Source organism: Photobacterium sp. DNB23_23_1, assembly GCF_052873815.1.
Map to the genome: position 1 here is coordinate 115,344 of NZ_JBNNXT010000005.1, position 57,671 is coordinate 173,014.

The 57,671-nt window shown below is 43.3% G+C and carries 50 protein-coding genes and 1 pseudogene (1 of these 51 only partly in view); 13 read left to right on the forward strand and 38 right to left on the reverse strand.

Annotation, left to right across the window (positions count from 1 at the left end):
- The 3 genes from ACVA53_RS05225 to ACVA53_RS05235 all read left to right on the forward strand — a co-directional run.
- Nucleotides 1-1,211 carry the final stretch of an adenosylcobalamin-dependent ribonucleoside-diphosphate reductase gene (locus tag ACVA53_RS05225; RefSeq protein WP_446504647.1) on the forward strand. 1,666 nt of this gene lie to the left of the window's left edge, so the window shows 1,211 of its 2,877 coding nt (coding positions 1,667-2,877); its start codon lies off the left edge, out of view; the stop codon is at nucleotides 1,209-1,211.
- Between the two features lie 710 nt (nucleotides 1,212-1,921).
- A complete protein-coding gene (locus ACVA53_RS05230) occupies nucleotides 1,922-4,768 on the forward strand; it encodes a helix-turn-helix domain-containing protein (RefSeq protein WP_446504648.1) in 2,847 nt (948 codons plus the stop codon).
- Between the two features lie 168 nt (nucleotides 4,769-4,936).
- Nucleotides 4,937-6,226 carry an NADH:flavin oxidoreductase/NADH oxidase family protein gene (locus ACVA53_RS05235; protein ID WP_446504649.1) on the forward strand — a complete coding sequence of 430 codons (1,290 nt, stop codon included), beginning with the start codon at nucleotides 4,937-4,939 and terminating at the stop codon, nucleotides 6,224-6,226.
- A 19-nt stretch (nucleotides 6,227-6,245) separates the two neighbouring features.
- On the opposite strand, the gene ACVA53_RS05240 is transcribed toward ACVA53_RS05235, so the two are convergent.
- Nucleotides 6,246-6,911, reverse strand: coding sequence for a YoaK family protein (locus ACVA53_RS05240; RefSeq protein ID WP_255043811.1), 666 nt, complete (start codon nucleotides 6,909-6,911; stop codon nucleotides 6,246-6,248).
- A 184-nt stretch (nucleotides 6,912-7,095) separates the two neighbouring features.
- Here ACVA53_RS05240 and ACVA53_RS05245 point away from each other — a divergent pair, with 184 nt between their 5' ends.
- Nucleotides 7,096-7,914 carry a RecX family transcriptional regulator gene (locus tag ACVA53_RS05245; RefSeq protein ID WP_446504650.1) on the forward strand — a complete coding sequence of 273 codons (819 nt, stop codon included), beginning with the start codon at nucleotides 7,096-7,098 and terminating at the stop codon, nucleotides 7,912-7,914.
- Nucleotides 7,915-7,986: 72 nt separating this feature from the next.
- On the opposite strand, the gene ACVA53_RS05250 is transcribed toward ACVA53_RS05245, so the two are convergent.
- The 4 genes from ACVA53_RS05250 to ACVA53_RS05265 form a co-directional block, all read right to left on the reverse strand.
- A complete protein-coding gene (locus ACVA53_RS05250) occupies nucleotides 7,987-8,292 on the reverse strand; it encodes a hypothetical protein (RefSeq protein WP_446504651.1) in 306 nt (101 codons plus the stop codon).
- A gap of 397 nt (nucleotides 8,293-8,689) precedes the next feature.
- Entirely contained in the window at nucleotides 8,690-10,066 is a 1,377-nt protein-coding gene (locus ACVA53_RS05255) for a TRAP transporter large permease (protein ID WP_446504652.1), read from the reverse strand.
- Nucleotides 10,020-10,493 carry a TRAP transporter small permease gene (locus ACVA53_RS05260; RefSeq protein ID WP_255045346.1) on the reverse strand — a complete coding sequence of 158 codons (474 nt, stop codon included), beginning with the start codon at nucleotides 10,491-10,493 and terminating at the stop codon, nucleotides 10,020-10,022. The genes ACVA53_RS05255 and ACVA53_RS05260 overlap by 47 nt, the downstream gene beginning before the upstream one ends.
- Before the next feature lie 112 nt (nucleotides 10,494-10,605).
- Nucleotides 10,606-11,637, reverse strand: coding sequence for a DctP family TRAP transporter solute-binding subunit (locus tag ACVA53_RS05265; RefSeq protein WP_446504653.1), 1,032 nt, complete (start codon nucleotides 11,635-11,637; stop codon nucleotides 10,606-10,608).
- 395 nt (nucleotides 11,638-12,032) lie between these two features.
- Here ACVA53_RS05265 and ACVA53_RS05270 point away from each other — a divergent pair, with 395 nt between their 5' ends.
- Complete coding sequence (locus ACVA53_RS05270) at nucleotides 12,033-12,800, forward strand: SGNH/GDSL hydrolase family protein (protein WP_446504654.1); 768 nt, start codon at nucleotides 12,033-12,035, stop codon at nucleotides 12,798-12,800.
- A gap of 72 nt (nucleotides 12,801-12,872) precedes the next feature.
- On the opposite strand, the gene ACVA53_RS05275 is transcribed toward ACVA53_RS05270, so the two are convergent.
- From ACVA53_RS05275 to ACVA53_RS05290, 4 genes are all read right to left on the reverse strand, one after another.
- Nucleotides 12,873-14,177: an MATE family efflux transporter gene (locus tag ACVA53_RS05275; RefSeq protein ID WP_373689597.1), complete on the reverse strand. Its 1,305-nt coding sequence runs from the start codon at nucleotides 14,175-14,177 to the stop codon at nucleotides 12,873-12,875.
- A gap of 409 nt (nucleotides 14,178-14,586) precedes the next feature.
- Nucleotides 14,587-14,769 (reverse strand): hypothetical protein, encoded by a 183-nt coding sequence (locus tag ACVA53_RS05280; protein WP_255045343.1) that lies wholly within the window; start codon nucleotides 14,767-14,769, stop codon nucleotides 14,587-14,589.
- Between the two features lie 643 nt (nucleotides 14,770-15,412).
- Nucleotides 15,413-16,915, reverse strand: coding sequence for an arylsulfatase (locus tag ACVA53_RS05285; RefSeq protein WP_446504655.1), 1,503 nt, complete (start codon nucleotides 16,913-16,915; stop codon nucleotides 15,413-15,415).
- Nucleotides 16,912-17,313: a DUF4345 domain-containing protein gene (locus tag ACVA53_RS05290; RefSeq protein WP_446504656.1), complete on the reverse strand. Its 402-nt coding sequence runs from the start codon at nucleotides 17,311-17,313 to the stop codon at nucleotides 16,912-16,914. Before ACVA53_RS05290 ends, ACVA53_RS05285 begins: the two co-directional genes overlap by 4 nt.
- Before the next feature lie 382 nt (nucleotides 17,314-17,695).
- Between ACVA53_RS05290 and ACVA53_RS05295 the strand changes: the two genes are divergently transcribed.
- On the forward strand, nucleotides 17,696-18,610 hold the full coding sequence (locus ACVA53_RS05295) for a DUF2971 domain-containing protein (protein WP_255044265.1): 915 nt from the start codon (nucleotides 17,696-17,698) through the stop codon (nucleotides 18,608-18,610).
- A 263-nt stretch (nucleotides 18,611-18,873) separates the two neighbouring features.
- A complete protein-coding gene (locus ACVA53_RS05300) occupies nucleotides 18,874-19,881 on the forward strand; it encodes a zinc-binding alcohol dehydrogenase family protein (RefSeq protein WP_255044266.1) in 1,008 nt (335 codons plus the stop codon).
- A 77-nt stretch (nucleotides 19,882-19,958) separates the two neighbouring features.
- Here the strand turns inward: ACVA53_RS05300 and ACVA53_RS05305 are convergent, their stop codons facing one another.
- The 3 genes from ACVA53_RS05305 to ACVA53_RS05315 form a co-directional block, all read right to left on the reverse strand.
- Nucleotides 19,959-20,906 (reverse strand): LysR family transcriptional regulator, encoded by a 948-nt coding sequence (locus ACVA53_RS05305; protein WP_446504657.1) that lies wholly within the window; start codon nucleotides 20,904-20,906, stop codon nucleotides 19,959-19,961.
- 114 nt (nucleotides 20,907-21,020) lie between these two features.
- A complete protein-coding gene (locus tag ACVA53_RS05310; RefSeq protein WP_446504658.1) occupies nucleotides 21,021-22,331 on the reverse strand; it encodes a DUF1501 domain-containing protein in 1,311 nt (436 codons plus the stop codon).
- 3 nt (nucleotides 22,332-22,334) lie between these two features.
- Nucleotides 22,335-23,858: a DUF1800 domain-containing protein gene (locus ACVA53_RS05315; RefSeq protein ID WP_446504659.1), complete on the reverse strand. Its 1,524-nt coding sequence runs from the start codon at nucleotides 23,856-23,858 to the stop codon at nucleotides 22,335-22,337.
- Nucleotides 23,859-24,326: 468 nt separating this feature from the next.
- Between ACVA53_RS05315 and ACVA53_RS05320 the strand changes: the two genes are divergently transcribed.
- Nucleotides 24,327-24,971, forward strand: coding sequence for an outer membrane beta-barrel protein (locus ACVA53_RS05320; RefSeq protein WP_255044270.1), 645 nt, complete (start codon nucleotides 24,327-24,329; stop codon nucleotides 24,969-24,971).
- A 141-nt stretch (nucleotides 24,972-25,112) separates the two neighbouring features.
- On the opposite strand, the gene ACVA53_RS05325 is transcribed toward ACVA53_RS05320, so the two are convergent.
- From ACVA53_RS05325 to ACVA53_RS05375, 11 genes are all read right to left on the reverse strand, one after another.
- The gene (locus tag ACVA53_RS05325) at nucleotides 25,113-26,924 is read right to left on the reverse strand and encodes a M3 family oligoendopeptidase (protein WP_255044271.1); all 1,812 of its coding nucleotides are present in this window, start codon (nucleotides 26,922-26,924) and stop codon (nucleotides 25,113-25,115) included.
- Nucleotides 26,925-27,159: 235 nt separating this feature from the next.
- On the reverse strand, nucleotides 27,160-27,654 hold the full coding sequence (locus ACVA53_RS05330) for a YcxB family protein (protein ID WP_446504660.1): 495 nt from the start codon (nucleotides 27,652-27,654) through the stop codon (nucleotides 27,160-27,162).
- 424 nt (nucleotides 27,655-28,078) lie between these two features.
- On the reverse strand, nucleotides 28,079-28,864 hold the full coding sequence (locus ACVA53_RS05335; protein ID WP_446504661.1) for an SDR family oxidoreductase: 786 nt from the start codon (nucleotides 28,862-28,864) through the stop codon (nucleotides 28,079-28,081).
- Complete coding sequence (locus ACVA53_RS05340; protein WP_446504662.1) at nucleotides 28,864-29,775, reverse strand: dihydrodipicolinate synthase family protein; 912 nt, start codon at nucleotides 29,773-29,775, stop codon at nucleotides 28,864-28,866. Before ACVA53_RS05340 ends, ACVA53_RS05335 begins: the two co-directional genes overlap by 1 nt.
- Nucleotides 29,772-30,773, reverse strand: a complete 1,002-nt coding sequence (locus ACVA53_RS05345) for an ABC transporter ATP-binding protein (protein ID WP_446504663.1) — start codon at nucleotides 30,771-30,773, stop codon at nucleotides 29,772-29,774. The genes ACVA53_RS05340 and ACVA53_RS05345 overlap by 4 nt, the downstream gene beginning before the upstream one ends.
- Before the next feature lies 1 nt (nucleotide 30,774).
- Nucleotides 30,775-32,463: an ABC transporter permease subunit gene (locus ACVA53_RS05350; protein WP_446504664.1), complete on the reverse strand. Its 1,689-nt coding sequence runs from the start codon at nucleotides 32,461-32,463 to the stop codon at nucleotides 30,775-30,777.
- A complete protein-coding gene (locus ACVA53_RS05355) occupies nucleotides 32,460-33,596 on the reverse strand; it encodes a M24 family metallopeptidase (RefSeq protein WP_446504665.1) in 1,137 nt (378 codons plus the stop codon). The genes ACVA53_RS05350 and ACVA53_RS05355 overlap by 4 nt, the downstream gene beginning before the upstream one ends.
- 3 nt (nucleotides 33,597-33,599) lie before the next feature.
- Nucleotides 33,600-34,631, reverse strand: coding sequence for an ABC transporter substrate-binding protein (locus tag ACVA53_RS05360; protein WP_446504666.1), 1,032 nt, complete (start codon nucleotides 34,629-34,631; stop codon nucleotides 33,600-33,602).
- Nucleotides 34,632-34,665: 34 nt separating this feature from the next.
- Nucleotides 34,666-35,367 (reverse strand): type 1 glutamine amidotransferase, encoded by a 702-nt coding sequence (locus tag ACVA53_RS05365; protein WP_446504667.1) that lies wholly within the window; start codon nucleotides 35,365-35,367, stop codon nucleotides 34,666-34,668.
- A 186-nt stretch (nucleotides 35,368-35,553) separates the two neighbouring features.
- Nucleotides 35,554-36,213 carry a GntR family transcriptional regulator gene (locus ACVA53_RS05370; protein ID WP_446504668.1) on the reverse strand — a complete coding sequence of 220 codons (660 nt, stop codon included), beginning with the start codon at nucleotides 36,211-36,213 and terminating at the stop codon, nucleotides 35,554-35,556.
- A gap of 11 nt (nucleotides 36,214-36,224) precedes the next feature.
- A complete protein-coding gene (locus ACVA53_RS05375; RefSeq protein WP_446504669.1) occupies nucleotides 36,225-36,611 on the reverse strand; it encodes a hypothetical protein in 387 nt (128 codons plus the stop codon).
- Between the two features lie 503 nt (nucleotides 36,612-37,114).
- On the opposite strand from ACVA53_RS05375, the pseudogene ACVA53_RS05380 reads away from it, so the two are divergent.
- A pseudogene (locus ACVA53_RS05380) lies at nucleotides 37,115-37,590 on the forward strand (group II intron reverse transcriptase/maturase); the annotation flags it as partial.
- A 201-nt stretch (nucleotides 37,591-37,791) separates the two neighbouring features.
- Here ACVA53_RS05380 and ACVA53_RS05385 read toward each other — a convergent pair.
- Nucleotides 37,792-39,315 (reverse strand): endonuclease/exonuclease/phosphatase family protein, encoded by a 1,524-nt coding sequence (locus ACVA53_RS05385; RefSeq protein WP_255044283.1) that lies wholly within the window; start codon nucleotides 39,313-39,315, stop codon nucleotides 37,792-37,794.
- 469 nt (nucleotides 39,316-39,784) lie between these two features.
- Between ACVA53_RS05385 and ACVA53_RS05390 the strand changes: the two genes are divergently transcribed.
- The gene (locus ACVA53_RS05390) at nucleotides 39,785-40,324 is read left to right on the forward strand and encodes a peroxiredoxin family protein (RefSeq protein WP_255044284.1); all 540 of its coding nucleotides are present in this window, start codon (nucleotides 39,785-39,787) and stop codon (nucleotides 40,322-40,324) included.
- Nucleotides 40,325-40,413: 89 nt separating this feature from the next.
- Here ACVA53_RS05390 and ACVA53_RS05395 read toward each other — a convergent pair whose 3' ends face one another.
- The 3 genes from ACVA53_RS05395 to ACVA53_RS05405 form a co-directional block, all read right to left on the reverse strand.
- A complete protein-coding gene (locus ACVA53_RS05395) occupies nucleotides 40,414-40,779 on the reverse strand; it encodes a winged helix-turn-helix transcriptional regulator (protein ID WP_255044285.1) in 366 nt (121 codons plus the stop codon).
- Nucleotides 40,780-40,924: 145 nt separating this feature from the next.
- Nucleotides 40,925-41,509, reverse strand: coding sequence for an NAD(P)H-dependent oxidoreductase (locus tag ACVA53_RS05400; protein ID WP_255044286.1), 585 nt, complete (start codon nucleotides 41,507-41,509; stop codon nucleotides 40,925-40,927).
- Nucleotides 41,510-41,684: 175 nt separating this feature from the next.
- Nucleotides 41,685-41,915 carry a hypothetical protein gene (locus ACVA53_RS05405; RefSeq protein ID WP_446504670.1) on the reverse strand — a complete coding sequence of 77 codons (231 nt, stop codon included), beginning with the start codon at nucleotides 41,913-41,915 and terminating at the stop codon, nucleotides 41,685-41,687.
- 516 nt (nucleotides 41,916-42,431) lie between these two features.
- Between ACVA53_RS05405 and ACVA53_RS05410 the strand changes: the two genes are divergently transcribed.
- The 3 genes from ACVA53_RS05410 to ACVA53_RS05420 all read left to right on the forward strand — a co-directional run bounded on the left by ACVA53_RS05410 (nucleotide 42,432) and on the right by ACVA53_RS05420 (nucleotide 44,599).
- Nucleotides 42,432-42,884: a septal ring lytic transglycosylase RlpA family protein gene (locus ACVA53_RS05410; RefSeq protein WP_255044288.1), complete on the forward strand. Its 453-nt coding sequence runs from the start codon at nucleotides 42,432-42,434 to the stop codon at nucleotides 42,882-42,884.
- A 462-nt stretch (nucleotides 42,885-43,346) separates the two neighbouring features.
- Nucleotides 43,347-43,685 (forward strand): cytosolic protein, encoded by a 339-nt coding sequence (locus ACVA53_RS05415; RefSeq protein ID WP_255045528.1) that lies wholly within the window; start codon nucleotides 43,347-43,349, stop codon nucleotides 43,683-43,685.
- Nucleotides 43,686-44,176: 491 nt separating this feature from the next.
- Nucleotides 44,177-44,599 carry a hypothetical protein gene (locus ACVA53_RS05420; protein ID WP_446504671.1) on the forward strand — a complete coding sequence of 141 codons (423 nt, stop codon included), beginning with the start codon at nucleotides 44,177-44,179 and terminating at the stop codon, nucleotides 44,597-44,599.
- A gap of 653 nt (nucleotides 44,600-45,252) precedes the next feature.
- On the opposite strand, the gene btuD is transcribed toward ACVA53_RS05420, so the two are convergent.
- The 11 genes from btuD to thrS form a co-directional block, all read right to left on the reverse strand.
- Nucleotides 45,253-46,014, reverse strand: coding sequence for a vitamin B12 ABC transporter ATP-binding protein BtuD (btuD, locus tag ACVA53_RS05425; protein WP_446504686.1), 762 nt, complete (start codon nucleotides 46,012-46,014; stop codon nucleotides 45,253-45,255).
- Between the two features lie 38 nt (nucleotides 46,015-46,052).
- Nucleotides 46,053-47,045 carry a vitamin B12 ABC transporter permease BtuC gene (gene btuC / locus ACVA53_RS05430; RefSeq protein ID WP_446504672.1) on the reverse strand — a complete coding sequence of 331 codons (993 nt, stop codon included), beginning with the start codon at nucleotides 47,043-47,045 and terminating at the stop codon, nucleotides 46,053-46,055.
- 123 nt (nucleotides 47,046-47,168) lie between these two features.
- Nucleotides 47,169-47,768 carry a sugar O-acetyltransferase gene (locus tag ACVA53_RS05435; protein WP_446504687.1) on the reverse strand — a complete coding sequence of 200 codons (600 nt, stop codon included), beginning with the start codon at nucleotides 47,766-47,768 and terminating at the stop codon, nucleotides 47,169-47,171.
- Between the two features lie 166 nt (nucleotides 47,769-47,934).
- Nucleotides 47,935-48,981 carry a succinylglutamate desuccinylase gene (locus ACVA53_RS05440; RefSeq protein ID WP_446504673.1) on the reverse strand — a complete coding sequence of 349 codons (1,047 nt, stop codon included), beginning with the start codon at nucleotides 48,979-48,981 and terminating at the stop codon, nucleotides 47,935-47,937.
- Between the two features lie 292 nt (nucleotides 48,982-49,273).
- Nucleotides 49,274-49,573 (reverse strand): integration host factor subunit alpha, encoded by a 300-nt coding sequence (ihfA, locus tag ACVA53_RS05445; RefSeq protein ID WP_255041551.1) that lies wholly within the window; start codon nucleotides 49,571-49,573, stop codon nucleotides 49,274-49,276.
- Nucleotides 49,574-50,295: 722 nt separating this feature from the next.
- Nucleotides 50,296-52,701 (reverse strand): phenylalanine--tRNA ligase subunit beta, encoded by a 2,406-nt coding sequence (gene pheT / locus ACVA53_RS05450; RefSeq protein WP_446504674.1) that lies wholly within the window; start codon nucleotides 52,699-52,701, stop codon nucleotides 50,296-50,298.
- A gap of 18 nt (nucleotides 52,702-52,719) precedes the next feature.
- Nucleotides 52,720-53,703 (reverse strand): phenylalanine--tRNA ligase subunit alpha, encoded by a 984-nt coding sequence (pheS, locus tag ACVA53_RS05455; RefSeq protein WP_107297789.1) that lies wholly within the window; start codon nucleotides 53,701-53,703, stop codon nucleotides 52,720-52,722.
- 438 nt (nucleotides 53,704-54,141) lie between these two features.
- Entirely contained in the window at nucleotides 54,142-54,495 is a 354-nt protein-coding gene (gene rplT / locus ACVA53_RS05460; RefSeq protein ID WP_107348195.1) for a 50S ribosomal protein L20, read from the reverse strand.
- 43 nt (nucleotides 54,496-54,538) lie between these two features.
- Nucleotides 54,539-54,733, reverse strand: a complete 195-nt coding sequence (gene rpmI, locus ACVA53_RS05465; RefSeq protein WP_036832349.1) for a 50S ribosomal protein L35 — start codon at nucleotides 54,731-54,733, stop codon at nucleotides 54,539-54,541.
- A gap of 96 nt (nucleotides 54,734-54,829) precedes the next feature.
- The gene (gene infC / locus ACVA53_RS05470) at nucleotides 54,830-55,381 is read right to left on the reverse strand and encodes a translation initiation factor IF-3 (protein WP_107348196.1); all 552 of its coding nucleotides are present in this window, start codon (nucleotides 55,379-55,381) and stop codon (nucleotides 54,830-54,832) included.
- Between the two features lie 3 nt (nucleotides 55,382-55,384).
- Entirely contained in the window at nucleotides 55,385-57,316 is a 1,932-nt protein-coding gene (gene thrS / locus ACVA53_RS05475; protein ID WP_255041541.1) for a threonine--tRNA ligase, read from the reverse strand.
- Between the last annotated feature and the right edge of the window lie 355 nt (nucleotides 57,317-57,671).

Below are 57,671 nucleotides of genomic sequence, written 5' to 3' on the forward strand. Positions count from 1 at the left end.
CAAAGACCGTAAACGTACCAGCCGACTATGCCTTCCAACAGTTTCAGGACCTTTACGTAGATGCATGGAAAGCGGGATTGAAAGGGATCACCACCTATCGCCCTAACGACATCATCGGCAGTGTGTTAAGTGTCGAATCTACTCAGGCATCCGTACCACAGGACCTGGATCAATCCACCCCGGATCGCAAGTTGCATCTGACCGATACGCCCGAAGTAGCGTTAGCTAGCCTTCGGTGGCCAAAGCGACCAGAAACCCCAATGGGTAATCCGGGCGTGACTTACATGATCAACAGCCCGAAGCATGGCTTTGCGCTGTTTGTTGGTCATGTAGCCAACGGGACCAACCAACCGTTCGAAATATGGGTGAATGGACAGGAACAGCCGCGAGGATTGGCTGCGCTAGCTAAGAATATTTCGATGGACATGCGTGCCTATGATCGCGAATGGCTAAAAATCAAGCTGGATAGCCTAAGCAAAACCGCAGGCACCCCATTTGAGTTGGCGATGCCACCGAAGGGTGAGATGACCTCAGTACCAGGTAATGTAGCTGCCATGGCACGCTTGGTACGTTTCCGTTGTGATGAACTGGGTCTCTTTGACGGTAAGACCGACAAGACCCCGCTAGTCGATGCCCTGTTCAGTCGTAAGGAGCCCAAGTCAGGTACTGAAGGCACCTTGAGTTGGACCGTGGATATCAATAACCCCAACACTGGCGACGACTTCGCTATGTTCGTCAAGGAGTTGGTGATGCCTGATGGCACCCATCGACCATATAGCGTGTGGCTCTCAGGCACCTATCCACGTGATTTTGACGGCCTGACCAAGTCCCTCAGTTTAGATATGCGGGTGATTGACACAGCTTGGATAGCCAAGAAGTTACGCAGCCTGAAAGACCTGGTCGAACCCCAAGGTGATTTCTTCGCCAAAGTACCGGGTAGTGACAAACAAGCCATCCAACCATCTACGGTAGCATATATTGCTCGCCTGTTGATCCATCGCTATACCATGCTGGGCCTGCTTGATGAAGAGGGCTATCCGGTCAAGGCAATGGGTTACATGATGAGCGATGAGTCTGCACAAGTCCAAAACAAAGGCAATATCGTTACTCTGGCCGGTAAGGCATGTCCGGAATGCGGTAATGCTGCGGTGATCCGCCGCGACGGGTGCGACTTTTGTACAGCGTGTGGTCACATTGGGGCTTGTGGTTAACCAGTTCAGATGACTGATTCAGCCGATTTTTTAGCTGGCTAATATATATGGGGATCTCATTGCTCCCCATTTTAATTTTACGAGTTCCTTACGTTCATCATACCGACACCTTAGCACTTAGCCGTTTTGTGGTTATCAGGACGAACGGCCTCTCACGATTTCATTCCCGTTCAACAAGATGGAGAGCCTCGTTACATTGTCGGGTTCGCTGCTTTATTCAGAACCCTAGGGTCACCTGGTGATACAGGGGGGTAATTAGATGGTACACCCCCCTACCACCAATCTTCGTTATAAGGCCAAATCCAAATGATATCTTTTCACTCGGATTCTTTAAAAGACCAAGCCAAGACCTCAACGCTTTTCATCTGCCCTCCATAAGGACACAATTCTGTCTCGCCTACAATAAATATTGTAAAGCGATATAAACCAATTAAAATATTAATTATAGGTTTATACTTCAAGTTGATAGATCTACACCACACCAGCAACCACAAATAAGTTAATTACTAGAATAAAAATTCACTTAAGATCGGTTTACTTACTGATAACAAGCAAAACAAAGCCACCAAATGGAACCGCGATCACATTTTAAATCTAAATAACAAGGAATAATTAAACAATAAGCATAAATATACAAGGTAATATTAGCTTGCAAGTGGTCAAGTTTACTTAATATTAATACCTTACACATGGACAGTCAGAGGTAGCCGATGAATACATCGCAGAAATTAATGTTAAACAGTAAACGTATAAAACAACTCAGACAACAAAACGGCCTTAGTCAAGAAGCGTTTGCTGATGCTTGTGAACAACGCTTAATTCGCATCTCAATTGCAACAATAAAAAGAGCAGAAACAAACCGCCCTGTTAGTCTGCGTACTGCAAAAAATATCGCAACTTTTTATGATGTTGATTTAGATGAATTAGTTACTGATTATAAAGATGCCGTGCCCCTCCCTCACACAACAAACAATAACTATTCCAACAGTTTATATCTATTAATTTCAATTCAAACGAACAATGAAAATATTGAAAAAACAATCACATCAGAACTAGCTAATTATAATCCACAAATTATTAGTGATTGTCAATATTCAAAATGCTTCATCATCAACTTAAAAAAGTTAAATATAGACTACGAAAAAGATATCATAAGCCATATACATGGTGTCTTTTTAAAAGCCAAACAACATACATCACTATTACACCCTGTTACTTTCTACGTTACATCCTTTCAGGAAGGAAGTGATGAACAAGCCTTAAATTATGTTTCAAACAAAAAAAACAAGTTAACGAAACTCATTAATTTAATACCCACCAATTGCGTTGTTGTCAGTGAAAACATAAAGCTTACATTCAATGACAAGCTTTATTACAATCACATTGGTATTTATTCAAATAATAATCTTTGGTCACTTGATGAAGAGTTATTCTTTGAAAGAAAACCCTGTGTTGAACTTATCGGTCGTGACCAAGAAATCAATGAAATAATTAAGATAATTGATAACAGCTTTGACACAAAAAAACCTAGCCTGACTTGTATACATGGCCAACAAGGTGTCGGTAGAACTAGAATATTGCAAGAGGTCAGTCGTTTTTATTATAAACTTGATGTTAAAGTTGCATATTATGATCTATCTCGTAAAGATATAGATTGGTGGTCAATAACTGAAATAGTGCTTTCATTTATCAATATAGATAAAAATAAAGTCATAATTGTTATCGATAATCTTGATCATAGCGGCATAAAGACACTGAGAAAAATTAATACTATTCTATCATCTATTAAATCAAGTTCATTTTCTATAATTGCTTCATCAGACACTAAGAACATTGAAAAAGTCAATAAATACATCGACATTAACAATAAAATGGAAGTTAAAAATCTTGATGAAGATATTTGCAAAAAAGACTTAATTAATAAATTGGGTTTGTCTAACGAACAAGCTGAAACATTGACATCCACTTCAAGCTGCATTCCTCTATACCTTCGAATGTTGCTATCTAGAGACATCGTTGATACTGCAGAGTCACTGCAGATTCTTATTCAAAGCAAGATTAATTCGCTGTGCCCTGAAGAAACACAACTACTCCATACATTATCTATATACGGTCAAAGTATAAGCACCAAAGAATTAAACTCCGTTTTTAATCCAACAGTAAAACTTCAACAATTATTTAGCAATGGATTGATTAAGTTTGTAGATAGTGAAACTATTGAATTAGTGAATATAGTTATTCAAAAAACGATTATTGAACTTCAAACAGATAAAGAAAAAATTGTTAGTCACAATAATGCAGCTAGAATAATCCTGTCTAAAGCAGATAAACTTATCATCACTGACTGGCTAACCGTTCAGCAACATTTTCTCAAAGCGAATAATAAGTCAAAGGTAGCATGGTGTTGTGTTCGAATAGCAGGCATTTATCTGTCATCAAGTGATTATAACAAAGCACATCAAAGTATAAACTATGGTCTTAACTGTCTAAGCCAATACAACCATGAAGATGATAAACTCGATATCAATTATAATATTACCGTTGAGATTGATCTTAAGTTACTACTCGCCAAGCTATATATGCATCAATTAGGTTGGGGATATTATAAAATTGAACCTCTATACCTTCAGGTCCTTCAACAATGTGAGCTTGTCTCAGCCACTAGCAGAAAAATGGAGACACTTTTTGGCTTATGGTCATACAACCTTTCAAACTGCAATATAACCAATGCAAACTATTATGCTCATAAAGCTCAGGAAATATCAGAAAACTGCCACGATGATTACTATCGCGTAATGACATTAACCGCATTAAGTAACACTAGTTTATGGCTGGGAAACCATGAAGATACTATCAAGTACGCTTTTGAAGCGCTGATGTTTTATAATGAAAATGATCGTGATAATTATCAAATCATGGATGGGCAAGATCCTAGGATGCTGCCTTACCATACGATCATTATATCTAAAGCGTTGCTTGAACAAGAAGATGGCCCAGTAATGCTAAAAAACCTGCTTGATATTACTGAGGATCAAAATAATAGCTTCAATCATGCAATGACATATCAAACAGCCGCGCTTTATTATTGGTTACAGCGAGATCAACAATCCGCCCATTTCTATGCTACCAAGTTATATGAAATCAGTGAAAAGCATGATTATTCCTTTTATCGTGGTATAGCTCAGCTAATTATTGGATGGTCAAAATTCACTCAAACTCAAGATCCTAAGTACATTTCTCAAATTGTACAAGCCTACGAAGTGCAAATGGTTAACGCTGGCGGCGAGCTCTGCTATAGCATTTACAGTGTGATACTGGCTGAAACGTTGCTTTCAAACCATCAGTATGAAACCGCTGCGACATTACTGAAAACCGCAATCGAGAAATGCAATGAAGATAGAACAGAATGCTACTTACCTAAGCTATTGGCATTGCAAGCTTTCGCTTGCAACAACAATGAAGGCGTACGGCAGGCGCTTTCTCACCCTCTCTGCACACCAAGACAACGCTCGATAATTGAGAACCATATAACGCAACTTATGGCTGCGCCGATATGATACCAAGATGATGCTGCGGCAATATTAGTATCACTTTATGATATCAATCGCGCCTAAACAATTATCGCAATGAGACCTTATCTGTATCTATGCAATTTATAAGGTGGTATAAAAGTACGATCGTTCTTATTTATACCCTATGACGACATAGCCAATAAGGAAATACCGATGGCGCATACTGAGTTACAACAAGGCATTGAAACATTCATCACGCCATCGCTTGAGAGCCCTTTTACTCTTGCGACTGGCACAACCATTAAAAATCGACTGTTTAAATCGGCGATGAGTGAGCAGTTAGGCGATACTCAGCATAACCCTAAGGTAGGTTTAGTGACCCTATACCGCCGCTGGGCGCAAGGTGGAATTGGTCTGTCTATAACCGGAAATATCATGGTTGATCGTGATGCGCTTGGTGAACCTAAGAATGTCGTCTTGGATGAACAGAGTGATTTAACCATCTTCAAACAATGGGCTGAGGCCGGCAAACAAAGCAGCGCTCACATCTGGCCTCAACTCAATCACCCTGGCAAACAAATCCCCAGCTTTTTGTCCAAAGAGCCTGTTGCCCCATCCGCGATTTCTTTATCTAGAGGACTTGAGAAAGGCTTCAATACGCCAAGAGCGCTAACTGAAAATGAAATCCTTGTCATCATTCAAAAATTTGCTACTAGCGCTCAATTAGCAAAACAAGCGGGTTTTACTGGGGTTCAAATTCATGGAGCACATGGCTATTTGGTTAGCCAGTTCTTGTCTCCTCGACATAACCAACGCGATGACCAATGGGGCGGTACTCTCGAAAATCGTATGCGTTTTGTTCTCGAGGTTTACAAGGCAATTCGTGAACAGGTGGGCAATGACTTCCCTATTGGTATCAAACTAAACAGTGCCGATTTTATGAAAGGCGGTTTTTCTGAAGAAGACTCAATGCAAGTTGTCCAATCCCTCGCTGATGCTGGTATTGATTTGATTGAAATCTCAGGTGGCACCTATGAAAGCCCTTCAATGATGGGCAGTAGAAAAAACAATAAAGCCGATAGCAAAATTAAACAAAGTACGATTAAACGTGAAGCCTATTTTCTTGAATATATGGAAAAAGTGCGCAAACTGGTTAATACACCATTAGTGGTCACCGGCGGGTTCCGTAGTGCACCAGCCATGGCAGAAGCCCTTGAAAGCGGGGCGACGGACTTCATTGGTCTAGCTCGAACCACAGCAGTTGATGCCGAATTCCCCAATAAGCTATTGGCAGACAGTCAATACAGTATGCCGCTTACCAACCCGACAACAGGTAACAAAGCTATGGACAGCTTAGGCATGCTGAGTATTACTTGGTATGAGCAGCAACTGTGGCGCATGGCAAAAGGGAGCGATCCTAAACCCAATTTGAGTGCTTGGGTCGTCGTCTTCAAGACGCTGGCAAGCGCCGGCATATATGCCTTTAGAAAGCGCCGGGATTAAGACATGACTTGATAAACATCTAGTTCGCTTTTTGCCTGTGTAACATCAGCATATAGCCAATACTGGCACACAGGACGATAGTCGCCGGTAATAACATGGCCACCATGCCGACAACGTTGAGCATCTTGGCACCAACAAATGCACCGGCGCTAAAAGCGACCAGAATACTTCCCTGCATGACGAGCTGCGGTAAGTTCAAGGCTCGTCGGCTAATCATATGCCCCAATGCCGCCCCTAAATCAGAGACGATTCCGGTAAGGTGAGTAGTACGGATAACAGATCCACTGTAAGTGGCAATCATTGCATTCTGAAGGCCACAAGCAAATGACGCGAGAAATTCGCCGGTCATTTTGTGGTGATAGAAATAGTACGTAGCGGCAAACAGCACCACAGCTTCGATAAACAAAGCAGTGCCATAGCTGCGTCCCAGCCTGAGCGCTTCGTTATGAATAATCATTCCAGATGTTACGGCGCCTAGAAAGAAACAGCCAACAATACTCAAGAGATAAACCGTTGCGTGGTGGTTCTCAACCGTCAGTGCACTCATTGCTTGGGTAATAGTTCCGGTAACATGCGAAACGGCATTATTGGTGAACGTCAGCAAAGCCATAGCATTAAGTGCACCAGCACTAAATGCAAGCATAATAGCGCCCACCAAGATCCAGGACGGAATACGAGTAACCATAAGTTAAACCAAGCGAAGTAAGAAAAACTGAAGCGCGGAAGTGTAGCACAAAACAAGTGTTATAGCATGACATACGATAAGGTTTTTTCAAACACCTTGATTTCCGTATTCGCCCTTTGTTATAACCGACTCTCTGAACTGTTTTGGCAATTCCGCCTAACGTGAAACGAATGATCAGGAAAATATGACGTCTGAGCATCCACCGAAGAAACAAACAGCCAATAGAGAGCAGTCGGTACCAAAGCCTGCCGGACCTAAACCTGCTCAAAAGGTTGAAGACGTCTACGAGTATGCTATCTGGTGGCTAAACCAACGCAGTTATTCAGTCGCGAAGCTCAAGGAAAAGCTACCTCGAAAAACGACGAATACCGAGTGGATAAATCAAGTCATCAACCGTTTGCTTGAGTTAGGTTACCTTTGCGATCAACGCTATGCCGAATCCTATGTCAATTCACGTTGCCGCTCTTATGGTCCTGCCAAGTTGGCTCAAAAGCTTAAACTACAGGGTGTCAGCCAAGCCGATATAGATAACGCCTTGCTGACCATCGATGAGTCTGAGCAAGATGAGTTGATAAATCGGGTCATCAACAAATATGCCGGTAAAAAGAGTGCCAAAGATATTAGCTTACGCTTGCGCCAAGAAGGAGTCAGTACTGCAAGAGTACAAGCAATACTGGCTCAATCACTTGATAGCGAGCATGAGGTGCAACTGGCAGAAAGGCTGATAAATAAACACCAAAATAAAATGGGAAGAACAGGCCTTATCCAAAAACTGCGTAGTGAAGGGATCGGTCAAGAGTGCATCGAACAACTGTTATTCAATGACGAAGTCGAAGAAGACGGTGTGAGTGACGATCAACGTAAAGCGTTGGAGTTTCTTAACAAAAAGTATAAATCCCCTATCACCGACTTCGCCGATAAGAAGAAAGCGACGGCATTCTTGGTACGAAAAGGATTTAGCTTTGCTGATGCCAATTATGCACTTGAGCATCATTTAGAGTAAATAATTAGGGGCGTAACCTACGCTAAGCGTTAATTTTCGCCCCTTCAACTGCAATTTACAGAGGTGTTTTTACTAAAGATAAAATAGCTGCTCTTGAGTGACACCATCTTCTCCGAAACTGATTAACCCAGCCCCCACAATGTCACCGAGCTGCCACTTACACCAAGCCTTTTCGCCATCAACCATCACTTCTGTGATTTCCATGGTATCTCCGTACTTTTTAAGCTCAGCGATATAGTCATGAAGATCAGATTTGTGATGAACGGCACCATCTTTATCAAGAAGCTTGTACTCTGATGTCACATTTTCAGCAATCACGTTTGCATCCAAACTTGAAAAGCCATTGCCATAACCAGCTAACTTATCTTGTGCTGACATGATCCAACCCTCTTTCAGTCTAGGGAAGCTAAATCTAACTTCTAGTATAATACTTTCCACTTATGGAGCCCCTAACACTAAAGATGGATTTTTGGCATCTGCTATGCAGTCGGTCCGATTTCAGATAAAAAGTGCGACATTCATTGAAGCACTCTTCACTCATGAATAATTGTGACAAAAATATGACCGTCGGATTACCTCTATATTGGCAGTATATCGATGATATTAGTTTCGCCAATAACAGCTGGGATATCAGCAGCCACCGCCTTGCTAAGCCTTCAGGGATAAAAAGCGTACACACCAATATACATTTATCTAGAAATAGATATACATGGTATGTACGCTTTTAAGCTTCACTAAAAGTAATATGAGTAAAGAACTGTTACTCACCCGACTCTTAAAGCAAAAAGAGTGAAATCTGTGGAAACAACACCAACAAACACAGTCCGAATATTGAAACCAAAAGAAACGGCATCACTCCCTTTGCTATAGAGCCTAGAGAACAGTGTGTTATATTTGCCGCAACAAAAAGGTTGATGCCAACAGGTGGAGTAATCAGTCCGATAGATAACGCTGTCATTAACAATACACCAAACCAAGTGAGATCAATATTTAAAGAACGAACCACCGGCAAAAATATCGGCAAAGTAATATACATGATAGTAACCGCATCCATGAACATACCGGCTACCAGTAAGATCGCCAAAATCACAAACAAGATGATCTGAGGATGTTGACTCATGGTAATCAATACCTCGGAATAGTCTCCCACTAAGCCATCGATCTCAATCACCCAACCAAAAAGCCCAGCAAAAGCAACCACCAGCATGACTACAGCTGACGAGCAAGCAGAGTCGATAAATGAATGGTAAAGCTGATTTATATTAATCGAACGATAAATTAAGGCTCCAACCACAATGGCATACATCGACGCGACTATCGCCGCCTCTGTCGGAGTGAATATCCCTCCATATATACCACCGAGGATCAGAACTGGCGTGAATAGTCCCCAAAAAGCGTGGGTAAAGGCATTATACAAGCGTAAGTGATAAGGCTCATTTGAATCTTGTTCTTGCAGGGAAATCGAAAACCCTGGCTGACTGTTATCCGCATAGAAGCGTGATAATGGCAACATCAATAGCATCAATGAGCCTAGCAATATACCAGGAACAATCGTGGCAAGAAAAAGGTTGCTTATCGACGTCTCAGCTATCACGCCATATATCACAAGCCCGATAGAAGGCGGAATGATCAGGGAAAGTGCCGCCCCAGTGCACACTAAACCTGCAGCGAAAGGTTTACTGTATCCATCTTCAACCATTCCTTTGATAATCAATGGTCCAATGGCTGCCACTGAAGCTGGCCCCGAGCCACTCACTGACCCCCAAAACAAGCACACCACGGTACCAACCAGCCCCATATTACCTGGTAACTTCTCAACTAAAACCCGAAAGAACTGGATCATACGTTCTGCTATTCCGCTGATCCCCATGATATTTCCGGCTAAAATAAAAAATGGTATAGCCAATAACGTGTATTTTGAACTGCCAGCAATGAGCAGGTCTGCAACCATATCAAGCCCAAAATCCATCTGCCACATGGCAAACAACGCCGATAATGCCAAACAAAACGCAACGGGAATACCGCAGATAATAAAGATGAAAAACAACATTATCATCTGGCTTCCAGTAGAGATATCCATAATTACTTCCTTGATATTATGAGTATTATTTACAACGCAGCTGAGTAATAAGCCATTCGATTTGACGAGCAATCATCAAAACGAAACCTAAGGGTAGCAAAGCCGTGTAATACCAAACCTTTACCTGTAAAGCACTTGAGGTTATTTGTGACTCGTATTGGTTACCCAGCAGATCGAGCATGAAATAAAACATCACTAACAAGGTAAACACAACCGCAATCGAAAGGCCAACCTGCAGCCACTTTCGATAACGATCGCTTATATTATCAATCAAAAATCCGACAGCCAGTAGCTGGCCTCGCTTAATCGCAATGGCAGCACCAAATAGCGTGAGTACCACCATCCCATTAATAACGATTTCTTGTGTCGACGCTAGTGAGTAATTCGTAAGGGTACGTACAACGACATTTGAGAAGCCTAACAATAGCATCACAACAAATGTAACAAAGCAGATGACCTCTTCCAATTTACCCCATAAGTTTTTAAAGCTAGTACCCATACAATTGTTCCAGAATCTTTTATGGTCGTTACAGTTATAATTTAATGAAAAGGAATATTAAGCCCGCTTTTGCGGGCTTAGTTCCATTTCACTTTTTCTCGCTTATTCACATTTAATTTGTTGCAATGTCGTCTTCAAATACTTTCACGATATCGGTACCAACGAGATCTCGCCACTTATTAAATGAAGGTAAGGTTTTCTGCCTAAACTCGTCAATTTGCTTAGCATCTAGTTCAACAACCGTCATTCCTTCATCTTTAAGTGTTTGAACACCATCCGCTGTCATCTGACGAGATATTGCTATTTGATATTCCATCGCCTCTTTGGCGGCATCGGCCACCATAGTCTGGGTATCAGCATCAAAACTGTTCCAAACTTTACGGCTTACCGCGAGGAAGATTGGATCGTAGGAATAATGCCAAAGAGTGATGTTTTTTTGGATTTCATAAAGGCGCTGCGGAACAATAATCGCACCGACAGGGTTTTCTTGACCATCAACTACCCCTTGTTGCAAAGCCGAGAACGTCTCAGCCCATTGAATTTGCTGTGGGTTTGCACCAAGATTCTTAAATACATCGATATACATAGGGCCAGCAACACGTACCGACATGCCTTTCAAGTCATCAGGGGAATAAACAGGTTTAGTACTGTTCGTTAACTCACGAAAGCCATTCTCCCCCCACGCTAAAATAATGATATTTTTTTCTAGTGCAATCTGTTCAATTAGCTTACCTCCTTCACCTTGGATGGCTTTATCTACAGCTTGATATCCATCAAAAAGATAAGGTAGAGAGAACACCGCCATTTCTGGAATAAGTGGTGTTACATTAATCGCAGAAGTTAAAATGAAATCAATTTTGTTAGCACCTAACATTTCGGCTTGTTTAATCTGATCGCCACCTGTAAGCACTGAATTAGGGAATATTCTAACTTTTAGCTTGTCGTTACTACCTTCTTGCAGCAGTTGATTGAATTTTTCTGCACCTTGCTGCCAAGTCGTCGTATTAGAGACATTGTGGGACAAGCGGTAAGTTTTGGCCTGTGCAGCAAAACTCATACACACAGTCACTACCGCTATAGTTGCTAGTTTGGCTGACCCCTTCGCCATATTAAGTATATTGTTCATAACACCTTTTTCTTCCATGTCATTGTTTCAGCATATAAATCTCATTCTTTGTGTTTTGTTGCTTCATTGTCAATGGCTTACATCACAACTTGAACCGCTAACTGAATTATTTCTCAGTTGGTAAGATACCTTTAAATTGAAGTTAATAATCAACTCAATCAGGAAAGGAATACTTAAAAGTTTGCATTAATCGATATTTACAGTCTATTAAACTAATAATATCTATAATTAGCGTTGAATATTACAAAACTCCGATACTTATACAGTATAAAACAAACAGGTCAGCTTGCAGCATCATAAGAGTGCGAGGATTTTATTTTATCCTTGTAATATCCTCTTTTTGCCACATGAAATATCAAGTAATCGCTTCTATTATTTACAGAGAGTGATAAACATATAGAAAGCGGGTATTTATGCTACATCAATTTATCCTGGTCGTTATGGCACCCATTTTTTTGGTACAAGGTAAGCATGTCCGTAAGTCAATTCCCTGCCTCAAAGAAGCGGCAGGGCCACGCCGAGGGCAAAGTAAAAAAATAGCGGGTAGAGAAGGAAAGAATCCTCCAACCAAGAAACCGCTTCGGATACTACTCTTAGGGGATTCCGCCGCTGCCGGAGTAGGCGCTGAACATCAATCTCAAGCGTTATCCGGCCAGCTCATATCGGCCCTGCACCATCAATTCCATGTCGAGTGGCAATTGATCGCAAAAACGGGCTTTACGACGAAACAAGTGCATCAATCAGCTCTCTTGCACCCCAAGCAAATGTATGACGTTGTTGTTGTATCCGCCGGAGTTAATGATGTCACCAAACCGACCAGCGCAGCAAAATGGATCAAGCAGCAACAGATGCTTACCAATACGTTACGCAGTCACTTTTCATGCCAGCACATTATTCTTAATAAAATTCCACCGATGGAAGTGTTCCCATCCCTCCCTCACCCTTTACGTTGGTATTTGGGCAGCAAAGCAAAAGCGTTTAATAAAAAACTGGCCAAATGGGTCGAAACACAACCTGACTGTGAGCTCGTTAACATCGGGGGGCCACTCGATGTTATGCATATGGCCACCGATGGTTTCCACCCCGGACCGAAAATATACCGACAATGGGGACAAGCTGTTGCCCAAATAATAGAAGATCGCTGGACAGGAAGCGGATTTCAACAGCAGGATATCCGTTAATCCCCTTTCAAATATGTGCTGCCAACTTACCTTACAGGTATGAAAGCAACACCGTAAACCCCTGGCCCACAGTTAGCTATACATTAGCTTTTCTGCTTTTTGGAGATCAAAATCATTGAGCGACTTTTTAGCCAAGTGCCTCAAGGGGAAAGCCCTAATTAACTCTTCAAACGGTTGGACGGCAAAGGCCCAAAACACCGAGTTGTCGAAGCCAAAAACAATGACTGCGCATAATGGAATAGAAATAATCCATTGGCCAGTAAAGTTAATTTTAAATACTGCTGTTGTCTTACCCAATGCACGTAATACATTGCCATGTACGGTATTGTAACCACGTACGATAGGCAAAATGATATAGAGAGGCGCAATAACAGCTAAAGCCTGGTAGGTTGATTGGTCAAGATCCGGATAAATATCGGCAATTACAAAGCTCATTCCAATAAACAATAGAGCACACAACACCGAAATCCCGATCGCGACATCAATACTTGTGTTCACGTTTTTGCTGAGATTATCGACTTTCTTTGAGCCAATAGCTTGGCTAATCGTTATCGCTGATGATTGTGACCATGCCGCGATAAACTGGGTGCCAGATCGGATCCATGGTGCGACGAGTGTTATGGCAACATAAGCATTGATATCCAATTGTGAGTAGAGCAACTGGTACACCGTGGCTCCAAGCATCAAAATCGTCACGTTGGCAGCAACGGGAAAAATCTCTAAAAAATGCAGCCTTATATTTCGCCCCATCGACGTTACTTCACGAAGCGTTATAAAGGAAATATAACGCTTTTTATACAGTGTTATTCCAAAGAAAATCAGGCGGGCTGTTATCGCAAAAATACTGCCAAGCGCTGCGCCTTGAACGCCCATCCCCTCATATGACAGCGAGTCAGACAGGTCGAATCCATTGATAAATAGATAAGTAAGCAGTGTATTTATTGGTAATTCAAGTAGGTAACCTTTAAGAGTGATTCTGCTTTTACCCAAACTATTAAATAGCGCAATCATTACCTGAGTAATACCCGTGTATAAAACTAGGTACTTTGAGATCATAAGGTAATCGGCAATTTCTTGCTGAAGTGGAGTGCTATCAGTCAGCGCCTGAATTAGTGGCTGGTCAAACACAGTCAACAGTGTCCAGAATAGAGACGCAACTAAGCAGTTAATAATCATTCCAGACCAAGATGCTGTCGACAGAGCTTGCTGGCTACCTGATCCTACCGCCCGGCTTAGCACCAGTTGGCTGCCATTCGCCAATGCCATTTGAATCGCCAAAATAAAAGCCAGAATAGTGGTTGAGATCCCCATAGCTGCTAACGGCACCTCCCCTAATGGTGAAACCAATAGCGTATCGATCATCAACATGGACTGCATCAAGAGTCCATTCAAGGCCAATGGCCAAGCTAGCGAGAAATTCTTTTTTACATAGGATTGGGATGGCACAAGTCAACCTTAATTCAGCCGTCACTGACAGAGCAATAGAAACCTGGAGGCGTCATATGGTAATACAATATGACTTACTATTCTGAGGGCATGCTCAAGTTTTCAGTACAGTTGGACGACATTTAAGTGGATTGTTTTTCCATGAGATGAAAACCTGCAACCCGCAAGTGCAGAAATCTGCTTTAATACCAATCTGGATAAGTAGTTGATCAAATATTTATGTAGGTTGGTATAACAAATGCTATTGGGCCATTCTCCCCCCCTTCATAAATAATGCTGAGCAAAAGGCCAGAGATCGCTGCCGATCTCTGGCCCTCATTATTTTGGCCCATACAGGGCGTTACCGAAGAAGTTGTAGGCTCGCGGTTTCACACATTACCTGAGCAAACTCTGTGCCCCGCTTACATTCAACTTCCCTGACTAATTCAGCCAATAGCACTTCAAGATCTTCAACGTTTCCATTGCTGCCAGACTCAGCCATGTATTGTGCGATACTTCGTCTCGCTTCATGCTTTCTACACATAATCTAATCCTTTAAATTTGAACCCAGTCCTCCCTCATCATAATTTTCATCAACCATCATGCAAATGCTCCAGCTCACATAAAACTTTTTTCAACCACAAAAATAACACTTAAAATCAATAGCTTAATGATTTTTGTCGTAAAGTGACATTGACTTTCCACTGCCATTTATGGCTCATTTTGATTTTCCAAAATTCCATAGAAGCCATTGATAAAATGGCTCTCTGTTATCATTCTAGGTTCTTTATGAACGACTTCATCTGGTTTAGACCACACCTTACCCAGATACCCATCAGAGTATGCCTTGTGCCAATAACGCAGGTCGATAAGCCTGGTAATAAGCAGATGCAATCATATAAAGGGTAGAGAAAACAAAATTTATGTCGGTCACTGATTAACACTAGCGAAGTGTTCTCGGCCTTATACCAATCTGGATAAGTAGTTGATCAAGTATTTGCATTGGAAAAATCGTTGTTATCAAGGCAGATATTGCAGTAACTAGTGGCTCTAATTACAAAATATCTAACGCAGAAAACAGCGGTTTTAACCTGCAAGACTGATCAAATATTTATGTAGGTTGGTATTAAAGCGTAAATATAATCTAGGCTGCCGATCCCTCTCGGCAGCCTATGTATTCAACTCAACTAATTGCCAACACCACCATTGTTAGTGACGGGAGTATCAGCCGTTAATACCGGCCATTCTTTAAAGGTTGCCAAGTGCTGTTCTACCGCAGCTTGTGCAGGACCAAATGCCCACATTTTTTGTCCCATCCACTTCAAATACATCCCAGACTCTTCAGCCGCTCTTTCATAAGGATCGCGACGCAAGTTAAAGAGCAAAGGCGCATTTAACTCTTCTTTTGGTCCACTCCAGCCATGGTTTTGCACAACGAAATGTGCTTTCCAGTCGCCGACTCTGACTGCTTGAAGTTTATCTCTTTCATAGTAGAGAATTTCATTTCGATTGGATTGACTGTCCTTCGTCAGCATCTCGAGTTGATTGTAGCCATCTAAATGTGCTTTGAAGCCATCATGACCTCCCAGCAGCTTCTCTTTTAGATCTGTCGGTCCTCCCGCTGCAGCGACTAAAGTGGGTAGCCAATCCATCCCATCAAAAATACCATTATTCACTGAACCTGCAGGAATGTTCTCTGGCCAACTAACAAGCGCAGGAGCCCTGACTCCACCTTCCCAGGTTGTCCCTTTTTCACCGTGAAATGGAGTCATGCCGCCATCCGGCCATGTCATAATTTCTGGCCCATTGTCAGCGGTAAAAATGACGATGGTATTGTCTGCAACACCTAACTCATCCAACTTCGCAAACATTTCTCCAATATGATCATCAAGGTCTTTCATTACAACCTCTTGGAGTCCCCAACCATTTTTCCCTAACATTGCTTCATATTTAGGGGAAAGGTGGCTCCACACATGCCCTCTTGAAGGACAATACCAAGTAAAGAAGGGCTTATCTTCTTTTACTGCCCGCTCAATAAAATCAATAGCATGTTTGTTCACTTCATCATCAAGCGTGCGCATTCTTTCAATAGTCAGCGGTCCATCATCATTAATAGTTTGGTTACCACTGCCATCGGTAGTTGCATGAATCACATTACGCGGGGCGAATTTCTGAAAATCCGGGTCTTGTGGCCAATCCGGATCTTCCGTGTATTCCATGGCGTTAAGATGATATAACCAGCCCCAATACTCATCAAATCCGTGCATCGTTGGTAAAAACTCATCGCGATCACCAAGATGATTTTTACCAAATTGACCTGTCACATATCCCAATTTTTTGAGAATTTCAGGCAATGTTGGTGTATCCGCATTCAATCCAACAGGCCCTCCGGGTAAGCCAACAGTATGCATCCCTGTTCGAACGGGTAATTGGCCTGTCAAAAATGCAGAACGCCCAGCCGTACAGGAGGGTTGAGCATAATAATCAGTAAGCATCATGCCATTCTCAGCGATGCTATCAATATTCGGAGTCTGACTACTCATTACTCCATTATGGTAAGCGCTAATATTCGATATCCCAATGTCATCTGTAAAAATCACAAATATATTGGGTCTCTCTTGTGCCGAAAAGACCACAGTTGACCAGTTGAATAGCAAGCTAATTATAAAAAAACGCAATATCCTTTTCATCTATTCCCTCTTGTATTTTCAGTCGTTTCTAGATTAATCATTTTTAAAGCAACAACGCCAAATCCGATTTCGAGCAACAAATAAATGAATAGCAACCAATGAGGCATACCATCGAATATAATACTAGTCAGGCGCCCAGCGGCTAAGCCAAGCATAAATATTACTAGGCTATAAAGGGCGTGAAGTCTATATTTGGCATAAAATGCACCAAGAACCCAAAATAACACCATCGCGAAGTACAACCCCATGACAGCGCGAAAAATATGAGTAGCATTGATTGGTGTTGCATCTATATTGAATAAAAAATTCAATGATACTTCGGGAGATAATCCATAAGAAAGTGCTATTGGCGTTAGGCCACATGCAGCAACAAGCAAGAATACACCCTGAATTTTCATAAAATCTCCATAATGAGCTGACGATGTTAAAATCATAGTCTGTGAGTCGGCACTAACAAATAAATATCCATCATTTCAATGAGCCAACTGCACCTCTGTGTGGATTTATATTTATAGGTAGGGTCAACACTCCCTTCGGTATTAATTTAAGCCATTGAAAAATAGGCATACAACGCAACCCAACCATTTAGCTACATTAAAGATAAAAGCCAGCATTTTTCACTAATAACCACCCCCTTAGCCATACATACCACTAAAACCCGTGAGGTGAGTAAATTACTAATATTGGCTACTGTTAACATTTTCCATTAATTAATTTGACCTAAATTTGAGGATACTAGTAATGTTTAATTAACACATAACAAAAAAGTAGGCGCTACTTGTGGATGGGAATACGCTTTTTCATTACACCTCAACGGACGGACTATTGGGCGTTATGCTCAACAAAGAGATATGGTTTACCGATTACCAGTTCTTAAACGACAAAGGTGAGTACAAAAAAGCGTTGCATGCCCTGACTAAACGGCTCCGTGACTCAGAGTACACAGCATGCAGTATGATCCTGGAAATGTTCCTGCATCAAATCGAAAACCAGCACTCAATGTGCGTCTGCTCTTTTTCCGGTACCAGTGATTCTCTGACTCAGTGGCGCTTTTATGGTGATGACTGTCGTGGAAGCTGTATCGGTTTTAGATCAGATGTACTGAAAAACAATACCAGTGATCATCCCTCGCTATCCTCCTCTGCTCACTACTTTAGCGGTACGCTAATGCTGAGTGAGACATTCAAATGCAGTTATAATCCACTGCATCACTATATTGAGGAAACCATTACCCTATTCAAAGAATTGTTTGACTACTTTAACACCATGGATATGCCCAATGAACAAGAGCAGAGAAGTGCCCTTGAGGCCTTGGCACCACATTACAAATCCTCGCTATTTTCCTTGCTCAAAACCCTGTTTGCTTGGAAACATCATGACTTCATTAACGAAGATGAATCACGTGCCATTGCACTGGTTCCGCTTAGTGAGCTGAGCTATCGTGTGAATAGAAACCTTATCACGCCATACTACAAGCGCACATTGGAAGATGTCTTTTCAATGGAGTCGATAAAGGTGATCATTCTCGGGGCGAAATCAGATAGAAGAAATTCACTGGCGATCTCTAGCTTGACCTCACAGTACGGCGAGCAAGCCTTATTGTGGGGAGCCAACGCCCAAGAGCTATCTGAAATAAGACCTGAAACCTATGAAGATGTTGGGCAATGTGCAAGGCATAAGACGCAATACAATTGAGTTTTCACAATATGACGTACATAAATACCAACACGTATAATCAATAATTTAAAGGTTTACTGTGGGTAAGGTATAACCAAGTTACTTTATTCAAACAGCAATATTTATAATGAAATTTTCCAGTACCTTCTAATCGACGGTAGCACATTCAGCCAGTCTTACTATGGACCAAATGATCCATAATCATTGGGTAATCCGGCTCTTTCTCACAGCTTGCCAACCGTTCATTATACTGACCATCAAACAAACAGTTCGAGGTCATCATGAAAGCAGTCGGTTATCAGCGCAATCTTCCAATCCAAGACGAAGCATCTTTACAGGACATTACATTAGATGCGCCAACAGCCACAGGTCATGACTTGTTGGTAGAGGTTCAAGCCATTTCGGTTAACCCAGCAGACTATAAAGTTCGTCAAGGGATGCCAGCTGAAGATGGTAGCTGGAAAGTGATTGGTTGGGACGCCACGGGTATCGTAAAAGCGGTCGGCGAAAGCGTAACTTTGTTCAAGCCAGGCGACAAAATCTGGTATGCCGGTGATATTTCTCGTTCAGGAAGCTACGCCGAAATGCAGCTCGTCGATGAACGTATAGTGGGAAAAATGCCTCAATCACTGTCATTTTCTGACGCCGCTGCTTTGCCGCTCACATCTATCACCGCATGGGAGCTATTGTTTGACCGTTTGAAAGTCGATAACACAGCCTCTGACAAACGCATCCTTGTAATTGGTGCCGCTGGTGGTGTTGGCTCAATCATGGTTCAGCTCATCAAGCAATTGACCAACCTTGAATTGATTGCGACGGCCTCTCGCCCTGAGACTATCGATTGGCTGAAAGACCTAGGTGCCGACCATATTATCAACCACCGCAATCCGTTAGGGGCTGAATTCGAAAAGCATGGGTTACCTGAAGTCGATTATGTCGTCAGCCTAAACAATACCGAGCAGCACATCGATGAGATTGTTAAAGTCATTAAACCTCAGGGCCAATTCGCATTGATTGATGATCCTCAGTCATTGGATATCGTCCCATTCAAGACAAAATGCGTTTCTATCCACTGGGAGCTGATGTTTACCCGCTCGTTGTTCCAAACACCGGATATGCAAGCACAGCATGACTTACTAAATGAAGTTTCGAGTATGATCGATAAAGGACAAATAAAAACAACAGTTGGCGATCACTTCGGCCAAATTAATGCAGCTAATTTACGTAAAGCCCATGAGTTTTTGGAAACGGGTAAAGCGAGAGGTAAAATTGTGCTAGAAGGTTTCTAAACCTAGTTGCACTTGGCCGATACTGAAGCATTGAAAACCGGGCAGTCACATACTGACTGTGATTGCCCGGTTTTATGCTAACGGTACAAAGATGCATAGTTTGGCACATGGCTGACCCAGCGCGGTGGAACACCGATATCGTCCTGAAAGGCCTGAATGAATTCACGTACTAACGGGGTTTGTTTGCGGTGCGGATAAACAGCATAGACGGCCTTATCTTTGCTGGGCAGTACATAGTCAGTCAACAGAGTGACAATACCTTGCTCATCAATATTTTGATTGAGATTATAGAGGTCAATAACTGCATAGCCTAGGCCATCCCTGACACCAGCCACCATCATCCGAACATCGCTGACTTTGTAGTTTCCTTTCATCTTATAGCTTTTGAAATTATCACCATGGGGTTTGTCACTCAGCCACATTTGATCCAAGGTGGTATCAGCATTGCTGTATATAACTGCAGGAAGTTCAGCGAGCTCTTCAGGCGTCGTAGGATTTCCATATCTTTCAATAAAGGCTTTAGAAGCTATAACCGCAAAGTGGGTATTGGCTATTTTTTTAGCGATCAAGTTAGATTCCGCAAGCTTGCCTATCCGAAAGGCCAGGTCATAATGATCCGCAATGATATCTGCTTTTTTGTCATCCAATGAGAGAAGTACTTTTACATCTGGGTATTTCTGCATAAAGCACGAAATAACAGGCTGAAGGTATTCCTGACCGAGAAAAACCGGGGAGGTAATACGGAGCGTCCCTTTTGGCGTCGACTGATAAGAATCCGCAATATTTTGAATCTGGCTTAAAGTATCTATCAAAATATTGGCTTGCTCTAGAATCTCCTCTCCCGCCGGTGTTAGTGAAAAAGAGCGGGTTGAACGATTGAGTAATTGCACCCCAAGATTCGTTTCTAGCTTTTTAATTTGCTTTGATAAAGAGGAGTTATCCATATCATGTAGTGTCGCTGCCTTAGAAAACGATCCCTGCTGGACAACATCGAGAAAGAGAGACAGTTGATTGGTTATGGACATCAGTATTCCTCATCCTTAGTTTGCATAGCTTCCTAAACTAAGGATAAACAAAGCTGCAGAGAAGAGAAATGAAGAATCAGCCGAACAAGTGCTCGGCTGATGCACCTTTTATTATTAGAGGAATGGAATCGTCTTGTGCGGGAAAGTTAGAAGCGATGGGAACAGCGTTTCTAAATCAAGACTAGTATCAAACCAATTCGCTAAAGTCGCATTAACTTGATCTGCAGCGATCTCCGGGATAAGACGACCATTATTGTAGTCATATTCACTTCCCGGTGTTAGATCGGGCCATTTACCATAAGCCTTGCCCCCTTTAACTGCCCCACCAACAACCAATTGGTGGCCGGCCCAGCCATGATCAGTACCTGAATCATTGGCCATAATGCGACGACCAAAGTCAGACATGGTAAAGGCTGTGACCTTGTCGGATATGCCTTGCTGTTTCATCTCTTGATAAAACGCTGTCAACGCATCAGAAACCTGCCCAAGTAAAGCAGCATGGTTTCCAGCCTGATCTTTATGGGTATCAAAGCCACCGAGCCCGACAAAGAATATTTGACGCTTATGCTGCAAAGAAGCCGCACTTCTCACCTTAATCAGCTTCGCTGTGGTATGGAGCATGTCACCCAAACTGGTTTGTGGGAATCCATCAAGCTCACCAACCGATGCCAAGGACTCATCCAGCGCATCATTCTCGTAATAACGATTAGCCATGATGGTTGAGTAATTATCGGCAAACAGATTGACATATTGCTCCTCGAAATGACGTCTCATTGCACCAACACGATCGCTGTTATTCAGCCCGTTATAAGCACCCGCACCATCGCTAGTCAAGACCAAAGGTTCAACATAGTTATTACGCAACCACTTCTGTTCGCCGTTTAATGACATTAAAGGAGACAGGCTACCAGAGAGGTTCATATCCTGAACCATCCGGCCTGCCCAACCCAATTTGTCATTCATGTTTTCCGCACCAGACTGCCACATAGTTTGCTGCAGGTTGTGAGCCATCAAGAAGTCAGGAACTCGGCTATTAGGATTATTTTCACCTATGATAGGTTCAACCAACTGGCCGGAGTTAACGATAACGGTGGCATTACCCTCATCAAAAGCCGTTTTCAAGCTTTCCATCGCAGGGTGTAACCCCAATTGAATATCGTTTTCTGTGGCGATACTTAAGGGTACTAACTCTTTCTGGGCAATGGCAAGATTGGGCCTCGCTTGCCAATAAGTCTGGTAAGCACTGTCAGTAACAGGGATCACCATGTTGTAAGCATCGTTCCCACCAAACAGGAACACACAGACCAGCGCTTTATAATCCTCTTCAGAAGCTTGGGCCATGTTCAATCCGGTCAGAGCAGGCGCAACCGAAGTCGCACTAAGGGCTACCGAGCTTTTCAGGAAATGACGGCGTGATAATTTCATTATTTACTCCTGGCAGCGAAACTCTGGTGAACATTGAATGGCAAACAGCGTATCGTTGATCTTGCGATCATCATTACGGTTATCTGCGGTCAATTCTTCCAGCATTTGACGGATAAATTCACCCAGCTCAATAGACATCAAGCCAGCAAAAATACGTTCATTGAGCAATTCAATATACTCATCGGGTTTATTGACCTTCTGCTCAAACTGCGCTCGATTCCATGACCACTGTTTTACGTTAGTGCTGTCATGAGCCAATATCATGGTCCACATTCGATTTGAGATCCGGCGTACGCTATCCATCGATAGAATGGCAAATTCCGGTGCGGTTAGCTGCTTGTCGGTGATTTCACCTTTTGGGGCATAATCTGGTTCATAAAAATTGAACACGCTAGGGGCTTGCAATGGCGCCTGACCGAAATGACTTTGTGTTCCGGGGAAGTCCCACCAGCGATCTGGATCGTTACTTTTCACATTCAATGCGCGGCAGAGGTTTGCCATTGCTACAATCGGCTCTTTCACTTTACCGAAATTCCGGCTGCTACTACCGTGAGACTGATGATCAGCCATGGCTTTGCCATTAATGACATCTTCATCGAGTAAGATCGCCTTAATCACAGAAGGCATATCTCCACGTACGCCTTTACCATTATCTTTAAACACATCCGCTACACGCTGGATATAAGAACGGCGAGGATTACTTAACGTCAATCGCTTGATAAGCAAAGCAGAAATGAACATCGGGGTATTTCGGTGATTAAACAGCAGATCTATAGCCTGTGAGAGATCTTGCTCAGCCGATTGTCCTTTTGGAAACACCTGCCCCAATACTGTTTTCTCATCAAAGTCATGACGATTTGAATCGGCATACATGGGTTTCAAATAAGTATCACGACGCCAGCCTGTTAATACTTTTGCGAGTTGCTCAACATCTTCTTGGGTATAAGTTGGCTCTTTATTTCCCCGTGCATCGAGCTTTGGCATCCCATTGCTCTGCAATTGCCACAACCCCAAGCTAAATAGCTGCATCACTTCACGGGCATAATTTTCGTCTGGAAAGGTATTTTTCTCAGGATCTGCCTTACGGCTGCCTTCCAGAGTCAAATATTTACCCATCGCCGGGCTCAATGTTACCGCTTCAAGCAGATCTCTAAAGTTACCAAAGGCATGCTTCATCAATACATCATAATATTCGGCCAACGCTTCAGAGTTTGGGCCCCCACTGTTGGACACCACAAAGATCTGGCTCAACGCGTATACCACACGCTGCCTCAGCTGATCGCCAGCGGTAAGGCTTCGATTCCACCAAGCACTCAAGCGGGCATTTTCATTCAATGTATCCCCGCTCGCTTCGGCATAACGTTCAGCCAAAGGCCGGTGTAGACGCCAGTTTCGAGTAAACTGATCATCGAGCCAAGCCTCTAAGCCCATGTCTAAAAAATCATCAATATCCCCTTGCTTGGGACCAAATGTTGCCCGATACAGAAATTTTGCTGCCTGTTCCGGTTCATATATTGAGCTAACCACGACGTTTACCTCATTCCATCATTGGATTTATTTTTATGGCTATCAATAATGAAATAGGTGGAAGAATTGACGAGAGTTATGTGATTAATTTGGAAGTAAAGTACCAAAAAAACACAAAATAAGGCATTAAACTTAGTGAAAGAAAAGTTGCGCAGGAAAAATTGTTGTTTTCAAGGCGGATATTGCAGTAACTAGTGGCTCTGATTACAAAACCTCTAACGTAGCTAACAGCGATTTTAACCAGCAAGATTGATCAATGTAGGTTGGTATAACTCAATAGATAAAGCAATTAGTCGCTAAATTCTTCTCCCCCCCCCACCAGACATTGTCGTCGATTGTATAGGAATGTACGGATCACAAAAACGCTATTGTACGTTGTTTTATTAAGGCGTAGCATTCACTCCAACAATAAAACCTTTGCCTACAACATAGCAGGCCTAACGCCTCTGTTACAAAATTAGGATGAACATGAAAAAGTTAATGCTACTTCCTTTGGCGACACTTGTGAGTGGATCTTTCGCGGCTAATGCTCAAGAGCCTATGACCCAGAACTTCGACTACATTTCTGGTGGTCTGCAGATCAGTAAATTCAATAAAGACCTATGGTCTGAAGCGAATGCTAACACTGGAATACTTGCTACTACAGATGGTGGTGCTGGCCTTTACCTACGTGGTAGTTGGAACTTCGCCGATAACTTCTTCGTGGAAACACGTGGTGATGCGATCGCGGCTGACGATATGATCTTCTCAAATGGACTTTTGGGCCTTGGTTACTTCATGCCAATAAATAATGATTTTACCGTTTATGGTTTAGCTGGTTTTGCCAACTCGCGTTACGATCTGGATGTAAAAACACCCTTTGGTACTTTTGGCGGAAATGAAACTCAATCGGGCTTCACCGGTGAAATCGGTGCTCGCTATCAAGTAATGGATCGTTGGATGGTTGAACCTGCAGTTCGCTTTGCAACTTACGACGACACTATGTACGAGCTTCGCCTTGGTAACAGCGTGAAAATGACTGAACACGTAAGCCTTGAAGCAAATCTATCTCGCAATGACTACGATGCATTTGCTGAAACCAACGTCCAACTGGGTGCACGTTACAGCTTCTAAGTGTGTCTAGCTAGACACTCTTGCTAAATTAAAATATTTACATTCGCTTTCGCTAGGTTAAAGCAGCGGCCAGAGGTAGATAGCTACCTACAGGCCGTTTTTTTATCTTTATTTTACAAATAACAAGCAAGGATCAGCACGTTAGCGAAAACCATTAAGCTTGCTGATAACCGTATCAAACTCTTCAATTTGCTTAGCGACCATATCAACACTTTGCTGCCAGAATTCAGGTTGGCGTATATCCATACCCAAGTGTTTCTCGACTACGTCTTCTGCTGTCATAGATCCGGTGTCACGAAGCAAGGCTTTATAGTCAGCATAGAAGCGATCACCTTTTGCTTCACGCTGTGCATATACCCCTTTGCTGAATAGATACCCGAACAAGTACGGATAATTATAGAAACTGATTTCTGCAATGCTAAAGTGTAGTTTGCTGGCCCAAAACATCTCATTGGTTTCATCCATGGCTTCGCCGTACCACTCTTGCCAAGTTTCAGACATGAGTAACTTAAGCTGCTCAGGAGTAAATTCGCCATCTTTGCGCTGCTCATAGTAGGCTTTTTCAAACTCATAACGCACCGGAATATTAACCATCAACGCCAGTGCAGACTGCGCCTCTTCCCACAACATTAACAACTTCTCTTGCTCGCTATCCGCTTTTGCCATTAGTGCATCGCGCACCACGTTTTCAGCAAAAATAGAGGCGGTTTCAGCCAGTGTCATCGGATAACGGGTTTGCACCAATGGCATATCTTTCATCACCCAGTTGTGGAAAGCATGCCCAAGCTCATGGGCCAAGGTCAGTACGTCCGACATACTGCCACCCCAAGTCATAAAGACCAATGGCGTTCTGCTATCAGCAAACTTAGTGCAGTAGGCACCCAAGCGCTTATTCGGCTGAGGGGCCGCATCAATAAGCTGCTGATCAACCATCATATCAACAAAGTCAGCCATTTCAGGATCGACATCGGCAAAAGCATCGCGAATAATATCGATACCTTCAGCAAAACTGTACGAAGTCCCCTCTCCCCCGGACAAGGCCGGCATAGAAGCCATTTCATCCCAAGGTTTGAGCTTATCCGTGCCAAACAGCCGTGCCATATGCAGGCCCGCCTTCTGGCCAATATGACGATTGTTTTTGGCAACAGCCATCATAGCGTCTAGGGTGGCTTTCTCGATACGACTGGTATGCAAGCTCGGGTCGAGGAAATCAACCTTCTGGGTATGACTACGTTTTTGGTATTCCGTCAATCGAGCACCGGATAGTGCATTTAAGATAGCGGCAAAACTTTCCTGATGTGCAGCCATCGCTTTAGACACTGCACGCCAAGCAGGCTCTCTACGTAAGCTGTCGCCACCATACAAGATACTGGCGGCCTGAGATAACCCCATGCGTTCTTGCTGACCATCTGGCAATTGCAAAGTCACTTTCAAGCTACCGGTAATATTGTCGTACAGGCGCCCCCATGCCAACTTTCCATCCACATCCATTGCGGTAAGCAGTTGCTCCTCGGCTACAGATAGTTGTTGGGGCTTGAGTAGCCGCTCTCTCTCAAGCAAAAAACGCCAAGGTGATAGCGCTTCGCCTTCTTCTCCACCTTTTTCAAGCAAATCATCGAATTGTTCAAGATTAAGGTTAACAACAGCCTGCATAAACGGGGTCATGGCTTGATCAAGCTCAGATTGCAGCACATTAACTCTACCGAGTAGCTTTTTCGCCTGCTCATCGGCCGCATCTACCGACAAGATACAGTTTACGAACGCACTGAGCGTCATCACTTTTACACGTTCGGCTTGCTGCATGACTAATGCTGCTGCCAAACCATCTAGAGACGTTGAGTCCAACCTTGCCAATTCCGGAAAAAGTGCCTCGACAGAGGCTAAATCTTGCTCGATCTTTGGATCATTCAGATCTTGGTAAGCAATAGATAAATCCCAACTCGGTGTATTCATAAATGTCTCCCTGTATTCTGTGACTTGTGTTTACTACCTCAACATATCACAACTGTGCCAAGGGGTATGTCGACACGAAGCTGGACAAAACCTTGTTTCGAACTTCATATTACAGAGTGAACTCGGATAACCTCAGCGATTACCCCCTAGCTAAAAGCTCAACCGTTCTAATCAGAAGCAAAATGAAAGACTTGACCGTATTCGTTTTATTGCCTCTATTTTGCGCGCATTGGCGTTAGTTCATTTTTGATACTGCGTGCTGCTCTACCATGAACGCGATCACTTCATCATTTAAGCAAGATTTACTGACATATTGGCGCTGTTTACCCATATGAAGAATAAAACCTAAATCGCTTTGTTGAAGTTGGTCTATTTCACTCCAAGCTATGTTACGGGTGTTTTTACCGCTTTTATAACTCACACCGTTAGAATCAACATGAAATACCACTTTGCTGCCAGAGCTCATGCTGAGTGTTTGTCGCCATAGCCACCAGGTTCTCTTAAAATAAACACTAAGCGCCTCAATAATGCTCAAAACAATAAAGAACCAACCAACGTAACCGCTGGGTAGTAGCTCAAATATGATTAAAACAACCCCAAAAAGAAGAAATAATATTCCTTTTAAATAGGCTTTTGGAAATTCAGCAGGACGGCTAGTTTGATCATAACACTCTGCAAAAAAGGTCTTGTCGAGGGTGTATTCTGTAGTGAAATCAAAATCTTTAGACATATGTGGCTACTTTGAAGTTTTCTGTGAATGAGTATCCCATGCTGCGACCTTGCAACTTAAGTATTGTATAACTTCTCGGTGCTTTTCTTTAGCTCTTTTGATCCACTTCAATAAATCAATAACTTGAATTGATTAGCTACTTTGCTAATACGTGGATTCCTATACCGAACACGACAATCGCTTGGTGATCACATATGTGCAACCACTACATCTAGCACGAATTTGTCGAGTAGACGACACCTGTTTCCAAATGCCGCCCCTCTGAGAACCCAGTGTGAAACTTTCACTGCGCTAGGCTCAAGCCTCCACGAAGGCATCGTTTGATCCCCAGACTTACAGTCGCGCAACCAGACGCAAAAGTATTATGCGATAAAGTTCGGCTTCAACCGTAAAAAAATATTCAAGATCATTAGCTTAACCAACGCTAAATAGACCGTATAGCTCCACCATCCACGCGTATTTTGCCACCAGTGACATAAGACGCTCGTTCACTAACTAAAAAGGTAACAACATCCGCAAACTCTTGTGGAGTTCCATAACGCTCAGCTGGTATGGATGCTTTGGATGCTAAAGCGACTTCATCTAAGCTCTTACCCTGCCTTGTTGCTGCGGCTTGATCGAGTTGATCGACTCGGTGCGTATGAATTCTCCCTGGAAGGACACAGTTTACTGTCACCCCATTCTTAGCGACCTCATTTGCAAGAGACTTAGACCATCCTACGACAGCAGAACGAATAGAGTTTGATAATGCTAAACGCGGTATTGGCTGTTCAACACCCGATGACGTAATATACGCGATGCGCCCCCAGCCTTGCTCTTTCATTTTTGGCAGACAAGATTGCGTCAGCCAAAATAAATTAGCCGCCATGGCTTCAAAATGTTTTAGCCAGTCAGCATGAATCGCTTCCTCAGCCGCACAGGGAGGGGGGCCTCCACAGTTACCAACAAGTATATCTGCACCTCCTAGTTCCTGGGCTTTCAAAACAGCAGCCTTCACTGATTCGATATCACTTAAGTCCATTGATACCGGATGTAGGCGTTGCTTCTGTTCTTCAGGCAAATGAGTATGAGCCTGCAGTAGTACTTCTGTATCACGAACGAATGCAATAACCTCCACTCCCTCCGCCAATAGTGACTTTGCAATTGCGGCCCCAAGGCCTCTCGCAGCACCAATAACTATCGCCTTTCGATTCTTTAAACCTAAGTCCATTACAACAAGCCTCTTAATTGATTATTCTGTCTATCGATAAGATAGCTAATTTCGTCTTTTGCCTGTGAGCTTAGAACAGGCCCTGGTGCTCGAAGAGAAGGACTAGCGATAATACCTCGGCTGTACATGATCCATTTTCTAATCGCTAGACCAAGGCCTGGTTGTTGCTCATACCTTGCTAGAGGTAAATACGCATCAAAAAGATCATGAGCTCGATTACGGTCCCCTTCTTTAAAGGCTTTACATACATCAACCATCATCTCTGAGTAGGCAAAACCTGTCATTGCACCGTCGGCGCCCCTACCGAGCTCTTCCGGTATAAACAGACCTCCATTACCACATAGAATGTATACGTCTTCGCAATGAGCTCTCAAGTAACTTATTTTTTCTAGACCCGGCCAGTCCTCATGTTTCACCATGACACAGTTGTCGAGTTCATTAACGATTCGAGCAAGAAGAGGGGCACTTATCTGAACGCCAGTAGCCAACGGAAAGTCTTGAAGTACAAATGGTATTTGGCCTAATGACTTCGAAACTAAAGCGTAATAATCGAATACCTGACTGTCTGTTTTCAAAGATGATAGTGGCGCCACCATAACCGCCTTTGCACCTATTTGTACCACTTTCTTTGCCAGTTCCACCAACGATGCAATTCCCGGCGAAGAGACACCAACAATTATCGGCACTCTCCCTTTGACACGTTTACAGACACGCTCAACTACACTAATAGCCTCTTCCATCGTCAGTTTTGGGGCTTCTCCCATCATGCCTAATAGAGTAATGGCATCAACGCCTGTATCAAGGTAATAGTCCGTCATGCTGTCGATGCTCTCGTAATCAATATCACCTTCTGAGGTAAAAGGCGTCACCGCTATGACACATACCCCCTTGACTTGAAAGCTTAACTTCATGCTACTTTCTCCTTACTTGTATATATTTCCGTTATGTCCTTGGACTGAAAGTAAACTTCTACTTCCTGATCAACTTGGAATAAAGAAATGTCTTCCATAGTAATGACACTTATTTCCCTGCCCTCATAATCAAGTAGGACTCGATACCCGAAACCGAGAAAAATGATGTTCTTTACTATGGCACTAACAGACATATGCTCAATCTCGTCAGCAAAGGGGGCTAGGCTAACGCGCTCCGGACGAATTGCCACTGTGCCTCCTGTATGATTTATAAAATTGCATTCACCCAAAAAATTGGCGACGAACTTGTTCTCAGGTGTGAAATACAATTCTTGGGGGCTTCCATATTGAACAATTTCACCTTGATCCATCAATGCTATTTTGTCGGATAAAAATAGCGCCTCTTCTTGATCATGCGTTACATAGATAATGGTAATTCCAGTTTTTTTATGAAGTTCTTTAAGTTGGATCTGAATAGATTTACGAAGGTTTTTATCCAGTGCGCCAAGAGGTTCATCCATTAACAAAATATCTGGTTTGATCACCAGCGCTCTCGCTAACGCTACCCTTTGTTGCTGCCCTCCAGATAACTCCTTTGGAAGTCGGTCTTTATATTCATCCAACTCTACCAAGGCCAGTACTTCTTCTACATACTCTTCTATTTCAGCCCTACTCATTTTGCGCATTTCCAAACCGAACGCGACATTCTGATAGACAGTCATATGAGGGAAAAGCGCATAATTTTGGAACACCATCCCAATATTCCTTTTTGATATCGATATAGGTTGAATGTCTTTCCCATCAATATAAATAGAGCCTTCATCACTACTCTCAAAACCAGCCAAACACTTTAACAACGTTGTTTTCCCAGAGCCTGAGGCTCCTAAGAGTGTGCAAAATTCACCGGGATTAATATTTAAACTCACACGATTGAGCGCCGTTACACCGTCGTAGCATTTTCTGAGCTTGTTGATAATTACTGACTTTCCAGTACTCATATTACTTCCTTCTAGTTACAACCAAGTTCGTCAGTAACATGACGATGGTAAACAATATAATGATTCCCGATGCAGCAATGATGGTCGGGTCAATTTCATGAGCTACCCCTTCATACATCAACTTCGGCAATGTTCGCGAACGCACATTGGTCATGAATAGCGCAATAATTAAATCATCAAATGATGAAATAAACGCAAAGACAGCACCACCTATAACACCCGGTAAAATGGACGGAAACAGCACTCGGTGAAAGAACACAATCCAAGGAGCTCCTAAACTTCTCGCCGCAAGTTCTAAGCTGTTATCAAAAGTAACTAACGATGCCCTTACAGTCATAAAGACATAAGGAGTAGCAATGACTGTATGCCCGATAACTAAGCCCCATACAGAGCTCACTAATCCATAAGGGACTAAAAGGTAGTACAAGCCAATAGAAAGAATAATAACCGGCACAATCATAGGCATGATAAACAGCGCCTCTATGACCTTTCGGTAAGAGGCTTTTATGCGAAAAATACCTATCGCCGCCAACGTTCCGAGTATGGTGGAAAATACCACCGTTAAACCCGCCACTTTTAACGACTGCATTAGTGCTTTTATCCATTTAGCGTTGTTGAAAAAGCTCTCATACCACTGAAGGCCTAAATCTTGGGGAGGAAAAGTGAGGAAAGGTGAAGATCCCAGGCTCATTGGAAACACAACGATAATCGGCGCAATAAGGAAAAGAGCGATTGGAAAACACATTAGTAGCGAAAATTTACCTCCTAATGTGCGCCGGTAACCTTCTCGATAAGTTTCTTCCGTTTTACTTCCACTTCCAGTCATTAACTTTTCAAGTCCGAAGTAGTGCTGGAAGATAAAAAACAAGCTAAGCACTATCAGTAGCAACATAATGGATATTGCCGCAGCGAACTCCCAATTAAGTTCCTTCGTGATGTTGTCGGCAATTAGCTGTGCAATCATCGTTTGCTTCACTCCACCCATTAACGCAGGAGTAATGTAGTAGCCGACAGAGTTCATAAATACGATCAGACTGCCAGCAATAACACCAGGTGCTGTAAGTGGCAGTATGATTCGCTTAAATATCGTTAGTGACGAAGCCCCTAAACTCTCAGCAGCGCGAAGTATCGAAATATCCAAAGACCTAAATGATGCGTAGAGAGGTAAGACGATAAACGGCATCAAGACATGAGTCATACCAATCAACACACCAGAAAGGTTATAAACAAACGCGATGGGCTCATCGATAATATTAAGGTCTGTCAACAGAGTGTTAAGCACACCGTTTTTCTGAAGAAGAACAATCCAAGCTGTCGTTCTCACCAGTGAGCTAGTCCAAAACGGTAGCAAGACAACAACCAACAGCACTTTTCTTAGATTGCTAGAGACCGTCGCCATTGCGTAAGCGACTGGATAGCTTATCAACACACATAGCACCGTAACCATTGCTGAAATATAGAAGGTGTTCGCAATGATCCCCGTATAAACGGGGACTGAAAACAATCTATAAAAATGTTGAAAACTAAAACCAGAATCACCGAACGCTGTTGATAATAGCTCGCCTACTGGCAATAAAAAGAACAAGGCTAAGAAAATTGAGAGCGGTAGCACAGCCAACCAACCAAGTACTTTCTTGCTTAACGATAGCTTAAGCCTTGTGCTTTGTTCAACCGATAGAACTTGACTCATAGGCTACTCACAAAAAGTTTTCTAGGAAAATTCGTTAAGCGTTCATATCCACTTTCGGTAACAAGAATGGTTTCTGACATACCAAAGCCATTAGCTAGAATGTAGCTGTGGAAAGTCATTCCAGGTTCAAACCTCCAAGTTGCTGAAGGCTCTGCTTCAAGCGGCTCCCCCCCCCTTGGTTGCAATAGCAATCCAACAGAGTAGAAAGTTTTATTGCTATACACTTCCTTCAAGCCACGAGATAACGCTTCCTCTCGATAAATAGAATCCGGCACTGTGGCTAAAACTCCGGCCTTGACCGTAGATAGCGCACTATCTTGTATATCTATTAATTGCTCTACGATTCGGCATTCTTTGTCTGTCGCATGCTGTACCTTCATTGGACGCATAAATCTTGAGTGATAATGCTTCACATTTGGTGTGGTTTCGAGTTGGACCGTGTCTCCGGCTTTGAGTACTCTATCCGAATAGCCACCGTGGAGATGCAAAGCGCGCTCCCCAGAGGACAGTACTCCAGGCCCTGGAAGATCGCTCCCTGACTTGATCATCGCGGAGCAAATTTCTGCGGCAAGCTCTCTCTCCGTAACCCCAACCCCAAGCGCTTTAATTCCCGCTTTCATACCTGCTTCAGCAGCCTGCGCTGCCTGTCTCATGTACTCGATCTCTGCAGGCGACTTAATAAATCTTTGCGCAGACGTTTCAGCACTGATATCGACCCAATTAATATCAGGCAATAACGCTTTTAGTGCAGAAAACCGACCATAGCTCAGAGGCCAAGCATGCAAATCGATCGCGACAGATGCTTTAGCCCCTACCGCATTTCTAATCGTCTTAGCCGCCAAGGATATCTGGTCATCAGAATCATTCCACAACACTCGTTTTTTCCAGATACAGGTCGCGTCGAGATAAAACTCCTCGACATCCCTACAAAACATAACGGGGTCATTGTGTAGTGGAATCACGGCAAACTGGAACGAACTGTATCCGCGTGTAAAAAAGCCCGTTAAGTAGGTTACCGTTTCAGGCATGAACGAGACAAATGCCTCACAATTTTTACTGGCAAGCAAGCTTCGGATTATGTCTGTGCGCTTTGCATACTCTGCTGGTTCAAACCAAGGTTTATAAATTGACATCTTCTACCCCTTAATTAGGCGTGTGTAGCGCTCAGTCACTTCCAAGCTATTTTCTGACCACCAAACTGTATCGACGAATACTGCTTTCTCTAATCGTTCTGGCGTTGAAGGAAGTCGCTTTGCGCGCTCTTCATCAATGTAATCCCAAGCAATTTCTGTAATAGGGCCATAAGAAACATATTCGCTAAGTTTTGCATTGTTTTCGGGCTGTAATATGAAGTTGAGGAAAGCCATCGCTTCTTCGATATTCTCCGCACCTTTTGGAATCATCATGTATCCCACTTGCGGGACCTGTTCATTCCAAGACATAGCAATAGGCAAACCATGATCGATACCACTTTGGAAGCGCCCGTTCGAACCAATAGCAAGCGTGACTTCACCTGAACCAAGCATTTGGACAGGCTGAGCACTGCTTGACCAAAAAACGGATACATGTGGAAGTAATTCTTCTACTTTTTTGAAGGCTCTATCTAGGCCCTCAGGTTTTGACAGCTCTGTATAGACTTCATTAGGAGCAACTCCTTCAGCAAGCAACGCGGCTTCCAATACCGTTTCTGGTTTTGCAGGCAAAGTACGCTTTCCAGGAAATCGTTCTGTGTCCCAAAAGTCTGCGAATGATTGAGGTTGCTCTTTACCATCAGGGAATGCAGTGAGGGAGTAACCCACTAAATTGCTGTAGATTTCGGTAGGTACACCATAGGCTTTACGTGCATCATCAAGTACATGCGACTGGTCAACAATATCTTGAGGAATTTCCTCAAATAACCCAAGCTGAACGCCTCGAATGAAGGCAACACCGCCACCACTTACCACATCCCAGGTCATAGAGTTGGTGTCTACCATAACTTTAATTTTTGCTGTCTCTGGATCTGTGTCTTCGATAATTTCAATGTTCGTTTGTTCCGAGAATGGGGTAAGCCAAGCGTTTCTAATCGCATCCTGATAAGCGCCTCCCCAACTAGCGAAGACTAGTTCCCCAGCTTGTCCAGAAAGGCTGAACAATAATCCAGCCGATGCCAACATTAATTTTTTCATTGGTAACTCTCCTTGTTAATTCCTAACCAGTAACTTAACTACCTTGTAAACAGACAGCCGCAAAATTTGACAGCATTGTTTTTCCCATCTGAGCATCGTGTGCCGTTCGCTTTAACTCCTCTACATCAGCACCATCTTGTTCCAATCTATCTCTGTTTTCTTCAAACCAAAGCAGCGCTTGCTCTCTTGTAATTTCTGGATGACCTTGTATGCCCCACACTCTACTATTTCCATAGCGCCAAATATGGTTTCCACATAAATCGGAATAAGCCAGTATCACCATGTCTGGGTGAGAGCCTTTAACTTCATCGTTATGCCAAACAAAAAAAGAGACGCTCTCAGCTAGATCTTTTGCGACTTCATCATCTTTGGCCGCAAGAGTCGTCGGCAAAGACTTATAAGCAACCTCACAGAAAGGCCGAATAAAAACTTGATCTTTACCACAAAGTGCTGAGGCTAGAATCTGGCTACCAAAACAAATTCCGAGCATTGGAATTTTCAACTTTTCTGCGCTTTGAATAAGTTCATGAAGCTTATTTATAAAGGGAATGTCTTCATAAGCACCATGCGGGCTTCCTGATATAAATATTCCACAGTAACCACTCAAGCTTGCCGGGAAATGATCGTTATACGCCCAGTAGTGATCTATATCCAAACCAAATGATTCAAACCGTTCCTCAAGCTTTGCAATGCAATACTTCTGTGTTCCACACTGAAGATAAAGAAGTTTGTTCATTAATACTCCTAAAAAATATTTTGATACTCACACACTAAATTCAATTCAATTCAATTCAATTCAATTCAATTCAATTCAATTCAATTCAATTCAATTAAGTTGTAACGCGTTATAAAATCGATACAACCAGCCATGCCTTATTAAAGGCATTAATTTAATAAGATACAAACCTATCCAAGCGAGCTTCTAGTCTTGTGGATGTTTTATTCTAGTTAGCTTTTTAGTTACATAATTCATAATGCTTCCCTTTACATTCTGAATATGATTAATCATTGCATAACGTGCTTCATTGGCGTTTTTTTGCCTCATGCTTTCTAGAATAGTAATATGCTCATTTATTCCAGGGACAGTGCGCTCTGGTATTTCATCAATATAAAATATCTTAGTTTTCAATCTCAGCTGCTGTATAGCTTCTGCGATATATCTATTTCTACATGAATTAGAGATTAGTGAATGCACTTTGTCATCATAGATTTGGTGGTGCCTTCTCAAATCATTTTCTTCATTGGTATTCTTCAGAGAGCTCAATAGATTTTCTAATAGTCGATCATCAACATATTGTGTAGCTAAATATGCTGCTTCACCTTCTATAAGTGATCGCATATCCAGTATTTCGAGATATTCTTCTAAACTAAACTCTTTTATTGTCAAAATGTTAGCATACCTACGCTCAACCATCCCTTGATGTTCGAGACGCTTGAGTGCTTCTCTTACAGGCGTTCGAGATACCGACATATCAGATGCGAGAGAACGCTCATTAAGCCGATCTTTAGGGTCTAATTGTCCCGTTAAAATTAGTTCTAAAATCTGATTGTAAATTTTAACATTGAGCTCTTGCTTTTCCATCTTGAAGCCAACTAACTTACTGTATCTTGCAGACAAAAATTATTATTTTTTAATAATTGCACCATCGTTATATCGTCATTTATCAATGCATATCCAATGGCTATTGACGTTTGTAAGGCATCACAGTTATGACGGTATATGCAAAGAAAGTTGCGCTGATTATATATAGACAAATTGAATCCTATCCCTAAAGAATGAAGTGTACTAATGATTTCATTGACTATTTCTATGTTCACTTCGTCAATGAGTCTATGGAAAATCATGACATAAGATCTCCATGAGGTAAGCAACATGATTAAAGAAACATTTTCATATTCATCAAACGTACAAATAGATGCTAAGAAGGTTGAATCTACAATTGAAATCCCGCTATCAACGAGTGTTTTAATTTCAAACATATCAGTCACCTTCATTATTCGCTTGTATACCTCTGGTATACCATATGCATATAGTAGGCCAACATTTGAATTTATCAGAAACCATATAAAGTGTAGGGTTTATATTCACAAAGCGCCAAGCTAAAGAAGCAAATTGCACAATATTGATGCAATCGATACCTCTTTTAGTGCAAAAGGTCTTGTTGCAAAATTTAAGTGAGCTAAAATATGAATGCTACAATCAGTTAAAACTATAAGTAAAATAGGTCATTGATCCGAGTGATATTATGATTGTTCACTGGTGTTATTGTTGAGTTTTCTTACTTAACCACAAAAGATAAAAACTTGGCATTAAAAAGGACGCCAAAGCGTCCTTATTTATACCCAAATCAACTATTACTCTGTAGTCGATGAGAAGCTAAAAATCCTATCACTCAAAAAAGCTAGTCACATCTAAAATTTGCTTCGCCCCATAAACTACATAACCAATATAAGCACTAGCTCCATCGTAATACTCACATGTAGAGAAAACACACGTCACTCAAAGTAACAATGGGTTCGACTTCCTCGGGTTTAACCACGGGAAGTACAAAAGGAAATTACTCATTAAACCGAGTAAATCCAAAAGCTTCGGGGATAGTCGAACTCTTATCGACATTGCGTTGCTAAACAGGTATTCGGATACGTGGGCTATAAACTATTCCAAGCACTATGGCACTGAGCTAAACGGCGCCAGCCAACCAAATTTCGGACATAGGTCGCGCTGAAATACTTCATCAACCAAAAAGGCCAGTGACAATTTCATGGTTGGCTGAAGTGTATGGGTATGGATTGCCAATTCAATTTGTTCTCAATAGCTAAGGTGCCAATAGAGAGATACGTGAAAATCCGGAGCGCTGCTACGCCGTTCGCTCCTCAATACCAAGATTACTTGGATGAGCGAAAATCGAAGAGGCTTAGCCGAAACTCTTGGACTGATCCTGCTTTAACTGCCCTGTGACTTGCCGGGTATCAAACAATGCCTTGGTGGAGATTTGAGCCTAGTTCAGTGAAAGTTGTACGCTGGGTTCTTAAGGTGGCGACACTTGGTAACAAGTGTCGTCTACCCGACAAATATTTGTTAACTGCTATCCCCCCATGTTGCAATTATATGATAGCAGCATGGGGGGCAACTTATAACTTTACGCTTATACGCTGTTTTTTACAGATTAACTACCGCTTCAATATCTTCCGTTGGGATTGTTAATACTGCGTATTGCTTGTACCAACCACTCACAAGGCTGATTGCGCGCAGTTGAAGGCCAGAATGAAGATCAATCTCACCCTCTTCCTTCAATTTGTTGTACACCTCAGGCGCAACTCGAACTTCAAACTCACCATTAGGTTGCACGCTTAGTGACTCAGACTGCCAACCATAGGTCCCATCACTGTTTAGACGAGCATTGGTTGAATCACCAGCCACCACCAGATGGTAATCACGGTCTTCTTCCCACATTTTCCAGTTATCCAGAGTGAACGTGAGAACCAGTTCTTCGCCTTCAGCTGCGATCTGCAGGTTGGAGAATTCTGGGTTAAGGTTTAAAGACTCAGCCTCTGTGCTCGTATTTGGTGTCACCAAATTGTAGGTCGCCTTATACCAAAGGTGATCGGACACAAACTCACGAGGACCATAGTAAGGTTCGCCATCTTCGTCGACCATGATTCCTGAATGTGGGTCTTGCCAATCGTAAAGGTCGTCATTGCCATCAGGACCAGGGAAGTAGGTTTCTGCACGTGGGCCAATAATTGAAGTGCTCAGAAGCTCCAGACCTTCGGCTTGAGAATGATAAATCAAGTCAATGCGGTCTCGGTCATCGAGTCCTCGTCCACACTCATCAATGAATGACTTACTTTGCGTCCAGCTGTCATCAATATGAAACGGCCAAGTGAGGCCTGGGTGCGTCACTGGGTTCGGGTAAAGTTCGCGGTAAGAATCGACGTAGCCTTCAGCACGGATCATTCTGTGGACCATAAAGTCGTGGACAGTACCATTATGGTCAAACATGTAAGCGGTCTCTTCAGTCCAGTCTAACCCTGAAGACTCATTGAAATCACCACCAATGAAAATCGCCTTTCCTTGCTCATTAGCCGGTGCTAGCTCATCCAACATGTATTGAGTTTGACTCGGACGTGAACTCATCAGGTTCAGTGCATCAATTTCATCCGCCTCACTCACTGGTACACAGCCTTCACGAGCTGCCCAGGCCTGGCCATCACCACCTCGAGCATCGTAAACCACGTAATTACGATAATCTAAATGATTTGACCACAAAGTCACTTCACGGCCATTGATATCAACCACAACACCCACACCACCGCCCATTGCATCATTTTCACTTGGCGTATCGTTGTATACCTTTATTATCGGAAACTTAGAGACAATACCGGCCGTTACATAAGAGTCATGCCCCTGCCAAAAATACATACCAAGTTGCTCTGCAATGCGAGCGGTGATGCCTGATGCCTCTGAAAGAAGAAGAATATCAGCATCGGCATGACGAAACTCTTCTAGGGCAATATGATAGTCACTCGTCCCTTCCAGATTACGCATCAAGCTCTGCCACATATTGGCCGTAACAATGTTGACTTGGGTGACGTGCTCTTGCTCAATAATATCATCTGAAGAAGAGTTACAACCGAATAAGGCGCCGGAGACAAGCAATGCTATCAGTGTTCTAGGGTTCATTTTACTTACCATGAAATTTAAGTTCAGCTCTAAGTTATTAGTCAACAGTTACAGCTTAAGTGGCGTAAAGCTTATTTTTTTCAGTTGCTTTAATTAGATAACCTAAATTAAGTGGCAATCAAAAATTAACAGTATGACCACCTGTAAATCTTATGACCCATCAACTGCCCAATCACAATGGGGTCTTGGGGGCAGTCTGTAGTGGCTTTGTCAGATTAGTCACCTCAACATACCCATCTCACGACACCGATTACTTGATGTATTGCAAATGCTAGATTGAGTCGGAGCAATGATATTTTTTCTAAGAAGGTTTGGAGCAAATACGAGTCAATCAGAATTTTCGTTGCACGCAAGAACATAACAAAATAAACAGAACCTCTAGGTTACTAAAAGTATACTAGTTGAAACTATCTTTATATTGCCCTACTTTTTGATTTACTTAGTTGTGAATTCAATCCAAGGAGCCGAGATGGGATACTCTAAGAAACTAAAAGCAGGTGACACCTTCCCGACATTAGAAGCAACAACATTGGATGGGACCAAAGTCACGCTAGGCCAACCTCAAGGTGATGCAACATGGCAAGCGGTGTTTGTCTATCGTGGCAAGCATTGCCCACTTTGCACCAAGTACCTCAACGAGATTGAGACCTATAAACAGGCCTTCAGCGATGCAGGCGTCGATATTCTGGCTGTTTCTGGCGATTCAAAACAGCAATTAGAGCAACATCTAGATAAACTCGATATCAGCTTCCCGATTGCTTATGGCCTAAGTGAGCAACAAATGAAGACGTTAGGGCTTTATATTTCTCTACCACGCTCTGAAGCAGAAACCGACCATAACTTTGCAGAACCTGGTCTATTTGTCATCAATGAGCATGGCAATCTGCATGTGACCGATCTATCAAACAACCCATTTGTAAGACCAGAGCTAGGGGCGCTGACACGTGGCTTAGCATGGATTCGTAATCCAGATAACCACTACCCAATTCGTGGCACACTAGACTATTAGACCTATCGCATAAAAAGCATCGCAACATCGCAACATCGCAAGATGTTGCCTTGTTTGAAATAGCATAGAAATTACAATTTCTATTTAGGCTACTTGAGCTGAATATCGTTATTTTCAGACCACTTTCTCAAATCATCAAGAATACTCAGAGCGCTTTTCCCAAACTCAGTCAGTTCATAACTCACTGCCAATGGCTTGTCATTGAGTACACGTCGTATCACCATGTTTTCACTTTCTAGCTCTTTAAGGCGTTGGTCGACCATCTTTTTGCTTGCGCCGCCAAGCATGCGTGAAAGGTCATTAAAGCGAACAGGGCCATCTTTTAGGTGATAAATAATGGAACCCTTCCATTTGGCCCCCAAAATCCGCATTCCTTTTTCAATAGCACAAGGCTCAGCACACGCATTTATAACGCTTTTATGTCCTTTTGAGTCAACTTCTACTTTTGCTTTCATACAATCTCGCTAATAAAAAAAGAAACCAGATAGCTGAGGTTCATGATGAGAAGCAACAATATATCTGGTTTAATTCTTACGCCATAGTACCACTTCACTGCAGCTTGAGTAACCTCACCGTGAGTAAAACTATGGTTGATTCAAATTAGAATACTTCACCGAGGTGCGCTTCAAAGCGTGCAAAATCACTCTCAATATCGGCATTCTTCATTACGTCATAACACGCAAAAGTAGGTAGCGCTGACATACCAAAAAAGCGGAAGTTAGCGTGCATGTGAAACATCAAATCATCCACACTCTTACCTTGGAACAGGTACTCATCTTGGTCATCAAAAGATTCTTTTGGCGCATTAAATGTCAGAGAAAGCATGTATTTGGTGTTAGTACGAGTGCCACCTGTACCGTAGTTCTTAGTAGGCTCTTCAGCGCTGCGGCCATCAAAGGTACACAATGCACCACCCATACCTGCTGTGAATACTTCATCCATATACTTTTTGAAAGACCAAGGGATCGTCATCCAGTTTACTGGCGACTGCAGAATCACACGATCAGCCCATTCAAAGTGAGCCAGTTGTTCCTCAACCACATACTCATCTTGCATGGTCACTACACGAACCGAGTGGCCTTTCTGCTCTAAAAGCGTAACCGCTTTGTCTACCAATGATGCAGTAAGTTTGCCCTCTGAGAATGGTGATGGCGCGTAGGCATTGATGATAAGAACGTTGCTCATAGTCGATTACTCCGCTAACAAATTGGTTAGATACACAAGTGAAGCCTTTGTCACTCGTGTGTAGCGGTATATATTAGTTACCTAAAAATCGAATTCAATTAGTATACTTTTAGTAACCTAGCCATATTGAAGCGCAAGTTCTGCAGTGACTCATGTGAAAGCCTCCATTGAATCCTTAGTGCATTGTAGCGCCAGCGCGTATTTCATCGGCTGTAATATCAGTTTGGTCCACGGGTAACCAGACGACAAAAGCGCCATTCTGACCGTAAAACTCATCCCAACCGCCGTTCAACACTTTTGACTCGCATAACACCTTGATTTCCTCCTTGCTTTTGCCGAGCTTGAGGGCAGCGTGATCGAGTTTAAAGGGTTTAATCCAGTTCGTTTGAAATTGTGTGGCTGACATGTTTGGTTTTCTCGATGAACTAATAATGATTTAGGGTTGTTTCTCGTGTTAACGCCCTACTTACGGCGCATTTATACGGCACAACAATACCAATTACCTTTATTTAAAATCAACCGGCTTAAGCTCATGTTAGATGTGATGTGGCTTTATTCTTAAAAATAATACAACATGTTATATTTTATGAACTTCACTCCCACGATTGAGGATTGTTTAACATGCCAAAACCCATGGAGTCAGTTTGCGCAGCCTGACCTTGGTTTATACAATTGTTTCAAGCATTTTGTTGAGGATAATACTAACCGAACAGCTTGATGTAGATCAGTTGCGGCTTCGACTGTTCTCTGCCATACAGTTTGTTCTCATAGGCTATTGGAGACATTAATCACCTGGTGCAGACCGTAAGCGTTACTCGCTTTATTTTCTCACTTCCAAAATCTTTCTTAACCATGACCAAAATAGGCATTGTTCATGGCAAAATTTTAAACCCGCAACAAGTCAAATACAGACAAACATGACATGAAAAAAATAGAGTATCCAAATAGCATGAAAAAATTAAACCTCCTTTTTACGGCTCTCATCCTTACTTTGCTAGCTGGCTGCTCCTCAACCGTGGCAATCGATGAAGTAAAAACAAGGGGTTACGCTAAGTCACATGAGCTTATTGGTCAAGCTTCGTGGTATGGTAAGAAATACCACGGAAGACTCACTGCAAGTGGTGAGCGTTATGATATGAAAGCCCATACAGCAGCTCATCGAACCTTACCTTTTGGAACTATAGTAAGGGTCACAAATACAGCCAATAACAAAACGGTAAATGTCAAAATCAATGATCGGGGTCCTTTTGCAAAAGGCCGCGTTATTGACCTTTCTCAAAAGTCATTTGAACAAATAGGCAACATCAATCAAGGCGTAGCGCCAGTCAAGATTGAAATTATTGATGACAGTAATACCTTTAGGTATAAGCACTAATCCCCAATTAAAATGTATCTTGAACTGATTTGTGCAGCAGCTTGCTGCACAATTAAACAACCAGTAACGAAGTACACTGAATAGCCAATTTCTGAACCACAATCCAGTCGCAATCATTAGCAATTTACTGGCCTAGAAGGAGCACTCATCACTATTACCAATCTGGATAAGTCGTTGATCAAGTATTTGCACTGGAAAAATTGTTGTTATCAAGGCAGAAATTGCAGTTACTAGTGGCTCTAATTACAAAATATCTAACGCAGAGAACTGCGATTTTAACCTGCAAGACTGATCAAATATTTATGTAGGTTGGTATAAAATACTTTTGGACAAATGCGTTTCAAGTTGGCCTAGTGAATGTCTGGAAATGGCACTGAATTACCGCCTTTAGCAACTAAATATCTACTACGTTCTCCCCTGATAGTGATAAAATCTCCTCATCAGAATTACCGAGAAACTCCCATGTTTATCCATCATGTTAACGGCATCGACTGGCTGGTGATTACAGCTTTTGAAGAACTGAAAACTTTATTTATCGAAGAAGCCGGTACGATCCCCTTTTGCTTCTCCACCGCCAGCGAATTGAGCCTGATTGATCAAGCCAAGCGCACTTATGGATATTTGCCTACACTCAACGGCGTAATCACCGATACTGGCACCTATCAAAGCCAGGATAACGAAGAGGATTTGAACCCACTGCTTGCCTGCCTAGTTGAGGGGCGTGGTCGGGTATTTATCTATCACGGCGGCTTTGTGGCTTTTGTGGATGACGAGCAAACCTTTATTACCCGAATGGACTGAAAATTATTCAGTAAGTTGAAATCGGCGAATTGATATCCCTAGCAAGGAATGGGGCAGGCTAAGTTTCCTGAATGTGGGGGTGTAGTCAACAACTGGTACGCAGTTGCGGCCCGTGACTTGCGTACCGGCAACTAAGCACAGAGATTCCAGTCATAAATAGCTACAAAAAGTGATTTGCATCAGAAACTTAAGCAGAGTAAAGTATGCACAAAGTTTCATCGTAGCTAAAGAAAGGATGTCTGATGCTGCACTTGACTTGCGCTGTCGCGGCCATCACAACCGCACTTCATCACATGTTAACACCTAAAGAAGAACCAACGGAAAAAAGCCATCTAACACAGACCTGGCTTCGAATCCTAACTTGGGTTGTACTTCTTATTTTTATCTCGTACGAAGGCACAAACGAACCGCTAACTTTTGCGTTGCAGCTATCATTGATAACTACAATTGCGCACGAAATATCTGAGTTGTGTTGGCACAACAGGCTATCAATGCTTACTTACTTAGCACTGATCTTGCTTTCAGCCACCTTTCGAGCTGGTGGGATGTGGTGCATTATTGCTAAGGATCCGAGCAACAGTATAGAATTAGTCTATATAACAGCAGCTGCATCCTTAATCGTGCTCACTTGGGTTGGAATCAACCCGGTCACCGATGGAAAACCAAAACTACCATTGGGCCTCTACTCTTTTGCTACGCTAATGCACTCATGGCTAGCTCTAGATATCGTTTTTCACGAAGACAACAACTGGTACCTGTTGCTGGTGACCGCTAGTGCTATTTATGTCTACTCGTTTTACCGGTTTTACTTGACCACCTACTACAGAAATAACGAAGAGCACTTATCCTGCCCGCCTAGCACCTTAATTATAGCTAACCTACTGATGGTCATCACTGCGACGTTAACAACCTGATATCCACCATCAACAGACTTAGGAGCAATAATACACTCGAGGCAGCTTGAATTGATATACGGTTTTAAGAGTGCGTCTTGACATACTTTTTAACCTTTTTCATCGCCATTTGACCTTGAGTGGTGAAAGGTATGACCTAAGCAGCGTCATGGTCAGAAAGCCACCTTTTGGTGAACGTTAGAATAATAAGAATGGTGAAAGCCCAAAACAAGAATGAGCAAGAGAATCTAGAGAGGGAAAAAAAGTAAGTATCAGATTTACTACTATAAGAGAGGAAATTAAACGGAAAGCCGATAATTCTTTCAGCAGTAAAGAATGAGCTAAATTGAAGAAGGATAGCTACAGTATATAAACTTATCTTGGCAATAGTACGATTGGTCTTTTGAGTGAAAATTACCATATAGAAACTTAGCCTTGTAAGAAAAGAAAGGTATGTTTATTTATGTCGAACATCAACATTAAAGTCGACAAGCGACGCAGATCGAGGCAAGCGTCACTCCCAAAGTAAGATTCCTGTTGGGTGTCGACTAGAACAAAATTTACCTTTGGCGGGTCCAATATTGTCTGACAAGCCGAACGATTCGAATTGTTTAGAGGACATCCTGCGTATAATCTAAAGACCTATACTCGATATGCTTAATTCGCAAACAGCGTTAATCAGTAAACAATAGACAAGATTTGCCTTCATGCTCAATACGCTGAACTTGCGTAGAAAAGACAGCCTCCAGTGTCTCCACTGTCATTACGTCTTCCGGTTTTCCCTTCACCACACAAGAACCGTTGTTCAATAAAATAACTTTATCCGCCTCCCTCAGAGTGCGGTTTAGGTCGTGGTTCGCCATAACAACCGCTATTCCTTTATTCGCAAGGCGGCGGATAAGCTGGTACATAATCGCTTCTTGACCAATATCCAACGCCGAAGCTGGTTCATCCAATAACAGCAACTGCGCATCGGGATTCAATGTTGGCCAGACCTGAAGGCAGGCAGCAGCCAATCTCACCCTTTGCCATTCCCCCCCGGACAATTGCTGGATATTACGGTTAAGCTTGTCGGTAACTTTTAGCGCTCCACATACATCATCTAATGCTTCTTGGACATCATTGGCGGCGAGTTCACCAAGAGGTGATAGCGCAAGCGACAGGTAGTGGTATACCCCAACCGCAAACGCTGGCTTATCCTGCTGCGACAAGTAACTGCGCATGCGGGCAAGGCGGGGAAGATCCAACGTAGCAATAGGTTCACCAGCCAAAGTAACGTCACCCTGAGCCTCAACCAAACCAGACAGCATGGAAATTGCACTGCTTTTCCCGCTACCATTTGGACCAATTAAATAAACGATTTCACCGCGGCGGACCGAAAATGAAACCGGTAATAATCGCGGAGGCATCGCCAAGTTTTGAGCATAAAGGATCACAGGTTGTGATTCTGATGTTGTTTCCATTCACAACCTTCCTAATCAATGTGCGAACGCAAAAGCATCCAAATAAACACAGGGGCACCTAAGCTGGTGATCACCACCCCGACGGGTAATTCAGCGGCAGGTAACATAACTCTGGCAAGGGTATCCGCTAAAGCCAATAGCAACGCACCGCACAGCGCAGAGAGCGGGAGTAAATAACGGTTCTCGGTCCCAAGCGCCAAACGCAGTAGATGCGGGACAACCAGACCAATGAAACCAATCACGCCAGAGATAGCAACCGAGGCGCCCACCAATAACGATACCACCAGAATTAAACGCCAGCGGCTCGCTTCCACATCTAAACCGAGTTGTTTTGCCTGGTGCTCACCTAACATCAATAAATCTAATTTGCGACCTTGAAGACACAGCCAAAGCAGTACCGGCAGGACAAACAGCAATAATGTCAGTTGATGCCAGCTCACCCCTGCAACACTTCCCATCAACCAATACATTAGCATTCGAAGGTTCAAGTCATCACTGAAATAAAAAGCCCAGGTAACAGCAGCACCCGACAATATGCCTAGCGCTACCCCAATAAGCAGCAAACGTGCGGTTGAAACCCGCTTACGCCGTGATAAGCCCACAAGAATAAGGGTAAATAGGAATGCGCCCGCCATCGCAGCCACCATCATCAGCAGTGGCGTTGGCGCAAAGGGTAAAACAAACAGCAAGATTACAAGCGCAAGGCTTGCACCTCCGGAAATACCGAGTACTCCCGGCTCGGCCAGAGGGTTACCGAGTAATACTTGTAGCACCGCACCAGAAGCCGCCAGCGAGGCACCAACAGCAATCGCGGCTAATAACCGTGGCATTCGAAGCTGAAGCAACAATTGCTGCTCAAGACCGCTCTGGGCTGACCACGGCCAGATGAAAATTTCACCAACAGAAAGGGAGAGAAAGCAGGCGATGATTATGGCTATAGCCGCGATGGCAAAACCCATACGCCATCTTGTTTGGCGGCGAAGTAAAAGATCATTTAAGAGCATGAGTGAGAAGGCATAATAAGTAACGACGCTTTACCATACCGTCTCACTCTATAAATGGAAAGCTAGCTTTCATAGAATGCGGTAACAAATTCTCCTAACGGATAACACGAACTGCGAATAGCGCTAAATGTCTATTTTCATGTCCTTATAGTAGAACTCTTTATCATGTTCGCCTATTTCTCTCATCACTTGGCAAGGGTTACCTACTGCGACCACATTAGCTGGGATATTTTTGGTCACGACACTACCCGCACCAATCACACTGTTTTCTCCAATTGTCACTCCTGGCAAGACAATCGCACCCGCCCCAATCCAAACATTGTTGCCAATACGAACAGGAATATTGAACTGGGCAACCTTCTTACGCAACGTCGGTTCAATAGGATGGCCAGCGGTTGCTATCACGACATTGGGGGCAATCATCACATGATCACCAATATATATGTCGGTATCATCAACCAAAGTGAGATTGAAGTTGGCGTAAACAAACTTACCTAAGTGGGTATGCTTACCCCAATTGGCCCTCAGAGGTGGCTCAATATAGCACCCCTCACCCACTTCGGCGAACAACTCCTTCAATAAGCCTGACCGCTTTTTTGTCTCAGAAGGACGAGTCTGATTAAAGTCATACAGCTTTTCTAAACACAGTGTTTGCTCAGCGAGCAAATCGTCATCATCAGAACAATAAATCTTCTGGTTTTGCATCCTTTCTCTTAGCGCCAAAACTGGCTGTTTCTCCTGCTCGGTAGCCGACATTTTATCACTCCAGTTATCGAATTCTGGCATTACTATGCCGAGATAACCTCATGAAGAAAAGCGAATCACACAATCAAAGTACGCCTTTGTGATTCTCGTGAGTTTTATTAAGCATACTTTTAAGAACAAGCAGTTAAGTAATAGCTTTAACTTGCCCATAAGCACTAGCTTGCACTTCTTTCACCAGTAGACAGGCTCGTTGCCCAATAGCCACTTTCGCGTTAGGAAAAACGACCGCCTCTCCTTCTTCCAGCACATAATATTCAATATCTTTATCACGCCCCAATAAAGTCCCTTGTGGGTACATGGTAAAATTGGCTTGGTCATCAGGAAAGTTCAACATGAAATGCTCGGTCTGCTTCATCAAAGTTCTTGTCACCTTGTAAACAACAAGCTTATCTTGCTGCCATAAATAATCAGGTTTTAACTGGGTGACAAGCTCAACCATAGCGTTATAGAACGGTGATAAGCGCTGCAGATCATTGTGACCAAATGCAGCCACTTTGCCCAACTCAACGGTTAAGGCTTGGGCACCAAAGTACTCAGCGCTATACCAACTGAACGTCGGCGATGGTGCGTTTGACAATAACGCCGCTTCGATTTCAGCCTGCTGCAAAAATACAAACAAATCACGTTGGCGAGTTTGGTTGGTCGAGGATGGGCTGACCACAAACGTATAGTGGGTAGAGCTTCTTATTGCACAGTGCAGATCAAGGTGCCAACGGTATTGCTCTGACTTGCCACCTTGCTGATAAAACTCACTGACAGCAAGTTGCAATTGATTGGCTCGAACACAGTCAGGATTAATTGCTTCATTGCTAGCCCGGAACAATCTGTTCATGTTCTCCTCGACAAAACGTCGATGAAGATTGATAGCCTCAGGGTGACCAATGATGACTAACAGACGATGGACTGGCTGTATTTCACCTGACAAAACTGAGCTTACAAGACGCTGCAGCAGCTCAATGGGGCTGGTTTCATCGCCATGTACGCCAGATGACAGCACAATATCTTTAGAGTATGAGGGGATATCAGTTGGCGTGATCTGAAGAATACCCCGCCCTACGAGAATACACTCGATGCCTGACTCTGTCTGCCAGCGCCCCCACTCTTCCGGCAAGGTCATATCCAATGTTGCTTCAAGAAACTTCCCTTCTTTAACCAGCTGTAGCATTCCCATTAACCACCTCCATATTATTAGCTCGTTTAGCGCTAATGGAATGCATTCATTTTACCGCTGCATTTTTCATATTGAAACCATATAAAAACATAAATTTAACATCACACGCACAACTTATACCAATCTGGATAAGTAGCCCTAAATGCAGGGTGATTGATGATAATGTTATCAAGGGTAAATTGCTGACCTGAGGAGAGGTTCAAGTATCGCGATGGGGAGAGTGATAGTCATAAAAAACCCGGGCAAGTTCTACACACCTTACCCGGGCTCTGTTTTGTCAATGAATTCGCGATTACTGTTGTTCGATTTCGATATTTTCTACGCGAGCTTTCAATTTCTGACCTGGACGGAAAGTCACAACACGGCGGGCCGAGATAGGAATATCTTCACCCGTTTTGGGATTTCTTCCCGGACGCTCATTCTTGTCGCGAAGATCAAAGTTACCAAAACCTGATAGCTTAACCTGTTCACCACATTCAAGCGCTTTCCTAATTTCTTCAAAGAAGACTTCCACCGTATCCTTGGCGTCCCGTTTGCTCAATCCAACATTTTCAAACAGGTTCTCAGCCAAATCGGCTTTTGTGAGCGCCATAGATAATTCCCTCAAGACTATATTGAATGGATTGTAGGGTGACATCAGTCATTCCTACAGCGAATTAGTCGAGTCAGACAGAAGCCAGAAAACGCTAAAATAGCCTGCTTCTCCGCGCTCAATCCTAACTAGAGACAAGTTTATGCCAACTTGCTGATTTCCGCCAACTTTTTTATGTCAACTTATCTTTAAATAATTGATTTTCACTAGCACAAATAGACGCATTCCATGCACCTTGTTGTGCTTAATTCGAATAACTACTGGTAAGATTTGCTAAAAAACACCAAAAAACCGACATATATTGCTGGAATTTCACCCCGAGATAGAAATTACCTCTACCTATCAGAAAGTTACAGTATTTAGACTCAGATCAAAAAAATTACAACGTTCGGGATAAATTTATAAAACAATGACTTAAAAACACACCTTTTTCTGCTTCATCTCAATTCGGCCGAAACATTATACCAACCGACATAAATATTTGATCAGTCTTGCAGGTTAAAATCGCTGTTCTCTGCGGTAGATATTTTGTAATTAGAGCCACTAGTTACTGCAATATCGGCCTTGATAACAACGATTTTTCCAGTGCAAATACTTGATCAACGACTTATCCAGATAGGTATGATTTCCCCCCTATCGTTATCAGGTTTATTCATCTGGCAAATTCAAGGCAAAAAAAACCCTGCCTAACTGGCAGGGTTTTTAGCAATCCATCAGCTTAATTAGTCACGAAGTGACGCACCAAACTTCTCTGATACATGGGCAACAATCGCATCAACAGAGCCTGCGATGTCAGCGTCTTCCAGTGTACGCTCAAGAGACTGAAGTGTTAGGGCGATAGCCAAGCTCTTCTTGCCTTCTTCAACGCCTTTACCTACGTAAACATCAAACAGCTTAGCGTCAGTTAGGAATTCACCGCCCGCTTCTAGACAAGCGTTAACGATGTCGCCAGAAGCGACAGCTTCATCAACAACAACCGCAATGTCACGACGGTTAGCAGGAAACTTAGAAAGAGCAACAGCTTCTGGGATCACTTTAGTGTTGATCGCTGACCACTCGATTTCGAACACGATAGTGCGGCCGTTCAGACCGAACTTGCGCTCAAGCTCTGGGTGTACTGTACCGATCACACCCACTTCTTTACCATCTACAATAATTGCAGCAGATTGGCCAGGATGAAGCGCAGGGTTGTGCTCTTTATTTTCAGAAGAAAGGGCCGCAAAGCTGTATGCCTTCTCGTTAGCAGAAAGCTCAAGAACAGCTTCCAGATCACCTTTCAGGTCAAAGAAATCAACGGTGTTGGTTTCGATGTCCCAATGCTCTTCGCTACGCGTTCCCGCGATAACACCCGCTAGCATAGGCTCTTGGCGCATGCCGTTCTCAGCGTTTTCACAAGGAATGAAACGTAGGCCGTATTCGAACAGGCGAACACGTGGCTGCTGGCGCTTCTGGTTGTGAACAACAGTGTTTAGCAAGCCTTGGATTAGGCCAAGGCGCATAGCTGACATGTCCGCAGAAATTGGGAATGGCAGGATTAGCGGCTCAACACCAGGAACAATCAGTTTCTGCTGTTCTGGTTCAACAAAACTGTATGTGATCGCTTCTTGGTAACCACGGTCAACAAGCAAGTTGCGTACACGCTTAAGCGGAAGATTCGCTTCAACATGATTGTGCATCTTAAGAGCAGCGGCTGGGTTCTGGTTTGGAATGTTGTCGTAACCGTAGATACGGCCAACTTCTTCAATTAGATCCTGCTCGATGGCGATATCGAAACGCCATGTCGGTGCAGTTGCAGTCCAACCCGCTTCTGTTGCTTCAACGCTCAGGCCTAGACGCTCAAGGATCTCAACAACATCGCTATCGGCAATGTGGTGGCCTAGTAGGTTGTCGAGTTTTGTGCGACGTAATGCGACCGTGTTTGGCTTAGGAAGATCTGCTTCAGATTCCTGAGCAACAACAGGGGCAACTTCACCACCACAGATTTCAACTAGAAGCTGTGTGGCACGCTCCATCGCGTTCACTTGTAGTGCGTAATCCACACCACGCTCGAAACGCATTGAAGAATCAGTGTGTAGACCGTAGCTACGAGCACGACCACGGATGTGGTCTGGTGCGAAGAACGCACACTCTAGTAGGACGTCTTTAGTCTCGGTGGTTACACCAGACTCTTCGCCACCAAAGATACCAGCAATAGCTAATGCTTTGTTATGGTCAGCCACAACTAGCGTATCTGCGTTTAGCTCAGCGTCAGTGCCGTCTAGAAGAGTTAGCTTCTCACCCTGCTCTGCCATACGAACCACGATGCCACCGTCGATCTTCGCTAGATCAAACGCGTGCATTGGCTGGCCCTGCTCTAGCAGAACAAAGTTTGTGATATCAACAACTGGATCAATTGAACGAATACCACAACGACGTAGCTTCTCTTGCATCCAAAGCGGCGTTTGTGCCTGAACGTTTACGTTCTTAACCACACGGCCAAGGTAACGTGGACACGCAGCAGGTGCTTTCACTTCAATAGAAACAGTGTCGTCGATAGATGGAGCCACCGCTTCTGCAGTTGGTTCTGTCACGTCAGCGCGGTTCAATACGCCAACTTCACGAGCAAGACCACGGATGCTGAAACAATCAGCACGGTTTGCCGTTAGGTCAACGTCAACAGTTACGTCATCTAGACCTAGGAATTCGCGGAAATCAGTACCGTTTACCGCGTCATCAGCAAGCTCCATGATACCGTCAGACTCAACGTCGATGCCTAGTTCAGTAAATGAACAAAGCATGCCGTGAGAAGGCTGGCCACGTAGCTTAGCTTTCTTGATTTTGAAGTCGCCTGGTAATACTGCACCCACCGTCGCGACAGCCACTTTCAGGCCAAGGCGACAGTTAGAAGCACCACAAACGATGTCTAGTAGTTCTTCAGCACCAACATCAACTTTGGTAACGCGTAGTTTGTCAGCATCTGGGTGCTGGCCGCACTCAACAACCTGACCAACTTTAACGCCAGTAAATGTACCAGCAACAGGTAGTACGTCGTCTACCTCAAGGCCAGCCATAGTGATTTGGTGAGTTAGCTCGTCAGTTGTAACCGCAGGGTTTACCCACTCACGAAGCCAAGATTCGCTAAATTTCATAGTGTATGAACCTCTGGATTACTTAAATTGTTTTAGGAAACGAAGGTCGTTCTCGAAGAACGCACGTAAGTCGTTTACGCCGTAACGAAGCATGGTTAGACGCTCAACGCCCATACCAAATGCAAAACCAGAGTATTTCTCAGGGTCGATACCCACACTACGAAGTACGTTCGGGTGAACCATACCGCAGCCTAGTACCTCAAGCCATTTACCGTTTTTACCTTTAACGTCAACTTCTGCAGAAGGCTCAGTAAACGGGAAGTAAGAAGGACGGAAACGCACTTCCACTTCTTCTTCGAAGAAGTTACATAGGAAGTCGTGAAGAATGCCTTTAAGTTGCGCGAAGTTTACATTCTCATCAACCAGCATACCTTCCACTTGGTGGAACATTGGAGTATGTGTCTGATCGTAATCGTTACGGTAAACACGGCCCGGAGCGATGAAACGGAAAGGAGGCTTGCCATTTTCCATCGTACGGATCTGAACGCCAGACGTGTGAGTACGCAACATTAGATCAGGGTTGAAGAAGAAAGTATCGTGGTCAGTACGTGCTGGGTGATCTTCAGCAATGTTCAACGCATCGAAGTTATGGAATGCGTCTTCGATTTCCGGACCAGACTCAGTGTTAAAGCCTAGCTCGCCGAAGAACTGCTCAATACGCTCAACAGTACGTGTTACTGGGTGTAGGCCACCGTTTTCAATGCGACGACCAGGAAGGGTCACATCAATCGTTTCAGCCGCTAGTTTAGCTTCAAGCTCAGCACGCTGAAGTGCGTCTTTACGAGCGACAATCGCTTGCTGAACGGCACCTTTAGCCTTGTTAATTTCCTGACCAGCAGAGCGACGCTCTTCTGGTGGAAGTTTACCCAAACCTTGAAGTTGAAGGGTCAATTCACCCTTTTTGCCCAAATATTGGACACGCACTTCGTCCAGAGCGACTAATGAATCAGCCTGCTCGATAGCTGCCGTTGCGTTGGCAATAATCTCGTCTAGATGTTGCATCGTTTCCTCATCCACCTACAGGTGGCGTCCTTTAGGGAGATATAAATTCGCGTAACGATACATACTAAAGAAACATGCGTCTAAATCCAAACCCAATCGTAAGAAAACCGTTGGATTGCGTGAAAAAAACACCATTTTCTCTCAAGGCTGGCTTAATTGATGGTACCGGCTGTGACTTGTTGCTCTGGAGGGAAACCGACAGCGCACATTATCGCACTCACGATGCCCTTGAGCATCGTCTCTAGCATCATTGAAGGGAGAGAGGTTGAGCCGGTTATTGCAGATCAGGATCAACCTGATCCGACAACAAAGTGGCATGGATAATACCAATCAAGATAAGTCGTTGATCAAATATTTATGTAGGTTGGTATTATTATAACCAAACGAAAAAAGGAGAGCCTAGGCTCTCCTTTCAACATCAAACTAAACAGTAATTAATTACTGTGCAGCTTTTGCTTTTTCAACTAGTACCGCGAAAGTAGCTTTGTCGAATACAGCGATATCAGCAAGGATCTTACGATCGATTTCGATAGATGCTTTCTTAAGACCGTTGATGAAACGGCTGTAAGACATACCGTTCTGACGAGCAGCAGCATTGATACGTGCAATCCATAGTTGACGGAAAGTACGTTTCTTGTTGCGACGGTCACGGTAAGCGTATTGACCAGCTTTAGTAACAGCTTGGAAAGCTACGCGGTAAACACGTGAACGTGCACCGTAGTAACCTTTAGCTTGTTTAAGAACTTTCTTGTGACGTGCACGTGCTTGTACACCACGTTTTACGCGAGGCATAGGAGACTCCTAACTAAAATTAAAAAAATAAAACTAAAAACGATTAAGCGAACGGAAGCATACGTGCAACAGCTGCCACTTCACACTTAGGAAGGATAGCGTTTGGACGAAGCTGACGTTTGTTCTTAGTAGTACGTTTAGTCAGGATGTGACGCTTAGTTGCGTGCTTAAACTTGAAGCCACCAGCAGTTTTCTTGAAACGCTTAGCAGCACCTTTGTTGGATTTCATCTTAGGCATGATGAGACTCCGCATTGTTGATAGTTAATAACATAGTAGTAAGGCGAACAAAAGCGCTGCTATAAAGCAGCGCTTTTAGCTACTTGAATGCCTTAATTACTTCTTCTTTGGAGCAAGCATCATCGTCATTTGACGACCTTCTACTCGATTAGGGAAACTTTCAACAACCGCTAGGTCGATTAGGTCTTCCTTAATACGATTTAGAAGCTCGATACCAAGACTCTGGTGGGCCATTTCACGACCGCGGAAACGCAGTGTGACCTTGCCCTTGTTGCCCTCTTCTAAAAAGCGACTCAGGTTGCGCAGTTTTACCTGATAATCGCCTTCGTCTGTACCAGGTCGGAATTTAACTTCCTTGATCTGGATTTGTTTCTGCTTTTTCTTTTGCTCTTTAGCAGCCTTGCTCTTTTCGAACAGGTACTTGCCATAGTCCATCACACGACAAACTGGTGGCTCGGCATTCGGGCTGATTTCAACTAGGTCTACACCAGCTTCATTAGCAAGATTTACTGCTTCTTCAATAGAAACAACACCAACTGATTCACCGTCTAGACCAGTTAAACGTACTTCACGTACGCCACGAATTTCACCATTTAAGCGATGTGCATTTTGCTTAACTGGTGCTTGGGTTCTTCTTCCGCCTTTAATACCTTATTCCTCCACAACATTGAGCTTGCGACTGCTAACTTCTTGCTGCAAGTATGCAACAAGATCGTCAATCTTAAATTTACCCAAATCTTTACCCTTGCGAGTACGTACTGCAATTTCGCCTGCTTCGACTTCTTTGTCACCGCACACGAGCATGTATGGTACACGCTTCAAAGTATGTTCGCGAATTTTAAAGCCAATCTTCTCATTTCTCAAGTCCGCATTGACACGAATTCCAGATTTTTGAAGTTTTTCGACTACTTGTTGAACATATTCTGCCTGGCTATCTGTGATATTCATCACAACCGCCTGCTGAGGCGCCAACCAAGTTGGGAAGAAGCCAGCATATTCTTCAATAAGGATACCGATGAAACGCTCTAGTGAACCTAGAATAGCACGGTGGATCATAACAGGCGTATGACGCTCGTTATCTTCACCAACGTAAGTTGCACCTAGACGTTCAGGGAGTGCGAAGTCTAACTGAACTGTGCCGCACTGCCAAGCCCTATCTAGACAATCATGCAAAGTAAATTCAATTTTCGGTCCGTAGAACGCACCTTCACCCTCTTGAATCTCGTAAGGGATCTCCATTGATTCTAGCGCAAGTTTTAGATCTGACTCTGCTTTATCCCACATTTCATCAGAACCTACGCGCTTCTCAGGGCGTGTAGACAGCTTAACAACGATGTTATCGAAGCCAAATGTCTGATATGTGTCGTAAACCATCTCGATACAGCTGGTTACTTCAGCCTGAACCTGCTCTTCTGTACAGAAGACGTGGGCATCATCCTGAGTAAAGCCACGTACACGCATGATGCCGTGTAGTGCGCCAGATGGTTCGTTACGGTGACATGAGCCGAACTCAGCCATACGTAGCGGTAGGTCACGGTATGATTTCAGACCTTGGTTAAAGATCTGAACGTGGCCTGGGCAGTTCATCGGCTTAATAGCATATTCACGGTTCTCAGAAGACGTCGTGAACATTGCTTCTGCGTACTTGTCCCAGTGACCTGAGCGTTCCCAAAGCACGCGATCCATCATTAGCGGACCTTTCACTTCTTGGTAACCGTATTCAGTCAGTTTTTCACGGATGAATACTTCAAGGTCACGGAAGATAGACCAACCATTGTGGTGCCAGAACACCATACCCGGTGCTTCTTGCTGCATGTGGAACAGGTCTAGCTGCTTACCGATTTTACGGTGGTCACGCTTAGCCGCTTCTTCTAGGCGAGTAAGGTGCGCTTTAAGTGCTTTCTTATCATGGAAAGCCGTACCGTAGATACGCTGAAGCATCTTGTTGTCGCTGTTACCACGCCAGTAAGCACCAGCAACGTTCAGCAGTGTAAAGTGCTGACAGAAGCCCATGTGCGGTACGTGTGGACCACGACACATGTCGATGTATTCTTCATGGTGGTATAGGCCCGGGCGGTCATCACGAGAAACGTTCTCGTCAAGGATTTCCACTTTGTACGGTTCGCCACGTGATTCAAACGTATCACGTGCTTCCTGCCAGCTTACCTTTTTCTTGATAACTTGGTATTTGGTTTTCGCCAGCTCTTTCATACGCTTTTCAATCTTTTCAAGATCTTCTTGCGTAAGCGACTCATCGAGGTCGATGTCGTAGTAGAAGCCGTTGTCGATCGTTGGACCAATCGCCATTTTCGCTTCAGGGTAAAGCTGCTTAATCGCGTGGCCAAGAAGGTGAGCACAAGAGTGACGAACAATCTCAAGGCCGTCTACTTCATCTTTGGCAGTGATGATTTCAAGGCTAGCATCTTCTTCGATAAGGTCACACGCGTCGACACGGTTACCATTAACGCGACCGGCAATAGTTGCCTTCGCAAGACCAGGACCGATCGATTGCGCGACTTCCATTGTAGATACTGGGTTGTCAAACTGACGCTGACTGCCGTCAGGAAGAGTAATTACAGGCATGTAAATATCCTTTCACAGTGGTCTTGCACACCAAGCAAGACATGTTGAATTAACAATATAAAGCTATGAGAGCTAAATAAAAGAAGCTCAGAAATCCGGAGCTGCAATACTGAGCAGACCAAAATGGCTGAGCGAAGCAGCAACTATAACAAACGCCTGTGACACTTTGCAAAGCCACGCCTCAATTATTTTCTTATATTCCCAACTCGCTTGGGTACAAGGCAAAAGCTAACGACATAGAGATAAATCACCGCATTGATACGGATCCCAACGTCATAATGATTATCCGCATTGGGTTAGCCTAAGCAAACTGTAGTCATTTCACGGTTGTAGCAATCAATACTTGAAATTAAGG

What these genes read in the sequence shown, in the direction of transcription:
- ACVA53_RS05320 (WP_255044270.1), top strand. Translation starts at nt 24,327, where the DNA reads ATGAAAAAGTTAATGCTACTTCCTTTGGCGACACTTGTGAGTGGATCT.
- rplT (WP_107348195.1), bottom strand. Translation starts at nt 54,495, where the DNA reads ATGCCTCGCGTAAAACGTGGTGTACAAGCACGTGCACGTCACAAGAAA.
- ACVA53_RS05355 (WP_446504665.1), bottom strand. Translation starts at nt 33,596, where the DNA reads ATGTCAATTTATAAACCTTGGTTTGAACCAGCAGAGTATGCAAAGCGC.
- ACVA53_RS05390 (WP_255044284.1), top strand. Translation starts at nt 39,785, where the DNA reads ATGGGATACTCTAAGAAACTAAAAGCAGGTGACACCTTCCCGACATTA.
- ACVA53_RS05385 (WP_255044283.1), bottom strand. Translation starts at nt 39,315, where the DNA reads ATGAACCCTAGAACACTGATAGCATTGCTTGTCTCCGGCGCCTTATTC.
- ACVA53_RS05310 (WP_446504658.1), bottom strand. Translation starts at nt 22,331, where the DNA reads ATGAAATTATCACGCCGTCATTTCCTGAAAAGCTCGGTAGCCCTTAGT.
- rpmI (WP_036832349.1), bottom strand. Translation starts at nt 54,733, where the DNA reads ATGCCTAAGATGAAATCCAACAAAGGTGCTGCTAAGCGTTTCAAGAAA.
- ACVA53_RS05345 (WP_446504663.1), bottom strand. Translation starts at nt 30,773, where the DNA reads ATGAGTACTGGAAAGTCAGTAATTATCAACAAGCTCAGAAAATGCTAC.
- ACVA53_RS05330 (WP_446504660.1), bottom strand. Translation starts at nt 27,654, where the DNA reads ATGTCTAAAGATTTTGATTTCACTACAGAATACACCCTCGACAAGACC.
- ACVA53_RS05420 (WP_446504671.1), top strand. Translation starts at nt 44,177, where the DNA reads ATGCTTACTTACTTAGCACTGATCTTGCTTTCAGCCACCTTTCGAGCT.
- ACVA53_RS05235 (WP_446504649.1), top strand. Translation starts at nt 4,937, where the DNA reads ATGGCGCATACTGAGTTACAACAAGGCATTGAAACATTCATCACGCCA.
- ACVA53_RS05245 (WP_446504650.1), top strand. Translation starts at nt 7,096, where the DNA reads ATGACGTCTGAGCATCCACCGAAGAAACAAACAGCCAATAGAGAGCAG.
- ACVA53_RS05365 (WP_446504667.1), bottom strand. Translation starts at nt 35,367, where the DNA reads ATGAACAAACTTCTTTATCTTCAGTGTGGAACACAGAAGTATTGCATT.
- ACVA53_RS05395 (WP_255044285.1), bottom strand. Translation starts at nt 40,779, where the DNA reads ATGAAAGCAAAAGTAGAAGTTGACTCAAAAGGACATAAAAGCGTTATA.
- btuC (WP_446504672.1), bottom strand. Translation starts at nt 47,045, where the DNA reads ATGCTCTTAAATGATCTTTTACTTCGCCGCCAAACAAGATGGCGTATG.
- ACVA53_RS05400 (WP_255044286.1), bottom strand. Translation starts at nt 41,509, where the DNA reads ATGAGCAACGTTCTTATCATCAATGCCTACGCGCCATCACCATTCTCA.
- ACVA53_RS05405 (WP_446504670.1), bottom strand. Translation starts at nt 41,915, where the DNA reads ATGTCAGCCACACAATTTCAAACGAACTGGATTAAACCCTTTAAACTC.
- ACVA53_RS05335 (WP_446504661.1), bottom strand. Translation starts at nt 28,864, where the DNA reads ATGGACTTAGGTTTAAAGAATCGAAAGGCGATAGTTATTGGTGCTGCG.
- ACVA53_RS05250 (WP_446504651.1), bottom strand. Translation starts at nt 8,292, where the DNA reads ATGTCAGCACAAGATAAGTTAGCTGGTTATGGCAATGGCTTTTCAAGT.
- ACVA53_RS05340 (WP_446504662.1), bottom strand. Translation starts at nt 29,775, where the DNA reads ATGAAGTTAAGCTTTCAAGTCAAGGGGGTATGTGTCATAGCGGTGACG.
- pheT (WP_446504674.1), bottom strand. Translation starts at nt 52,701, where the DNA reads ATGAAATTTAGCGAATCTTGGCTTCGTGAGTGGGTAAACCCTGCGGTT.
- ACVA53_RS05280 (WP_255045343.1), bottom strand. Translation starts at nt 14,769, where the DNA reads ATGTGTAGAAAGCATGAAGCGAGACGAAGTATCGCACAATACATGGCT.
- ACVA53_RS05325 (WP_255044271.1), bottom strand. Translation starts at nt 26,924, where the DNA reads ATGAATACACCGAGTTGGGATTTATCTATTGCTTACCAAGATCTGAAT.
- ACVA53_RS05270 (WP_446504654.1), top strand. Translation starts at nt 12,033, where the DNA reads ATGCTACATCAATTTATCCTGGTCGTTATGGCACCCATTTTTTTGGTA.
- ACVA53_RS05415 (WP_255045528.1), top strand. Translation starts at nt 43,347, where the DNA reads ATGTTTATCCATCATGTTAACGGCATCGACTGGCTGGTGATTACAGCT.
- thrS (WP_255041541.1), bottom strand. Translation starts at nt 57,316, where the DNA reads ATGCCTGTAATTACTCTTCCTGACGGCAGTCAGCGTCAGTTTGACAAC.
- ACVA53_RS05370 (WP_446504668.1), bottom strand. Translation starts at nt 36,213, where the DNA reads ATGGAAAAGCAAGAGCTCAATGTTAAAATTTACAATCAGATTTTAGAA.
- ACVA53_RS05360 (WP_446504666.1), bottom strand. Translation starts at nt 34,631, where the DNA reads ATGAAAAAATTAATGTTGGCATCGGCTGGATTATTGTTCAGCCTTTCT.
- ACVA53_RS05440 (WP_446504673.1), bottom strand. Translation starts at nt 48,981, where the DNA reads ATGGGAATGCTACAGCTGGTTAAAGAAGGGAAGTTTCTTGAAGCAACA.
- ACVA53_RS05290 (WP_446504656.1), bottom strand. Translation starts at nt 17,313, where the DNA reads ATGAAAATTCAGGGTGTATTCTTGCTTGTTGCTGCATGTGGCCTAACG.
- ACVA53_RS05275 (WP_373689597.1), bottom strand. Translation starts at nt 14,177, where the DNA reads ATGCAGTCCATGTTGATGATCGATACGCTATTGGTTTCACCATTAGGG.
- ACVA53_RS05300 (WP_255044266.1), top strand. Translation starts at nt 18,874, where the DNA reads ATGAAAGCAGTCGGTTATCAGCGCAATCTTCCAATCCAAGACGAAGCA.
- ACVA53_RS05350 (WP_446504664.1), bottom strand. Translation starts at nt 32,463, where the DNA reads ATGAGTCAAGTTCTATCGGTTGAACAAAGCACAAGGCTTAAGCTATCG.
- ihfA (WP_255041551.1), bottom strand. Translation starts at nt 49,573, where the DNA reads ATGGCGCTCACAAAAGCCGATTTGGCTGAGAACCTGTTTGAAAATGTT.
- pheS (WP_107297789.1), bottom strand. Translation starts at nt 53,703, where the DNA reads ATGCAACATCTAGACGAGATTATTGCCAACGCAACGGCAGCTATCGAG.
- ACVA53_RS05375 (WP_446504669.1), bottom strand. Translation starts at nt 36,611, where the DNA reads ATGTTTGAAATTAAAACACTCGTTGATAGCGGGATTTCAATTGTAGAT.
- ACVA53_RS05260 (WP_255045346.1), bottom strand. Translation starts at nt 10,493, where the DNA reads ATGGGTACTAGCTTTAAAAACTTATGGGGTAAATTGGAAGAGGTCATC.
- ACVA53_RS05240 (WP_255043811.1), bottom strand. Translation starts at nt 6,911, where the DNA reads ATGGTTACTCGTATTCCGTCCTGGATCTTGGTGGGCGCTATTATGCTT.
- ACVA53_RS05285 (WP_446504655.1), bottom strand. Translation starts at nt 16,915, where the DNA reads ATGAAAAGGATATTGCGTTTTTTTATAATTAGCTTGCTATTCAACTGG.
- ACVA53_RS05265 (WP_446504653.1), bottom strand. Translation starts at nt 11,637, where the DNA reads ATGGAAGAAAAAGGTGTTATGAACAATATACTTAATATGGCGAAGGGG.
- ACVA53_RS05230 (WP_446504648.1), top strand. Translation starts at nt 1,922, where the DNA reads ATGAATACATCGCAGAAATTAATGTTAAACAGTAAACGTATAAAACAA.
- ACVA53_RS05410 (WP_255044288.1), top strand. Translation starts at nt 42,432, where the DNA reads ATGAAAAAAATAGAGTATCCAAATAGCATGAAAAAATTAAACCTCCTT.
- ACVA53_RS05305 (WP_446504657.1), bottom strand. Translation starts at nt 20,906, where the DNA reads ATGTCCATAACCAATCAACTGTCTCTCTTTCTCGATGTTGTCCAGCAG.